At 67.6% G+C, this 49,394-nt stretch carries 43 protein-coding genes and 1 pseudogene; 15 read left to right on the top strand and 29 right to left on the bottom strand.

Annotation, left to right across the window (positions count from 1 at the left end):
* From BM162_RS23235 to BM162_RS09890, 8 genes and pseudogenes are all read right to left on the bottom strand, one after another.
* A pseudogene (locus BM162_RS23235) lies at positions 1–179 on the bottom strand (DUF305 domain-containing protein); the annotation flags it as partial.
* A gap of 294 nt (positions 180–473) precedes the next feature.
* Complete coding sequence (locus tag BM162_RS09920) at positions 474–1,514, bottom strand: 4-oxalomesaconate tautomerase (protein WP_093421113.1); 1,041 nt, start codon at positions 1,512–1,514, stop codon at positions 474–476.
* Between the two features lie 78 nt (positions 1,515–1,592).
* Positions 1,593–2,267 carry a 4-carboxy-4-hydroxy-2-oxoadipate aldolase/oxaloacetate decarboxylase gene (locus BM162_RS09915; RefSeq protein WP_093421111.1) on the bottom strand — a complete coding sequence of 225 codons (675 nt, stop codon included), beginning with the start codon at positions 2,265–2,267 and terminating at the stop codon, positions 1,593–1,595.
* Positions 2,267–2,998, bottom strand: a complete 732-nt coding sequence (locus BM162_RS09910) for a PIG-L deacetylase family protein (RefSeq protein ID WP_093421108.1) — start codon at positions 2,996–2,998, stop codon at positions 2,267–2,269. Before BM162_RS09910 ends, BM162_RS09915 begins: the two co-directional genes overlap by 1 nt.
* A 14-nt stretch (positions 2,999–3,012) precedes the next feature.
* Complete coding sequence (locus BM162_RS09905; protein WP_093421106.1) at positions 3,013–3,894, bottom strand: amidohydrolase family protein; 882 nt, start codon at positions 3,892–3,894, stop codon at positions 3,013–3,015.
* A complete protein-coding gene (locus BM162_RS09900) occupies positions 3,894–5,840 on the bottom strand; it encodes a TRAP transporter permease (protein ID WP_093421103.1) in 1,947 nt (648 codons plus the stop codon). The genes BM162_RS09905 and BM162_RS09900 overlap by 1 nt, the downstream gene beginning before the upstream one ends.
* A gap of 15 nt (positions 5,841–5,855) precedes the next feature.
* The gene (locus BM162_RS09895) at positions 5,856–6,785 is read right to left on the bottom strand and encodes a TAXI family TRAP transporter solute-binding subunit (protein ID WP_093421101.1); all 930 of its coding nucleotides are present in this window, start codon (positions 6,783–6,785) and stop codon (positions 5,856–5,858) included.
* A 20-nt stretch (positions 6,786–6,805) separates the two neighbouring features.
* Entirely contained in the window at positions 6,806–7,477 is a 672-nt protein-coding gene (locus BM162_RS09890; RefSeq protein WP_093421098.1) for a TetR/AcrR family transcriptional regulator, read from the bottom strand.
* Between the two features lie 207 nt (positions 7,478–7,684).
* On the opposite strand from BM162_RS09890, the gene BM162_RS09885 reads away from it, so the two are divergent.
* Genes BM162_RS09885 through BM162_RS22770 form a run of 5 tightly spaced genes read left to right on the top strand, consistent with a single transcriptional unit; the run spans position 7,685 to position 13,032 of the window.
* Positions 7,685–7,873 (top strand): hypothetical protein, encoded by a 189-nt coding sequence (locus BM162_RS09885; protein WP_143096136.1) that lies wholly within the window; start codon positions 7,685–7,687, stop codon positions 7,871–7,873.
* 16 nt (positions 7,874–7,889) lie between these two features.
* Entirely contained in the window at positions 7,890–11,036 is a 3,147-nt protein-coding gene (locus BM162_RS09880; RefSeq protein WP_245759226.1) for a formate dehydrogenase subunit alpha, read from the top strand.
* Between the two features lie 9 nt (positions 11,037–11,045).
* Positions 11,046–11,645 (top strand): formate dehydrogenase FDH3 subunit beta, encoded by a 600-nt coding sequence (gene fdh3B, locus BM162_RS09870; RefSeq protein ID WP_093421093.1) that lies wholly within the window; start codon positions 11,046–11,048, stop codon positions 11,643–11,645.
* The gene (locus BM162_RS09865; RefSeq protein WP_093421091.1) at positions 11,642–12,865 is read left to right on the top strand and encodes a formate dehydrogenase subunit gamma; all 1,224 of its coding nucleotides are present in this window, start codon (positions 11,642–11,644) and stop codon (positions 12,863–12,865) included. Before fdh3B ends, BM162_RS09865 begins: the two co-directional genes overlap by 4 nt.
* A complete protein-coding gene (locus BM162_RS22770; RefSeq protein ID WP_177215120.1) occupies positions 12,862–13,032 on the top strand; it encodes a hypothetical protein in 171 nt (56 codons plus the stop codon). Before BM162_RS09865 ends, BM162_RS22770 begins: the two co-directional genes overlap by 4 nt.
* 5 nt (positions 13,033–13,037) lie before the next feature.
* Here BM162_RS22770 and BM162_RS09860 read toward each other — a convergent pair whose 3' ends face one another.
* Both BM162_RS09860 and BM162_RS09855 read right to left on the bottom strand, forming a co-directional pair.
* Positions 13,038–14,048, bottom strand: coding sequence for an AI-2E family transporter (locus BM162_RS09860; protein ID WP_245759225.1), 1,011 nt, complete (start codon positions 14,046–14,048; stop codon positions 13,038–13,040).
* Positions 14,049–14,209: 161 nt separating this feature from the next.
* On the bottom strand, positions 14,210–15,382 hold the full coding sequence (locus tag BM162_RS09855; RefSeq protein WP_245759224.1) for an MFS transporter: 1,173 nt from the start codon (positions 15,380–15,382) through the stop codon (positions 14,210–14,212).
* 318 nt (positions 15,383–15,700) lie between these two features.
* On the opposite strand from BM162_RS09855, the gene BM162_RS09850 reads away from it, so the two are divergent.
* The 6 genes from BM162_RS09850 to BM162_RS09825 all read left to right on the top strand — a co-directional run bounded on the left by BM162_RS09850 (position 15,701) and on the right by BM162_RS09825 (position 21,469).
* A complete protein-coding gene (locus BM162_RS09850) occupies positions 15,701–16,870 on the top strand; it encodes an AI-2E family transporter (RefSeq protein ID WP_093421086.1) in 1,170 nt (389 codons plus the stop codon).
* 49 nt (positions 16,871–16,919) lie between these two features.
* Entirely contained in the window at positions 16,920–17,102 is a 183-nt protein-coding gene (locus BM162_RS09845) for a hypothetical protein (RefSeq protein ID WP_093421083.1), read from the top strand.
* Positions 17,103–17,132: 30 nt separating this feature from the next.
* Entirely contained in the window at positions 17,133–17,615 is a 483-nt protein-coding gene (locus BM162_RS09840) for a hypothetical protein (protein WP_093421081.1), read from the top strand.
* A gap of 215 nt (positions 17,616–17,830) precedes the next feature.
* On the top strand, positions 17,831–19,057 hold the full coding sequence (locus tag BM162_RS09835) for an ATP-grasp domain-containing protein (RefSeq protein ID WP_093421078.1): 1,227 nt from the start codon (positions 17,831–17,833) through the stop codon (positions 19,055–19,057).
* Positions 19,058–19,094: 37 nt separating this feature from the next.
* Positions 19,095–21,104, top strand: a complete 2,010-nt coding sequence (locus BM162_RS09830; RefSeq protein ID WP_093421076.1) for a hypothetical protein — start codon at positions 19,095–19,097, stop codon at positions 21,102–21,104.
* A gap of 149 nt (positions 21,105–21,253) precedes the next feature.
* Complete coding sequence (locus tag BM162_RS09825) at positions 21,254–21,469, top strand: DUF1127 domain-containing protein (RefSeq protein WP_093421073.1); 216 nt, start codon at positions 21,254–21,256, stop codon at positions 21,467–21,469.
* Positions 21,470–21,778: 309 nt separating this feature from the next.
* Here BM162_RS09825 and BM162_RS09820 read toward each other — a convergent pair whose 3' ends face one another.
* Positions 21,779–23,305 (bottom strand): aldehyde dehydrogenase (NADP(+)), encoded by a 1,527-nt coding sequence (locus tag BM162_RS09820; protein ID WP_093421071.1) that lies wholly within the window; start codon positions 23,303–23,305, stop codon positions 21,779–21,781.
* A 232-nt stretch (positions 23,306–23,537) separates the two neighbouring features.
* On the opposite strand from BM162_RS09820, the gene BM162_RS09815 reads away from it, so the two are divergent.
* On the top strand, positions 23,538–24,482 hold the full coding sequence (locus BM162_RS09815; RefSeq protein ID WP_093421068.1) for a 2-hydroxyacid dehydrogenase: 945 nt from the start codon (positions 23,538–23,540) through the stop codon (positions 24,480–24,482).
* Positions 24,483–24,580: 98 nt separating this feature from the next.
* Here the strand turns inward: BM162_RS09815 and BM162_RS09810 are convergent, their stop codons facing one another.
* From BM162_RS09810 to BM162_RS09780, 7 genes are all read right to left on the bottom strand, one after another.
* Complete coding sequence (locus BM162_RS09810) at positions 24,581–25,465, bottom strand: DMT family transporter (RefSeq protein WP_093421066.1); 885 nt, start codon at positions 25,463–25,465, stop codon at positions 24,581–24,583.
* Between the two features lie 16 nt (positions 25,466–25,481).
* Entirely contained in the window at positions 25,482–26,204 is a 723-nt protein-coding gene (locus tag BM162_RS09805; protein ID WP_093421063.1) for an SDR family oxidoreductase, read from the bottom strand.
* Positions 26,201–27,079, bottom strand: coding sequence for an NAD(P)-dependent oxidoreductase (locus BM162_RS09800; protein WP_093421061.1), 879 nt, complete (start codon positions 27,077–27,079; stop codon positions 26,201–26,203). Before BM162_RS09800 ends, BM162_RS09805 begins: the two co-directional genes overlap by 4 nt.
* An 88-nt stretch (positions 27,080–27,167) precedes the next feature.
* On the bottom strand, positions 27,168–28,661 hold the full coding sequence (locus BM162_RS09795; protein ID WP_093421057.1) for a UxaA family hydrolase: 1,494 nt from the start codon (positions 28,659–28,661) through the stop codon (positions 27,168–27,170).
* A gap of 72 nt (positions 28,662–28,733) precedes the next feature.
* Positions 28,734–30,326 carry a TRAP transporter large permease gene (locus BM162_RS09790; RefSeq protein WP_093421054.1) on the bottom strand — a complete coding sequence of 531 codons (1,593 nt, stop codon included), beginning with the start codon at positions 30,324–30,326 and terminating at the stop codon, positions 28,734–28,736.
* Positions 30,326–31,126 carry a TRAP transporter small permease subunit gene (locus BM162_RS09785; RefSeq protein WP_245759223.1) on the bottom strand — a complete coding sequence of 267 codons (801 nt, stop codon included), beginning with the start codon at positions 31,124–31,126 and terminating at the stop codon, positions 30,326–30,328. The genes BM162_RS09790 and BM162_RS09785 overlap by 1 nt, the downstream gene beginning before the upstream one ends.
* Positions 31,127–31,214: 88 nt before the next feature.
* Positions 31,215–32,234, bottom strand: a complete 1,020-nt coding sequence (locus tag BM162_RS09780) for a TRAP transporter substrate-binding protein (RefSeq protein ID WP_093421049.1) — start codon at positions 32,232–32,234, stop codon at positions 31,215–31,217.
* A 180-nt stretch (positions 32,235–32,414) separates the two neighbouring features.
* Here BM162_RS09780 and BM162_RS09775 point away from each other — a divergent pair, with 180 nt between their 5' ends.
* Both BM162_RS09775 and BM162_RS09770 read left to right on the top strand, forming a co-directional pair.
* Positions 32,415–33,116, top strand: coding sequence for a GntR family transcriptional regulator (locus BM162_RS09775; protein ID WP_093421047.1), 702 nt, complete (start codon positions 32,415–32,417; stop codon positions 33,114–33,116).
* Positions 33,113–33,958 carry a fumarylacetoacetate hydrolase family protein gene (locus BM162_RS09770; RefSeq protein ID WP_093421044.1) on the top strand — a complete coding sequence of 282 codons (846 nt, stop codon included), beginning with the start codon at positions 33,113–33,115 and terminating at the stop codon, positions 33,956–33,958. Before BM162_RS09775 ends, BM162_RS09770 begins: the two co-directional genes overlap by 4 nt.
* Positions 33,959–33,992: 34 nt before the next feature.
* Here BM162_RS09770 and purU read toward each other — a convergent pair whose 3' ends face one another.
* The 8 genes from purU to BM162_RS09730 form a co-directional block, all read right to left on the bottom strand.
* Positions 33,993–34,841, bottom strand: a complete 849-nt coding sequence (gene purU, locus BM162_RS09765; protein ID WP_093421042.1) for a formyltetrahydrofolate deformylase — start codon at positions 34,839–34,841, stop codon at positions 33,993–33,995.
* Between the two features lie 162 nt (positions 34,842–35,003).
* Positions 35,004–35,447 (bottom strand): universal stress protein, encoded by a 444-nt coding sequence (locus BM162_RS09760; protein ID WP_093421039.1) that lies wholly within the window; start codon positions 35,445–35,447, stop codon positions 35,004–35,006.
* Positions 35,448–35,459: 12 nt separating this feature from the next.
* Positions 35,460–38,099 carry a TRAP transporter permease gene (locus BM162_RS09755; protein ID WP_093421037.1) on the bottom strand — a complete coding sequence of 880 codons (2,640 nt, stop codon included), beginning with the start codon at positions 38,097–38,099 and terminating at the stop codon, positions 35,460–35,462.
* Between the two features lie 103 nt (positions 38,100–38,202).
* A complete protein-coding gene (locus tag BM162_RS09750) occupies positions 38,203–39,168 on the bottom strand; it encodes a TAXI family TRAP transporter solute-binding subunit (RefSeq protein ID WP_093421141.1) in 966 nt (321 codons plus the stop codon).
* A 65-nt stretch (positions 39,169–39,233) separates the two neighbouring features.
* Positions 39,234–39,800 (bottom strand): carboxymuconolactone decarboxylase family protein, encoded by a 567-nt coding sequence (locus BM162_RS09745; protein WP_093421034.1) that lies wholly within the window; start codon positions 39,798–39,800, stop codon positions 39,234–39,236.
* Positions 39,797–41,128: an aspartate aminotransferase family protein gene (locus tag BM162_RS09740; protein WP_093421032.1), complete on the bottom strand. Its 1,332-nt coding sequence runs from the start codon at positions 41,126–41,128 to the stop codon at positions 39,797–39,799. The genes BM162_RS09745 and BM162_RS09740 overlap by 4 nt, the downstream gene beginning before the upstream one ends.
* A gap of 113 nt (positions 41,129–41,241) precedes the next feature.
* Positions 41,242–42,387: a sensor histidine kinase gene (locus tag BM162_RS09735; protein ID WP_093421029.1), complete on the bottom strand. Its 1,146-nt coding sequence runs from the start codon at positions 42,385–42,387 to the stop codon at positions 41,242–41,244.
* Between the two features lie 182 nt (positions 42,388–42,569).
* The gene (locus BM162_RS09730; protein WP_093421027.1) at positions 42,570–43,112 is read right to left on the bottom strand and encodes a superoxide dismutase family protein; all 543 of its coding nucleotides are present in this window, start codon (positions 43,110–43,112) and stop codon (positions 42,570–42,572) included.
* A 168-nt stretch (positions 43,113–43,280) separates the two neighbouring features.
* Between BM162_RS09730 and BM162_RS09725 the strand changes: the two genes are divergently transcribed.
* The gene (locus BM162_RS09725; RefSeq protein ID WP_177215119.1) at positions 43,281–44,042 is read left to right on the top strand and encodes a PRC-barrel domain-containing protein; all 762 of its coding nucleotides are present in this window, start codon (positions 43,281–43,283) and stop codon (positions 44,040–44,042) included.
* Between the two features lie 3 nt (positions 44,043–44,045).
* On the opposite strand, the gene BM162_RS09720 is transcribed toward BM162_RS09725, so the two are convergent.
* The 3 genes from BM162_RS09720 to BM162_RS09710 form a co-directional block, all read right to left on the bottom strand.
* Entirely contained in the window at positions 44,046–45,149 is a 1,104-nt protein-coding gene (locus BM162_RS09720; RefSeq protein WP_093421022.1) for a S1C family serine protease, read from the bottom strand.
* A 1,514-nt stretch (positions 45,150–46,663) separates the two neighbouring features.
* Positions 46,664–47,719, bottom strand: a complete 1,056-nt coding sequence (locus BM162_RS09715) for a ParB/RepB/Spo0J family partition protein (RefSeq protein WP_093421020.1) — start codon at positions 47,717–47,719, stop codon at positions 46,664–46,666.
* Positions 47,720–47,722: 3 nt separating this feature from the next.
* Entirely contained in the window at positions 47,723–49,036 is a 1,314-nt protein-coding gene (locus tag BM162_RS09710; protein ID WP_093421018.1) for an AAA family ATPase, read from the bottom strand.
* Positions 49,037–49,394: the final 358 nt, after the last annotated feature.

The raw sequence follows: 49,394 nt of genomic DNA, 5'->3' as shown, positions 1-49,394 counted from the left end.
TACATGCCCAGCATGAAGGCGAGCATGATCACCGCCATGGTCGCGCCCATCATGATCGCCATGTAGGTGCGTGTCTCGGAGAAGAAGAGATGCTCCCACGCGTAGGTGTTGAGGTACATCAGGATGAACATCACCACCGTGGAAGTGAGGATCATCGCGCCGAAACGGATGTAGGAGATGTTGCTCCCTCGTGCGTTCGATCGTTGTCCGGAGCGTCGAAGAGCTCCGGACATCCGGCGCCCGGGAGCTTCCATAGGTTCCGGGGGACCGAACCCGGGATGCTCTGGAGGCGGACCGGGATCGTGGGAGCGGTACACGTCCGGATGCGGGAGGTGTGCCCCAGCCACCTGCGCAGCCGGCGCTCCGCGTCGTGTGCCAAACGTGGGCCGTCGGCGCATGCTTCCCACATGTTCACCAACTGGACAGTGGTGCGCGGATGCTGCTGCTCTCCGCGTCCCTGCCCCGCCGGAGGCTCAGAACACCAGGCCATCCATCAGCTTGCGCGCGGTGCGAAGGATGGCGGCGCGGGCGACCTGTCCGTCTCGTATCGTGGCGATGACCGTCATCTCGCCGGTTGGATGCTCCACCGACAGCGACTTCTCCTCGCCCTCGGGAAGGGTTGCCACGTCGACCGCCGGGCCCTCGGGCAGCAGCGCGGCGGTAGCGACGCTGACCGCACCCAGCACGCCGATGGCCTTGTGGCAGCGGTGGGGGATGAAGGTCCGGGTGGCCAGCGCCCCGCCCGCCCGCGGCGGCGAGACTAGCGACATCTTCGGTACCGACTTCTCGGACACGTCGCCGAGGTTCATCAGGCGCCCGGCCTGAAGCCGGATAGACTCGAGCCGCACGCAAAGATCGGCGTTCGCCTCAAGCGCCTCGGGGCTCTCGTCGCCGGACAACCCGAAGGCGTTGGCCCGCATCACCACGCAGGGCATGCCGTTGTCGATCAAGGTGCAGGGGACGCCGTCGATGTCGTCCACCGGATGCCCGGTGGGCAGAAGCGCGCCGCAGCTCGAACCGGCCGTGTCCTCGAAGGCGATGGGCACCGGCGCCGACGTGCCCGGAACGCCGTCGATCTGCGCCGAACCGTCGTAGGTCACGCGCCCGCCCGGGGTCGAGACGCTGGCAACCGCGCGCTGGTCGGTGTTCTCCATGTGGATGACGACCTCGGTCACACCGTCCCGCGCCTCGACCAGGCCCCGCTCGATCGCGAAGGGGCCGACGCCGGCAAGGATGTTGCCGCAGTTCTGCGCGTCGGTGACCACCGCCATGTCGACGAAGACCTGCAGGAACAGGTAATCCACGTCGACGCCCGGCCGCTCCGACCGCTTCACCACCGCGACCTTGGACGTCAGCGGATCCGCCCCGCCCATCCCGTCGATCTGCCGCGGATCGGGCGAGCCCATGATCCGCAGGAGGAACGCGTCCCGATCCGCGGGCAGGTCTTCGGCGAGGAAATACCCGCCCTTCGACGTGCCCCCGCGCATCCACATCGCGCGTACGCCGTCCGTCATGCGCTCGTCCCTTCTTCCTCTTGCCTCAAATACTCCGGGGTCCGGGGCAGAGCCCCGGGACCTCCGCCCGCGCCGTCCTCAGACGTATTTCAGGCCCTTCTCGGCCAGCCGCGCGCGCATGTCGTAGATGTCGAGCCCCAGCTCGCCCGCCGCCAGCCGCTTGCGCTTGGCCTCTTCGTTGGCGATGCGCGCCTCGGCCTTTTCCAGCACCTCGGCCGCCTCTTCGCGCGCGACGACGCAGACGCCGTCGTCGTCGGCCACAATCACGTCGCCCGGCCGCACGTAGGCGCCGGCGCAGACGATCGGCACGTTGACCGAGCCCACCGTCTCTTTCACCGTGCCCTGGGCGTGCACGGTCTTGGACCAGACCGGGAAGCCCATCTTCGTCAGGTCGGCCACGTCGCGCACGCCGGCATCAATGACCAGGCCACGGCAGCCCCGTGCCAGCGCCGAGGTCGCCAGCAGGTCGCCGAAGTACCCGTCCTCGCAGGGCGAGGTGGGGGCCAGCACCAGGATGTCGCCCTCCCTCAGCTGCTCGATGGCGACGTGCATCATCCAGTTGTCGCCCGGCGGTGCGCTGATGGTGACGGCCGAGGCGCCGGCCGAGGCGCCGGCGTAGATCGGCGTCATGTGCGCCGCCATCAGCCCCTTGCGGCCCTGCGCCTCGTGCACGGTGGCCACGCCGCATTCCCCGAGCCGGCGGACGATGCCCGGATCCGCACGCTCGACGTTCTGCACCACGACGCCGCCCATCACAATTCGTCCACGGTGCGGGGGAAGATCGACTGGAAGCCCTCGGCATGTGTGGCCGCGCGGCCGCCGGACTGACCGCCCGAGTTGCGGCGGAAGTGATTGCCCCGGTTCTGCGCCACGTTCGTGTAGTAGTCCCACAGGTGCTCCTGCCCCTGCATGCACTCGATGGCGGCGCGCTTCTGCTCCCACACCTCGGAGATGTCGAGGAAGGTGTCCGGCTTCCAGCCCATCTGCTCGGTCTGGTGCGGCTCGAACAGGTAGACCTGCGGCGCGCCCAGCACCTTCTCGCCCGGATTGTGGCCCCAGGCCTGCGCGATCATGCGCGCCTCGAGCGTCACCTGGCTGGCATACATGTGGTCGGTGTTGTAGGGGTCGTACTTCGAGTGCGTCAGCATGAATTGCGGCTGCACCTTGCGGATCACGTCCACCAGCCGGTCCTTGGCCTCGCGGTCAAGCTCGAGCGGGTAGTCCCCCAGGTCGAAGAACTGGATATCGTGCGCGTTCAGGGCGGCGGCGGCGTTCTCGGCCTCCTTCCGGCGCTCGGTCTTCACCTTGTCGAGCGTCATCCCCTCCTGCTTCCACAGCTTCGCGCTCTCGCCGCGCTCGCCGTAGGACAGGCAGACCACGGTGACGTCGTAGCCGCGCTTCTGGTGCAGGGCGATCGCCCCGCCGCAGCGCCACACGAAGTCCGCGGAATGTGCGCTAATGACCAAAGCCGTCTTGTTCGTCATTATGTCTTCTCCCTTCAGCCCAGCGTTTCCGGCCAGTAAAGCCGGGTCGGATTGTCCACCAGCAGCCGCCGCAGCGCCGTCTCGTCGGGCGCGATGTCGGCCAGCAGATCCACGAGGTGCCCGTCATCCGGCATGTTCTTCTTGATGTTCGGGTGCGGCCAGTCGGTGCCCCAGAGCACCCGGTCGGGGAACCGCTCGACCAGGGTGCGCGCGAAAGGCACCGCGTCGGCGAAGGGCGGGCCGGCGCGACTGATCCGCTCGGCGCCGCAGACCTTCACCCAGAAGCTGTCGTCCTGCATGAGGTCGAGAAGCATCCTGAAGGCCGGCTGCTCGGTGCCCCGGCTCGCGTCGACACGCCCCATGTGGTCGATGATCATCGGCACTGGCAGGCTCTTGAGCACCGGGGCCAGCGTCTCGAGCCGGTTGGCGTCGAAGTGCACCACCGCGTGCCAGTCCAGTTCGGCGATGCGCTCGACGATGGCGCGGACGGCGTCGAGATCGGCGTCCTTGCCCAGGTGCGAGACGAAGTTGAAGCGCACCCCGCGCACCCCGCCCTCGTGCAGCCGGCGCAGCTCGTCCATGGTGACGTCGTTGCGCACCATCGCCACGCCGCGATACCGCCCGTCCGACGCCGCGATGGCGTCGAGCATCGCGGCATTGTCGGTGCCGTGGCAGCTGGCTTGCACCAGCACCGACCGCCCGATCCCCAGCATCCGGTGCAGGTCGAACAGTGTCTCCTTCGGGGCGTCGACCGGGGTATAGGTCCGTTCGGGCGCGAAGGGGAACCGGGTGGCCGGTCCGAAGACGTGGCAATGCGCGTCGCAGGCGCCCGGCGGAAGCGCGATCTTCGGCTTCGACGGAGACGGGTGAAACGGCAGGTTCTGGGACTGGGTCATCACGCTTTTCTGTTTACTCGAGACGAAGTGTCGGAGAAGGGCCCGGCTAGGCGCAGGCCGACGATCACGAAGAGGACCAGGCCGGCGCACCGCGCGATGAGCGTCATCGCGTCGGTCGAGGCCACGGGCGTCGGCCAGACCACCAGCAGCGACGCCGCCGTCAGCAGGATACGCTCGGGCCAGGTGGTCCGCCGCCCGCACCAGCCGGCGAAGGCCACCGTCAGCCCGACCGTGCCGATCGTGGCCAGGATGGCGGCCAATGTGATCTCGACCGGCGTGCCGATCATCAGGAGCGCGGGCATGGTGGCGAAGAGGAACGGCACCAGCAGCTTCACGAAGCCCAGGCGCACCGCCTCGAACGCCGTCCGGTTCGCGTCCCCCCCCGAGATGCTGGCCGCGGCATAGGCCGCGAGCGCGACGGGCGGAGTGATCGCCGAGGCTAGGCCGTAGTAGAAGATGAACATGTGCGCCACGATGGGCTCCATGCCCAGCCGCGTCAGCGCCGGCGCGACCAGCACCGCAAGCAGCAGGTATGCCGCCGATGTCGGAAGCCCCATGCCAAGGATGAAGGACACCAGCGCCGTGAGCAGAAGGATGGCGAACAGGTTGCCGCTGCCCAGATCGACGATCAGCCCCGACAGCATGAGGCCGAGCCCGGTCAGGTTCAGCACGCCGATCACCGCGCCCGCTGCAGCCACGGCCGCAACGATGGGCATGACGGCCAGCAGCGTGTCGCGGCAGACCAGCGCCAGCCCCATCAGGCCGATGCGCGTCTCGCTCCGCCAGGGTGAGATCAGAAGCCCGATGATCAGGCACATCACCGCTGCGCGGGTCGGCGTGTAGCCCGCGGCCAAAAAGCCGATCAGTCCGATTAGCGGCAAAAGCAGGTAGCCGCGTCTGAGCAGCGTGTCGCGCAGCAGGGCCAGCCCCGCCTGCGCATCCCGCTCAAGCCCCAGTCGCCCGGCCTCGAGCCGCACAGCGACCATCAGCGCCAGCACGTAGAGAAGGCCGGGGATCAGCGCCGCGAGCGCGATCTGCGCGTAGGGCACACCGATGATCTCGGCCATCAGGAAAGCGGCCGCGCCCATGACCGGCGGCAGGATCTGCCCCGCCGACGACGCCGCGGCCTCGATTGCGCCGGCCAGCGTCGGGGTGTAGCCCACGCGCTTCATCAGCGGGATCGTAAAGGTGCCGGTGGTCACGACGTTCGCAACCGCGCTGCCGTTGATGGTGCCCAGAAGAGCGCTCGACAATGCCGCCGACAGGCCGGGGCCGCCGCGCATCCGGCCGGTCAGGCCGCGGGCGAGGTCGACGAACACCTCGCCCGTGCCGATCTTCATCAGAAGACCGCCGAGCAGGGCGAACAGGAAGATGTATTCCACGGCCACGCCCATGGGAACGCCATAGACCCCCTCGGTCGAGAGCATGAGGGTCGAGGCCAGCCGGCGCAGGTCATACCCGCCGTGACCGTACTCGCCCGGAATGAGGTAGCCGAACCAGGCATAGAGGATCGCCGCCGCCATCATCACCACCAGCGCCCACCCGAGCGCCAGCCGCACCAGCACGAACAGCACGGCAAGCAGCCCCGCGAAGATCCACAGATCCGGCGGCGTCGCCATGGCGCCGCGCATGATGATGTCGATGTAGCTGGCCCAAAGATGGTAGCCCGGCACCAGCGCGAAGGCGGCGAGCGCGTAGCACAGCCAGCGCAGCCAAGACCGCTCGCTGGCCAGGCCCAGCACCAGAAGCGCGCCGCAGGCCACCAGAGAGAAGAAGCTTGAACGGAGGATCAGCGCCGTGATCAGCCCGAAATAGGCGCCGTAGACGACGAGCGCCGTCACCGCCACGGCCACCAGCGTGAAGAGAAGCGAGACGAAGACGACTTCTCCGCCCGATCGCGTGGTGGCGGAGCGGTCGAGCCGCAGTTTGTCGAGTAGCTTGAACACCGCTCCGCCCTCCGATCAGTTCGCGCCGTCGAAGTAGGCTTGGGCGCCGGGGTGCAGGGCGATCGGCGTCTGCGTCGCCGTCTCGGGCGAGATCGCTTTGGCCTGCGGGTGCACCTCGCCCAGCTCTTCGAGGTTGTCGAAGATCACCGCTGTCAGCTCCTCGATCAGCGCCGGGTCCGCGTTTTCCTTGGTGAAAAGCGTGGCCGGGTCATTGACCACCGTCACCGGCTCGGTCTGATCGGGATAGGTGCCGGCGGGGATGTCGTAGGGCTGGTAGTAGGGGAATTCCTCAAACAGCTCCCCGACCTTCTCCTCGTCGAGCGACAGAAGCACCATGTCGCGCTGCGCGTCGAGGTCGATCAGCGCGGCGGTCGGCGCGCCGGCGAGCACGGCGGTCGCGTCGACGGTCCCGTTCATCAGCGCGTTGGTGCCTTCGGTGTAGGACAGGAACTCGACGTTGCCGGGATTGAACACGCCGTAGGCTTCGAGCAAACGCTGCGACAGCACCGCCGCGTTGCTTCCCGGAGGCCCGAGGTTGATGCGCTTGCCGGCAAGGTCCTCGAAGGCGGTGATGCCGGTATCCTCGGTCGTCGCGATCTGCAGAACGGCCGGATAGAGGTACGCCATCGCTGCGACGGGCTGCGGATCGCCGTCGAACGGCCCCTGCCCCTCTTTCGCCTCGTAGAGCGTCGAGGAGGACGAGAAGCCGATGTCCATCTGGTCGGCCGCCACGCGGCGGATGTTCTCGACCGACGCGCCGGTGACCTCGGCACGCGCGGTCGTGCCCTCGAGGCGGTTGTTGATGACGTCCGCGACGCCGGCCCCGATCACGTAGAACAGGCCGCCCGTCCCGCCCGTCCCGATCGAGACACGCTCCTGCGCCGCGGCGGGCGCGGCTGCGAGAACGGTGACGGCAACGGCCGCCGCTCTGCTTCTGAAGTTCATTGGGTCCTCCCTTACTGGCTTCAGGTGTCGATATCCGCCGGCGCGCGCGCGGGCTCCAAGGCGCGCAGGCTCGCGCTGGTCGCCTGCACGATGAGCCGGATCGCCGCCTCGCGGTCGTGACCGTCTGCCGCGCCGTGCGACAGGCGGTTGATCCTCTCGGGGTTGATCAGCGTGTAGTAGAGCGAGCCCAGCAGGAAATGGCTCTGCCAGACAATTTCGTCCCGTGGGGCGGCGGGAAGGCATTCCTGGATGGCGTCGATGAAGGTTTCGGTCGTGGTATCGAAAGCCTCGGCGATGATGCGCTTGGCATCCGGATCGCCCTCGGCCGACAGGAGCGCCCGCATTCGGGTGAACCGCGCCCCGCCGCCGGCAAGGTCGTTCGAGGACGAAAAAGCCGGGACGAGATAGGCGCGCAGCACCGCCGTCAGCCGCTGGCCCCGCTCGGTCACCCGCCGTGCTTCGCCCAGAAGCTCGAGCCGGCGCGCGTTAATCGGGCGCGTGTGCAGGTCATAGATGGCCTCGAGCAGCCCGAGCTTGTCGCGGAAATGGTAGGTGACGCTGCCGACATTCACCGACGCGGCCCGCGCGATCTCGCGCAGGGACACGGCGCCGAAGCCGCGCTCGGAAAACAGCCGCTCGGCCGCATCCAGGACCGCCGCCCTCGCATCCGCCTTTCCGCCCGGTTTCCCCATGAGCCCTCCTCCTCGGTTGCGGACAGTCGTACCACTCGGATGCCCACTCGTCCATATTTTTTAGACAGGCGTTCAAATGGAGCGCCCGGAGGGTGACGCTTGGCTCAATTGCCGGGCCGGCTGATCAACCTCGGGGCTACGTGCGGACGCACAAGGAACCATCGCGTGATGCCGCTGTTGAAGAAGACAGATGGCCACGGAGCAACCATGAAGAAGTCTCGGGAAATCACGCGGCGCGGGGTGCTGGCGGCGGCGCCGGCAGTCGGGGCGGCCGCGGCGAGCGCTGGAGCGGCCGAGGCCGCTGAGCAGGATGTCGAGCGCGACGACGATCCCCGGCGGGTCGAACTACGCGACACGACGCATATCCGGACCTACTACGACCTGTGCCGCAAGTGACGGGGGGCGATAACGGATGCTGAAACGCAGAACCTCCTCCCCCGCCCGGCGCAGGACAGGGGCCACCACCACGCCGCCGCCCGAATCCTTCGCACAGACGCGGCGCGCGTTTCTGCGCAACAGCGGCCTCGCAGGGCTCGCGCTCGGCACCGTGCCGCTGGCCCATCGCACCGTGCAGGCGCAGACGCCGCCGGAGATCGCGACGGACCGCACCGTCAAGAAGACCATCTGCCAGTTCTGCTCGGTCGGCTGCTCGATGTGGGCCGAGGTCGAGAACGGCGTCTGGGTCGGCCAGGAGCCGAGCTTCGAAAGCCCCATCAACCAGGGCACCCACTGCGCCAAGGGTGCGGCGATGCGAGAGATCTCGCTGGGCGAGCGGCGGCTGAAGTATCCCATGAAGAAGGTCAACGGCCAGTGGGAGCGGATCAGCTGGGACCAGGCGATGGAGGAGGTCACCGCCAAGCTTCTGGAGATCCGCGAAGAGTATGGCCCCGACAGCGCCTACTGGCTGGGGTCGGCAAAGTTCTCGAACGAACAGGCGTATCTCTTCCGCAAGTTCGCGGCCTACTGGGGCACCAACAACGTCGATCACCAGGCGCGCATCTGCCATTCGACCACCGTTGCCGGCGTGGCCAACACGTATGGCTACGGCGCGATGACCAACACCTTCAACGACATCCGCAACTCGCGCTCGATCATCATCATCGGCGGCAACCCGGCCGAGGCGCACCCGGTCTCTATGCTGCACGTGCTCAACGGGAAAGAGAACGGCGCGAAGATGATCGTGGTCGATCCCCGCTACACGCGCACGGCACGGCACGCGGACGAGTACGTGCGCATCCGCCCGGGCACTGACATCGGCTTTCTCTGGGGGCTCGTGCGGATCATCCTGGAAAACGGCTGGGAGGACCGCGAGTACATCGATCAACGGGTCTGGGGGCTGGAAGAGGTCGAGAAAGAGGTTGCCCGCTGGACACCGGAAGAGGTCGAGCGCGTCACCGGCATCCCGCCCGAGCAATTGCTGCGGGTCGCGACGACGCTGGCCGAGAACCGGCCCGGCACGCTGGTGTGGTGCATGGGCCTGACCCAGTCGACCGTGGGGTCGAGCAAGACGCGCGCGGCGTCGATCCTGCAACTGGTGCTGGGCAACATCGGCAAGAGCGGCGGCGGCGCCAACATCTTCCGCGGCCACGACAACGTGCAGGGCGCGACGGACCTGGGCGTGTCGTGCGACACCCTTCCGGCCTATTACGGGCTGGAGGAAGGGGCGTGGCGTCACTGGTGCCGTGTCTGGGGCGAAGACTACCCCTGGATGCGCGACCGCTTCACGTCGAAGGAGTTGATGGAGAAGGCGGGGATGCCGCTGAGCCGCTGGATGGATGGCGTGCTCGAGAACCCGGACTCCATCGACCAGCCGCACCCCGTCAAGGCGATGATCTTCTGGGGTCACGCCGCGAATTCGATCACGCGCGGGCCCGACCAGGTCGAGGCGATGTCGACCGTGGATCTGCTGTGCGTGATCGACCCGCACCCCACGCAGGTCGCGATTATGTCGCAGAAGGAGGACGGGGTTTACCTGCTGCCGGCCGCCACAACGGCCGAGATGCGCGGCACGGTCACGAATTCCTCGCGCTCCGTCCAGTGGCGCGAGAAGGTCTTCGACCCACTGTTCGAGTCGAAGACGGATTACGAGATCACGCTGATGCTGGCCGAGCGGCTGGGCTTCGCCGACCGAATGTTCCGCAACGTCGCCATCGAAGACGGCGTGCCGGTGGCCGAGGACATCCTGCGCGAGATCAACCGCGGCACATGGACTATAGGCTATACCGGCCAGAGCCCCGAGCGGCTGAAGCGCCACATGGAGCACCAGGACAAGTTCGACTCGGTCACCCTGCGCGGGCAGTCCGCGCCGGTCGAGGGGGAATACTATTGCCTTCCCTGGCCGGCATGGGGCGAGCCGAAGGACAGCCATCCCGGCACGCCGCTGCTCTACGACACGTCGAAACCGGTGGCCGAGGGCGGCCTGCCGTTCCGGGCGCGCTGGGGTGTCGAGCGCGAGGGCAGCAACCTCTTGGCCGAGGACAGCTTCCCCGTCGGGTCCGAGATCAAGGACGGCTATCCGGAAGGCTCCGTCGCCCTGCTGGAGGCGCTCGGCTGGCTCGATGAGCTGACGGCGCGCGAGAAGGTGGTGATCGGGGCGATCGCCTCCGACACCTTCGACCTGTCGATGCTCGACCTGAACGACGATCAGGCGCGTGCGCTGGTGGACGAGATGGACACTCTTCAGGCCAACGGCGGCCTGCGCCCAAAGGGTGAGGATCCACGGGTCGACGAGACGTGGCAATCGGGCCGGGATGTCCCCGACCCGGCTGCCGACCTGTCGGCACCGCTCCGCGTCATCTTCGACGGGTACTCTGACCGTGCGCTTTCGGCGATCCGGGCGTTCCTCGTCGTGAACGGCAGCGGCAGGGACCGCGACGCACTGCGCGCCAAGATGCGGGCGGTGAACTGGAAGACCGACCTTTCGGGCGGCGTGCAGCGGGTGCTGATTTCGCACGGGCTCGCGCCCTACGGCAATGGAAAGGCTCGCACCTATGTCTGGAACTTCCCGGACCCGGTGCCGCTGCACCGCGAGCCGTTGTTCACCCCGCGCCGCGACCTGCTGCCGGAATACCGAACCTATGACGACCGCGAACTCTGGCGGCTCCCCGCGCTCTACGCCTCGATCCAGGAAGACGACTGGAGCGAGGAGTTCCCGATGATCCTCACCTCGGGCCGGCTGGTCGAGTACGAAGGCGGCGGCGACGAAACCCGGTCGAACAAGTGGCTGGCTGAGTTCCAGCAGCAGATGTTCGTCGAGGTGAACCCCCAGGACGCCACAACGCTCGGCGTGGTGGATGACGGCTTCTGCTGGGTGTCCACCGTCAACGGCCGGATCCGCGTCAAGGCGCTCGTCACCCCTCGCGTCGGACCCGGCACCGTCTTCCTGCCGTTCCACTTCGCCGGGATGTGGATGGGCGAGGACCTGTCCGATCGCTACCCCGAGGGCACCCGCCCCTGGGTAGTGGGCGAGGCCACCAACACCATTCAGACCTATGGCTACGACGTCGTCACCCAGATGCAGGAGACGAAAGCCACCCTCTGCCGCATCGAACCCGCCTGAGGAGCCGCGATGACCCGCGTCAAATTCGTCTGCGACACCGAACGCTGCATCGAGTGCAACGCCTGCGCCACCGCCTGCAAGAACGAGCACGAGGTGCCCTGGGGGATGGTGCGCCGCCGCGTCGTCACGCTCAACGACGGCACGCCCGAGGAACGCTCGATCGCAACCTCGTGCATGCACTGCACCGATGCACCCTGCGTGGCCGTCTGCCCGGTCGAATGTCTCTATCAGACCGACCTCGGCATCGTGCTGCACGACAAGGACATCTGCATCGGCTGCGGCTACTGCTTCTATGCCTGCCCCTTCGGCGCGCCACAGTACCCGCGCGCCAGCCTGTTCGGGTCGCGCGGCAAGATGGACAAGTGCACCTATTGCGCCGGCGGCCCCGAACCGAACGGATCGGAAGAGGAATATCGCAAGTACGGCCGCAATCGCGTTGCCGAGGGCAAGCTGCCGCTTTGTGCCGAGGTCTGCTCGACCCGCGCGCTGCTTGCCGGCGACGGCGAGGTGGTCGGCGAGATCTTCCGCGAGCGCGTCATCCACCGCGGCTACGGCTCGGGCGCGTGGGGCTGGAACACCGCCTATTATCCCGAGGAGGACGGGGCATGAGCGCCGCACTTCGCAGCGGCCGGCGCTTCACCGGCTACCGTGTGGCCGGCGCGATCGCCGCGGTCCTTCTGGCGCTGGTGATGGCCTGGCAGGTCTACGAGCTGTTCGACGGCGACGACTTCACGCGCCCCGTGGTGCAATGGGGCGTGCCGCAGGACGGCGCGGAACTCAGCGGTGTGCTGGCGGGCGAGGCGCTGGCGGCGCGCACGCGGCTGCAACGCGACCGGTTCAACTCGGGCCCCGCCCCGGACGCCGATGCCCCGTCGCTGGCCTATGGCGACGAGCTTTTCATCGTGACGGCGCCGCTGGACGACGGTGCGGTTCTGACCGGGGCCTGGGCCCGGCCGGACGAGGCCGCCGCCGAAGTAGCGCGCCCGAGCGACCGGGTCATCGGCATCAGCTCGCTTCCCTACGTCAACGCCGACCTGTTCGAGCGGCCCTTCGCCCGCGACTGGCGCGTCGGCATCGCCGACGTCGCCACGCATCTCGGCGCCATCGCCATCGTCGGTTTCAGCTTCCTTCTGGCGCTGATGCTGGCCGTCCGGGGCCGCGTCCCCATCCTGCACGGGCACAGCGACCGGCCGCGCGTCAAGCGCTTCGGCCTGCTGGAACGCATGGTACACTGGATGACAGCCGTCAGCTTCATCGTCCTGGCGCTGACCGGCATCGTCATCGCCTATGGCGAAACGCTGATCGCCCCCTTCAGCCGTGTCGCGCTTGGCGACATCGGGTGGCTGTCGGCGTGGGCGCACATGATGTTCTTTCCGTCCTTCGCCCTGGGCGTGCTGGTGATGGCCGTCATGTGGACCCTGCGCAACCTGCCCGAGCGGCGCGACCTCACGTGGCTCGCCCGCGGCGGCGGGTTCTTCACAGATGCCGACGACTCGCCGCCGGCGCACAAGTTCAACCCGGGCCAGAAGCTGGTGTTCTGGTCGGCGGTGCTGGGCGGCCTGATCATGGTGGGCACCGGTGTCACGCTGATGTTCCCCTATTACTGGCTGGATCTCGGCGGCATGAGCTGGGCGATGCTGACGCACGCGGTGATCGGCGTTCTGCTCATCGCCATCTTCATCGGGCACATCTATATCGGCACCGTCGGCATGGAGGGCGCGTTCTGGGCCATGTGGGGCGGCGACGTCGACCGCAACTGGGCGGAGGAGCACCACAAGCTGTGGGTCCGGGACCTCGAACAAGGCGCGAACAGGAGCCCCGCGGAATGACGTCCTTTCTCAGCGGAACCGCCATCGCTCTCGTCCTCGCGGCAGGGACGTACTTCGCCATGCAGGCAGGCACGATCTATTCGGTCGAACGGATCGCCGACCGCTCGCACAACCTCGAAGGCATCGACGCGGAGTACTCGCCGGCCACCGACACCAACCCGGAATAGAGACGTCAGACCCGGCCGTTGGCGGACATGATGATTGCGGCGGGCCGCGTCTCGGGGATCTCGGCAAGCACGATCACGAGGCTCGCGGTCAGCGGGACGGCAAGGATCGCGCCGGGGATGCCCCAGAGCGCGCCCCAAAAGGCCAGCGCCAGCAGCACGAAGAGGGGGCTGAGGTTGAACGCCCGGCCCATGAGCTTCGGCTCGAGCACGCCGCCGACATAGATCTGCGCCGCCGCCAGAGCCACAAGCGACAGTGCCGCCATCCCAAGCGATCCAAACTGCGCGAGGCTCAGCAGGACCGGGAACAGGACGCCGAGCATCGATCCGAAATAGGGGATGTAGTTAAGGAACCCGATGAGCACCGCCCAGAACAGCGCGAACTCGATCCCGATGAGCCACATGATGACGAAGGACGCCGCCCCAAGCACCACGTTCACCAGCGTCTTCACCAGGAGGTAATTCCCGATCCGCTCGTTGATGCGGGTGAGCACCTCGAGCGCGCGGGCCCCCTTGTCCGGCGTGCCGGCGGCGAGTGCCAGCTTGCGCGCGAAATGCGCCCGCTCGTTCACGAAGAACGACACGTAGAGCACGATCAGGAACAACGTGCCGCCAAACCCGCCGATGGACTGGACCAGCGGCGTGATGAGCTGCCGGGTGTTTATGCGCCCGAAGGTCTCGGCCTGCAGGGCGGCCCAGGTCGGCTGGTCCTCGAACCCGAAGACGTCGGCGAAGCCCGCGACGATCCGGTCGAGGTTCGCCTCATAACCGGGAAGCGCGGCGGCGACGCGTGTGAAGTTGGTGATCACCAGCACGAACAGAAGCGCGACGCTCAGCGTGAAGGCCAGAAGCACCAGCAGGCGCCGCGCCCACAGCGGCGCGCCGCCCAGAAGCGGCACCTTCACCAGCGCCTCCGCCGCCGCGGTGAGGATGTATAGCGCGACGATGGCCGAGATGATGGGCAGCAGCACCGGCTTGCCCACCCACAAAAGCCAGCCGACCATGAGCGCGAGCGCCATGCCATATGTCATCGGGGCAAGCCGCCACTCCCTCACCCGCCGCCGCTCCGATTCCCGCATGACACCCGTTCGTTCGCGATCATCATCAGCCGGAAGGTGCCGTCGGTGGCGCAGGATGTCCATGGCGTGCCAGCTTCGCGGCCGTGCGAGGCTGAACGCGCCTATGCCGAAGGCGCACGCTCGACCACGAAGGTCGGGAAGGCCGCAACCGCCGTCGCGGCGGACACGCCGGCCGTCACCAGGAACGTGAACCCGGCGCCGGCCGTGTCTGACAGCTGACCGGCGACGACCGGTCCGGCGACACTGCCCGCCGCGACGGCGAGCAGTGCGGCGGTGAACCCCAGGGCGGGAACGTTGGGGAACAGCCGCTCGGACCAGAAGGCGAGCACTGCGCTCATCATCATGACGTAGGCGCCCTGAAGCGCCGCCGACAGGATCACGCCGCCGGTCGAGACCGGCGCCAGCGCGATCAGAAGGAGCGAAAGCGTCGAACCCGCCAAAAGAAGCCCCAGCAGCGCGGCCAGCCCCGTCGCCGCCTTGATCCGTCCCGTCGTCAGGCCGACCAGGCCGAAGAGCCCGAAGCTGACGAAGATTAGCGCCGGGGAGGCGCCCACCGGACCAATGGGAACGCCGCCGTTCTGCTGAACCCGGTCGGCCGCGAACGAGATGTAGATCGCCGTCGTCGTCCCGAAGGACAGCGCGATGACGTAGAGCGGAACCGCCCGACGTTGCGCGAGTCTCCGCCACGGCAGGGAAGGCAGAGCTCCGAACCGACCCTTCAGCCGGCGCAGGGCCATCCAGTTGCCCGCAGCCGCGAGGGCCGCGGCCCCGGCGAAGATTGCCCAGGCCGTCCGCCAGGACATGCCGCTCAACAACAGGACAAGCGCCGTCGCACCCGCCGCTGCGATCCCCAGGCTTGTGCCCGTGCTGACGATCGACAGGGCTGCGGGGCGGCGGGCATCGTCCACCTGCCGGTGCACCGCATCGTTGAACGGCGCCCAGGAGAACCCCGCGCTCGACATCGCGAAGAAGGTTCCGGTGGCGAGAAGCGGCAGCCCCTGCGCCGTCGCGACCAGGGCCATGCCAAGCGCGGCCGAGAGAAGCCCAAGCACGACGGGCAGGCCTGGCCCCTGCCGCGCTGTGACCGCGTAGGCGGCGAGAAGGCCGAAGAAGAAGCCCGAGAAGCCGAGGCTCGACACAAGCCCGGCCGTCCCGCTTGACATGTCGAAGGTCGACCGGAACTCGGGAAGGAAGAGGCCGAAGCCCATCCGGGCAGGACCGTATGTCATCGCGGTGGCCGCGAACCCCGCGGCAGACAGCTTCCAGAACGACATGCAGTTCACCCGTCACCTGACTTCCGTTCCCAACGGCGCCGGGGGCCGGAATGATCCAGAGCGGCGCCGAGATCCCTGTGCGCCGGGGCGCCTTCCCGATCCTCCCGATAATCGGGTCTCGACGTCCGGCCGCGTGAAGACGGACCACTGTCCGCCTTGAGCGGCGCAGGCCGCCGCTTTCCCCTGTTGCAGCTCGCGCCAAGACTCGATTCCTCCCACCATCGCCGCTCGGGGCCAGGACACGATCGCCCATCTGCGTCACTCATTCCGGAACCTGCCCGGCAGCGGCAGGTTCTTTGACTCGAGACGGGGAAGGCGATGAGCGAGCGCAACGAAAACGGCGTGGCGAACCGGGATGCCGGCACCGCACAGGCCAAGCACCTGAACGAGGTCAGGTGGCTTCTGCGTGCCTTGGTGTTCCTTGGCACGTTCACCGCCATTTACTTCGCGCAAAGCGTGCTGATGCCGGTGGTGCTGGGTCTGCTGGTCGCGCTCACGCTTTCGCCGCCGGTCCGCTGGCTGGCCCGGCGGGGCGTGCCGCGCACGGTATCGGCGGTGCTGCTGGTGTCGGGGCTTGTTCTGGGTGCGCTGGCGGTGGCCTACTCGATGAGCGGACCCGCCTCGACCATCATCAGCGAGGCCCCGTCGATCGGCCCGCGGCTCGAGCGGAAGATGCAGACGCTGATGAAGCCGGTCGAGCAGATGCGCGAGGCCAGCGAACAGGTGCAGGAGGCCACCGACGAGGACGACCCGACCGTGCAGGAGGTGCAGGTCGAGGGCGGATCCTTCGCGACCGCCGCCATGCGGCGCGTGGCGGGCGGAGGCATGTCGGTGATCATGGCGCTGATCCTGTCGATGTTCCTGCTGGCCGGATCCGACGCGATCCAGCTGCGCATCGTGAATTCGTTGGGTTCGCTCCACGAGAAGAAGAAAGCGCTCGGCATCGTACGTGGGATCGAGCGGCAGATTTCGCGCTACCTCGGGGCGATCACGCTGATCAACGCGGGGCTCGGCGTGTGCATCGGCACGGCGCTCTACTTTCTCGGGATGCCCTATGCGTGGCTGTGGGGCGTGGCCGCGTTCCTGCTGAACTTCCTGCCCATCCTGGGCGCGATGATCGGGGTGCTCTGCTCGGGCGTCGTGGCGGTGCTGCTGTTCGACACGCTGGGCCGCGCGCTGCTGGTGCCGGCGGTGTATTTCCTGCTGACGTTCCTGGAAGGGCAGTTCCTGACGCCGATGCTGGTCGGCCGGCGGCTGAAGATCAACGTCGTCGCCGTGTTCCTGACCGTGCTGTTCTGGGGCTGGCTGTGGGGCATACCCGGCGCGCTGATGGCGGTGCCATTCCTGGTGTTGCTCAAGGTCATTTGCGATCACGTTCCGCGACTGGCGGTCCTGCGCAGCTTCCTCAGCGACGAGACGCCTGGCCAGCCCGCCGACCTCGCCACCACACAGGCCACGGACGCCCGCACCGGCGAGAGCGGCGCCTGAGGCACCGGAGCCGCGGCAGGGCCTCCCCCCATGCCCTGATGGTGACATTATGACCGCGCTCTCCGCGTTGGCCACCGCGACCAGCCGCTCCCGCGGCTTCGTCGGCGCGGCGGCGGTCTTCGTGATGATGCTGCACACCTGCGCCAACGTGGTGGTGCGCAACCTCTTCAACGTGTCGATGAACGTGAACGAGGCCGAGGCCGACGCGAAATCGGGGCCACAAAACGCGTGACGTTACGGAATCCTACACTATCGTTAACCTATGACCGTGACGATTCACGAACTCATCGAGCGCAAGAAGCCCGCCGATCTGGAGAAGATCGAGAGAACGCTCGCCGCCCAACCGGCGCGCAGTCCGGAGGCCGAGGCCGCGCTCTCGGCGCTGATCTGGCGGCGCCGGACAGACGGCCGAAGCGGCCTGCTGGGCGCGTTCATGCACAAGGACTGCGCCGAGCGGATCGCGATGCTGGGTGACCACCTCGAGGAAATCGGGGCGCATGACGCCGCTGCGGCCCTGCGCGAGTTGCGCGCCGAGATCCCGCTGTCCGACGACCTGATCGGACGCGGGCTGATCGACTGGGTGGACTCCCGTCCCGACATCGTCCGCGAAGCGCGCGAACTCGACTCTCGGCTGGAGGACGTGGCGCCGCTGATCTGGGACTACCTGCGCGACTGCGGCGACGCCGTTCCCGACCTTCCGCTTCACCAACCTCGCCGCGGGCTACTGGCCCGCTGGCTGAGCTGACTCATTACGCGTCGGAAAGATCATTTTCTACAGCGTTTTACACGGATGTTTTGAAATCCGCGCCCATGGCGCTAGGGTGAAGGGCATGTCCATAGAACGTGGCGCCTGCCGTCCGGAACCCTCTACCACGCAGTTCTGACGCCGAGACCGCATCGGCCGACCCCGCCTGCGCGGCTGCGCAAGCGGGTCGGCAGGCATGGAAGGGAGACAGACAGATGAACGATTACGACCCGAATAAGGGCTACGTCGCGCTCCTCGGCTGGAGCCTGAACGCCATCGACGCGGTGGACCGGTTCGACCGGCGCTACATCGTGGTCGCCCCGCCCTGGGCCGAAGACTATTGCAGCCAGAACGGCATCCCGTTCATGCCCTGGGACTTCGACCGCCTGAACGAACGGTCGCACGAATTGGCGCACCGCCTGAAGGACGAAGGCGTTGACGTCGCCATTCCGCTCTTCGAGGAAACGGTCGAATGGGCCGGCGCGGTCAACTCCGTCCTGCTGAACAACCCGCGCCTGCTGGGCCAGTCGATGCTGTTCCGCGACAAGTCGCTGATGAAGCGCCGCGCGCAGCTTGGCGGTATCCGCGTCGGCGTCTTCGAGGAGGCGCATGACCGCGGCGACGTCATCCGATTTCTCAAGCGGGTGAACCAGACCCTGCTCAAGCTCGACGGCGACCCGAACGACCCGATCCACTTCAAGGCGTTCGACAAGTCCGGCACAGCCGGCCACCGCGTGATCCGCACGCCAGAGGACGTGGACAACATCCCCGACGACGAGTTCCCGGCGCTGCTGGAGTCCCACCTCGACGGCTGGGAATTCGCGGTCGAGGCCTGGATCAAGGACCGCAAGATCCAGTTCCTCAACATCTCGGAATACGTGACGCTGGGCTACTCGGTCTTCGTGCCGGCGACGCCCGAGCTCGAGGCGCACCGCGCCCGGATCACCGAGGAGATCGAGAAGCTGATCGAGGCCTTCGACATCGACTTCGGTTTCATCCACCCCGAGTACTTCCTGACCAGCGACAACCGGCTCTACTTCGGCGAGGTCGCGTACCGCCCGCCGGGCTTCAAGGCGCTGGAACTGATCGAGCGTGCCTACGGCTTCAACGGCTACCAGGGGCTCGTCCTGATGTTCGACCCGAACACGACGCAGGACGAGATCGACGCCTTCTTCCCCGAGGCAGTCACGGGCGCGAAAGGCCATGCCGGCTGCTTCGGCGTCTACCCGCGCCGCCGGGTCGTCAGCCGACTCGAAGTGCCCGAGGAGACGGCGAACCACCCCTATTTCGAGTTCCACGAACTCGCCGAGCCGATGGAGCAGAAGGTGACCAAGCGTACGGCGTTCGGAACGCATTGGGGGCTGGCCTACTTCTTCGGCGAGGACCCGCACAAGCTCAGGGACCTCTTGAAAGCCCAGGAAGAACTCGATTTCTATGTCTGAGAGCAGCAAGCGGCGCGCCGATTAGGCGCGAAAGCCCATGACGGAAATGAGCAGCGGCGCCGAGCGTCTGACAGGGACGCTCGACGTCGCCATTGAACGGCTCGAGCGCGCCCGCCCGTTCGCCAAGCAGCGGCACCAGCGGCCCGTGCTCGACGTCGTTTCGCGCCTGATGCCCCTGCCGGGGGGACCAGAGGCGATCCTGTCCCGCGCGGTCCGGATGGACCGGGCGGGGCTGTTCGGCGGCTCGGACTGGGACGTGCCCACGGCGCTTTTGCCCCAGCTCACCGTGCAGACGCTGGAAAGCGACGATCGCGTCCTCGCTGCGCTCGAAATGGCGAGCCTGATGCGGTTTCTCGCCGTTGCCACCGGCACGGCGCAGCATTCAACTCTTCAGCAGGAATACGCGCAGCACTTCCTGACCCAGGTGCTCGCGCTGAACCTGCCGCGGTTCTTCAACTTCTCGGACGAGGCCAGCCGGGCGGCGGGCGAGCGCGCGGCGCTGGTCGCGCGGCTGCTGCGCTTCATCGCCGAGCGGGTGGGCCTGCGCGACGTGCTGGGCGTCATGGTCGCCGAGATCTGGCGCATCCTTGAACAGCGTCCGGTGCAGGTCGGCCCGGTCAAGGACATGATCACCCAGATCGCCGTGGCGCTGAACCAGCAAGGCAGCGAACCGGGCGCCGAGCGGCTTGGGGCAGAGCGGCTGATCAGCGCGCTTTTCGGCCCCACCGTCGAGACCTTGGACGATCCGGGCCTCGACCTCTACCGCGAGCGGCTGGGCCACATGGACGATGCGGGCCTGTCGCGCGAGGCCATGGGCTTCGCGCGTTCGATGCACGACACGGGCCTGGTCTCGGATTACCACGTCGCGTTTCTGCTCTGGGCGCTGGACTATCCCGACCGGCCGCTGGTGCCCGAGGCGATGGGGCTTGGCTCGACCGGCCTCGACTGCTGGCGGCACTACCGCGGCCTGATCGAGGAGCTTATCCGCGCCGGCGTCACCCCGGCGACCCCGCAGGCGCTCTACGGGCTCGCGATGCTGATGGAGCGCGGCATCCTGCACCACACGCCGATCGCGCCTGCGCTGAAGCGGGCATTGCGGCTGGAACTGCGACCCGCGGTCCGCGAACGGATCGACCTGGGCTTCGGCACCCAGGCCAGCGCCGAGACGCACCTGCTGGCCGGCGCGCTCGAGGTGATCGGCCAGCCGCTCGGCGTGGGCCAGGGCGCGAATCCCACCTGCCAGTCGGCGCGCGCGATCTCGATGTGGGCGCTCAACGATCCGGACTTCCTTCTGCACCTGATGGTGCAGGCGGCCGAGGCCGAGACGGTGCTGATGCATTTCGAGGGGCAGCCGATCAACTCCGCCGAACTGCCCGCCGGTCTGGCCGGCTTCGGCCCGATCGACGCGGATCCGCTGTCGGTCCTGCTGGTCCCCCACCTCGACCGCATCTATGCCGAGATGGGACGCCTTTGCGCCCCGCGCGGCGGCGACCCACATCGCTGGATCAACCCGGAATTCCACGGCTGGTGGGTCGCACGCGACTGCGCCGTGGCCGTCGACGTATCGACCGGCTTTCTCGACGAGTACGACCGCTTCGTGCGGCGCTTCCACGAAAGCTATCACCCCGGCTACAACGGCGACCGGCCGCTCATCCACCCGCAGCCCGCCGGCATCGCCTTCACGGATTCGACAGGCACCTTCATCGGCTGGCACGCCATCACCATCCTGCGCGTCGCTTCGGGCCGCGCCGGCGAAACGCGGGTGTATTTCTACAACCCCAACAACGACAGTGGCCAGGATTGGGGACAAGGCGTGAGTGTCACCACCAGCGGGAACGGCGAACGGCACGGCGAAGGCTCGCTGGAGTTCGAGCAGTTCCTTTCGCGCCTCTACCTCTTCCACGACCAGCCGCTGCGTCCCACCGGCCATGCTCCCGTGCCGGCCGAGGCGGTCGAGCGAGTCCGGCAAATGGCGGCCGACAGCTGGGCTGGTAACCGCGTTCCATCAACGCGGGCCGCCGATCCGGCCGAGGCCCCTTCGGCATAGGCTTCGACGGCGCAGGCCCGCCCCGCGCGTCACATGCGATTTCTGCATAGCAGCAAGACGTGATCGTGCGTTGTGGCCAGCCGCCTGATGCATAGGTTCCGCCTCGAACGGCGCTGACGCCGAAACTTGGAACGGAAAGCGGAACCGAAATGGCCGACGTCTCTTACAGCCACAGTCTGCGGACTGGATTGCTCGACCGGCTCGCCGTGCGTCTGAAGCAGGCGGGCGAACGGCTCGACCGGTATCGGGTCTATCGCCAGACGCTCTCGGAACTCGAGGCGCTGAGCGATCGCGACCTCGCCGACCTGAGCCTGAGCCGGCACGACATCAACCGCGTCGCCCGCGAAGCTGCGGCGACGCACTGAATTTTCGGGATCGGAGAGCCCTCCTCCTCCCTGGGATCTCCATCTTTCGCGGCGGCATCCGCCTCCTCCCTGATGCCGTCGCGATCTTCTTCGGGCCTTCGGGCTCACCGTAACGCGGACCGCCTCCTCCTCCCTGGGCGTGTTCGTGACAGTGCGGCGGTGCCTACCTCCTCCCGGGCACCGCCGCACGTCTTTCCGACCCTCCGGCAATCGCCAAGCTCTTCGCCTTGACGCGCGTGGCGCCAGGCAAAAAAAGAGCGGCGGGATGTCCCGCCGCTCCGTTTCTCGTGCCGTGTCGCGTTCGACCCTTTACTTGAGGTCCTCGGGCAGCAGGGCGTCGGGCATGTTCTGGTAGCAGACCGGCCGCAGGAAGCGGCGGATCGAGAGGGTGCCGACCGAGGTGTGGCCGAAGTTGGTCGAGGCCGGGTAAGGCCCGCCATGCACCATCGCGTCGGCGACCTCGACCCCGGTCGGGAAGCCGTTGACGAGGATCCGGCCCGCCTTGCGCTCGAGGATCGGCATCAGGCGCTGGCCGTCCTGCCCGTCGCCCTCGTCCATGTGCAGCGTGCAGGTCAGCTGGCCCTTCAGCGAGCGGGCCACCTGCTCCATCTGCGCCTGGTCGGCCACGCGCACGATCAGGCCGAGCGGGCCGAAGACCTCCTCGCCCAATTCCTCGTTCTTCAGCCAGGTCTCGCCGTCGGTCTCGTAGAGATACGGCGTCGCGGTGCGCAGGTCGCAGACGCTGGTCAGAACCTCGCGGACGCCGGCGCTGCCCTGCACCCGGTCCCGGCCCTGCCGGTAGGCGCTGGCGATGCCATCGGTCAACATGGTCTGCGGCGCGGCCTCCTCCAGCGCCGCCTTCGCCGCGTCCACAAAGGCATCCGCGCCCTCGCCGTCGATGACGATCGCGATGCCCGGGTTGGTGCAGAACTGCCCCGCGCCCATCGTCAGCGAGCCCGCCCAACCCTTGCCGATCTCGGCGCCACGCGCCTTTACGGCTTCCGGCAGCAGGAACATCGGGTTCACCGAGCCCAGCTCACCGAAGAACGGGATCGGCTCGGGCCGCTGCGCGCACAGGTCGAAGAGCGCACGCCCGCCGCCCAGGGAGCCGGTGAAGCCCACGGCCTTGATCAGCGGGTGCTGGACCAGCGCCTGGCCCACGTCGCGCTTGCCGCCCTGAACCAGCGAAAAGACGCCGGGATGCACGCCGCATTTCACGATGGCCGCGTGGATGGCCTCGGCCACGATCTCGCCGGTGCCGGGATGCGCGCCGTGGCCCTTCACGACCACCGGGCAGCCCGCGGCCAGCGCCGAGGCTGTGTCGCCGCCCGCGGTCGAGAACGCCAGCGGGAAGTTCGAGGCGCCGAACACGGCCACCGGACCGATGGGGCGCTGCACCATCTTCAGGTCCGGGCGCGGCAGCGGCTGGCGGTCCGGCAGCGCCTCGTCATGCCGCCGATCAAGGTAGTCCCCCTTGCGGATGTGGTCGGCGAAAAGCCGCAGCTGGCCGGTGGTCCGACCCCGCTCGCCCTGCAGCCGCGCCTCGGGCAGCCCGGTTTCCGACGTGCCGATCTCGGTGATCTGCCCGCCCCGCGCCTCGATCTCGTCGGCGATGGTCTCGAGGAACTTCGCCCGCTCCTCGCGGCTGGAATAGCCGTAGGACCAGAAGGCGTCCTCGGCCCCCTTCACCGCCCGGTCCACCAGCTCGGGCGTGCCGACCGAGAAGTCGAAGGCCTGCCCGCTTGAGGGCTCGGACTTGAACGTGGCCTCGCCCGCGACCCAGTCGCCGGCGATCAGGTGCTTGCCATGGGGGGTGAATGTCGTCTCGTCGAGCATGCTGTTCCTTTCCGGGCCGCGCTCGGCCCTCGGCTTCGCTTTGACTGCGGCCGCCGGGGCGGCGGCCGTCCGAAAAGCTCGTATCGCTTCAGATAGGCCCGACCGGGCCACCGGTGAAGGGGCGGCAGAGACAGACCCTGCCGTCATCGCGCGTATTGGTATACCAGATCGACATGGTATACCAGAGGCGAAACCGGCGGATCGACCGCCGCGCAACAGGAGGACGGCACACATGGCGCGACCCACGCTCATCGCGATCGGCAACTACAACGACTGGGACGTCGAGCCGATGCAGGCCGAATACACCCTGCACCCGGTGGCGTCCGTCGAGGCGCTCGCGCACCTGCCCGAGGACGTATGCGCCGACGCCCGGGCGCTGGCTTTCAAGGGCCACGCCCCCTTCGGCGGCAAACAGATGGACCTCCTGCCGAACCTTGGGCTGATCGCCAATTACGGCGTGGGCTTCGACGCCATCGACGTCGCCGCCGCCGATGCGCGCGGGATCAAGGTGACCAACACGCCCGACGTGCTGAACGACGACGTCGCCGACCTCGCGGTCGCCATGTGGATCGCGCAGGCCCGCCGCATCCCCGAGGCGTCCGACTGGGTACGCTCGGGCACCTGGTCCGAGGGACGCGACTTCCCGCTCAACCGCAAGGCCAGCGGCCGCCGCGTCGGCATCCTGGGGCTCGGGCGCATCGGGCGCGAGATCGCCGACCGCCTCGCCGCTTTCAAGACCGAGGTCCATTACGCCTCGCGCTCCGAAAAAGACACGCCCGGCTGGACCTATCACCCTGACTACGTCTCGCTCGCCCGCGCCGTGGACGACCTGTTCATCGCGGTCGTCGGCGGCCCCGATACGGCCGGATGCGTAACGGCCGAGGTGCTCGACGCGCTCGGGCCCGATGGCGTGCTGGTCAACATCTCCCGCGGCAGCGTCGTCGACGAGGGCGCGCTCCTCGACGCGTTGGAACGGGGCCGCATCCGCGGCGCCGCGCTCGACGTGTTCCAGGACGAGCCAAAGATCGATCCGCGGTTCCTGAGACTCGACAACGCCCTGCTCCAGCCGCACCAGGGCTCGGGCACAGGCGAGACGCGGCGCGCCATGGGTCAGCTTCAGCGCGACAACGTCGCCGCTTTCTTCGCGGACCGCCCGCTTCTCACGCCGGTCAACTGAGCGGGGCCCTCTCTGGTCCAGAAATATCCCCGCCGGAGGCAACGCGCCGGGCGCAGGCCCGGCGCCACTGAAGGCATGCGCCGCAGGCGCTCGTCTTCCTAGCGGCCGGCCCGCGTCTCCCGGCTCCAGATGTAAATACCGGACCCCACGATCACCATCGCGCCCGCCAGCGTCCAGAGCGATGGGTAGGTGGCGAAGACGACGATCCCGGCGATCGTGGCAAAGAGAAGCTGGAGGTAGACCACCGGCGCAAGCACCGACGCGTCAGCCAGCCGGTGCGCGGCCGTGGCGAGGTAATGGCCCACGCCGCCGAAGCAGCCAATGGCCAGCGCGACGGTGATTTCCGGCCCGGTGTCCGGCCATTGCCAGCCCGGCAGCGCGAACGGCGCGATGCAGACGGTGGCGAGCCCGCTGGACCACAGCTGACTGGTGGCGTTGGTCTCCTCCCCCGCCAGCATTCGCGTCATCACGAAGTAGAGCGCGGCACAGGTCATCGCCGCGAGCGACAGGAACATCGCCGGGTGGAACTCCGCGCCCCAGGGTTGCACCACGATCAGCACGCCCGAGAAACCGACGATGACGGCCACCAGCCGCCGCACGCCCACCCGTTCGCCCAGCACCGGGATCGACAGGAGCGTCACGGCGATGGGCCCGGCGAAAAAGATCGCCGTCGTCACCGTGATCGGCAGCCAGTTGAGCGCCGTGAAGTTGCACACCGTGCTGCCTAGCAGCAGCGATGAGCGCAGGAACTGCCGCCCCGGCGACACCGAGCGGAAGGCCGCCGGCCCGTCCGAAGGCATGAAGAACAGCAGCGACAGCACGAAATGCCCGGCGTAGCGCATCAGCACCACCTGCAAGGGCGGCAGCCCCGCCAGGATCAGCCACTTCGCCGACGTGTCGATCGAAGTGAAGCAGGCCACCGCCGCGCACATGGTCAGCAGGCCGGCGAGCGTCCGGTCCTCCTTGCCGCGCGCCTCGCTCATGCGGATCGGAGTCCGCTCACGCCGCCGCCCATCCGCCGTCGATGATGTGCGCTTGGCCCGTCGTGAACGCCGACTCGTCCGAGCCAAGGTAGACGGCCAAGTGCGCGATCTCCTCGGGCGTGCCGATCCGCCCCATCGGCTGGCGCGCCTTGAACGCCTTCATCGCGCCCTCGTAGTCGCCGGTGGCGCGCAGCCGGTCGTGCAGCGACGGGCTGTCGACGGTGCCGGGGCAGATGCAGTTGGCGCGGATCCCCTTGGTCACGAAGTCCACCGCGACGCACTTGGTCATCGCGATGATCGACGCCTTGGACGAGGCATAGATGAATCGGTTCGGCACGCCCACGATGGACGAGGCCAGCGAGGCGATGTTCACGATCGACCCGCCGCCGCGTTCGAGCATGCCGGGGATGGCCGCCTGCATGGCGTGGAACTGCGAGCGGACGTTGAGGTTCATGGCGAGGTCGAAATCCTCGTCCGTGGCCTCGAGAATGGTGCCGCCGTGCACGACGCCCGCGCAGTTCACCAGGACGTCCGGCGCCGCGTCCTTCACCGCCGCCTGCAGCGCCGCCTTGTCCATGACATCCAGGGCGAAGGTCGTGCCGGCCAGGCCCTCCAGCAGCTCGGCCTTCAGGTCGGTCGCGGTGACCTCGGCGCCCTCGCGCGCATAGGCTTCGGCGATGGCGCGGCCGATGCCCTGACCGGCGGCGGTGACGAAGGCCTTCTTGCCCGCGAGCCTCATCTCTTGATCCTTTCTGCGAGGAAATCCACCATCTCGGGTACCATGCGCTGGTCCCAGCCGGCGCTGTTCGCCTCGCCCAGCGTGACGGCGGCACAGTCGGACATGCGGCTGCGCGCGCCCAGCGAGTCGGCCATGGCCCGGTAGTAGCCCACGTCCTTGGCGGCATTCGCGACCGAGAAGGCGAGGTCGATCTTGCCCTCGGCGGCGTAGTTGCGCACGAAGTCCATCATGCCCGAGTGCAGCGGCCCCGCCGACATAACGCCATAGAGCTTCTCGCGCGGGACTCCCGCGGCGTCGGCCATGGCGAAGGCTTCCGACATGGCGCAGGCCGTGGTCATGGCGAAGAAGTTGTTTATCAGCTTGATCTTGTGCCCGGTGCCCAACGGCCCGAGGTGAAAGACGTTCTCGCCCAGTTCGTCGAGCACAGGCTTGACCTCGTCGTATGCCGCCTCGTCGCCCGCGCACATGATGTTGAGCTTGCCGTCCACGGCGTGCGCCGGCGTCCGCCCCAGCGGCGCGTCGAGGTAGGTCGCGCCCTTTCCGGCCAGCGCCTCGCCGATCTTCAGCGTCGAGGCAGGCAAGGAGGTGCCGAAATCTATGACAATCGTGCCCTCGCGCACGCCCGCGAGCACGCCGTCGTCGCCGTAGATCCGCGATTCGACACTGTCCGACGTGTCCATGCAGAGCATGACGATGTCGGACGCGCCGGCAAGGTCTCTGGCCGTCGTCGCCTCGGTCGCACCACGGCCCACCGCCGCCTCGACCTTCGCGCGAGAGCGGTTGGCGATCACCGTCAGGTCGTGCCCCTTGGCCTGCAACCGCTCGACCATGGCCGAGCCCATCAGGCCCAGCCCGATAAATCCGATCTTCGCCATCTCGCCCTCCTCTCGATATCAACCCCGGCCTGCGCCGCGCCGGCCGGGTTCCGGAACCACGCCCGCCGCGCCGCGGGCCTTCGACAAGTCACATCACCGCGCCGATCTGCCAGGGTACGAACTCGTAGTCGCCGAGTCCCTGAGCCTCGGATTTCGTCTTCTCACCGGACGCCACGCGCAGCAGAGTCTCGTAGATCTCGCTCCCGACTTCCTCGACCGTCGCGCCTTCGGTCAGGATGCGGCCGGCGTTTATGTCCATGTCCTCGGTCATCCGGCGAAACATCTCGGTGTTCGTGGCGATCTTCAGCGACGGCGACGGTTTCGCACCGAAGGCCGAACCGCGCCCGGTCGTGAACGCCACGAGGTTGCAGCCCGAGGCGATCTGCCCCGTCACCGAGGCCGGGTCGTATCCGGGCGAGTCCATGAAGGCAAAACCGGGCTTCGTCACCGGCTCGGCGTACTTGTAGACGCCGGTCAGCGGCGTCGTCCCGCCCTTGGCCGCCGCGCCCAGCGACTTCTCGAGGATCGTGGTCAGCCCGCCCTTCTTGTTGCCGGGCGACGGGTTGTTGTCCATCGAGCCCTTGTTGCGGTGGGTGTAGTCCTGCCACCAGTCGATCAGGTCGACGAGGTTCTGGCCCACCTGCGCATCCACGGCGCGGCGGGTCAGCAGGTGCTCGGCGCCATAGATCTCGGGCGTCTCGGCCAGCACGCCGGTGCCACCCTGCGCCACCAGAAGGTCACAGGCGTAGCCGAGCGCCGGGTTCGCCGTGATGCCCGACCACGCGTCCGATCCGCCGCATTGAAGCGCGACCATCAGCTCCGATGCCGGGCACTCCTCGCGCTCCGACCGGTTCACGATGGGAAGCATTTCCTCGATCTTCTTGATGCCAAGCTCGACCGTCTTGCGGATACCGCCGACGTCCTGGATGTTCATGCGCTGGAACAGCGGGCCCGGTGTGAGGCCATAGGCCTCGACCAGCCAGTCGAGCTGGTTCATCTCGCAGCCCAGCCCCGCCATCAGCACGCCGCCGACGTTGGGGTTGCGGGCATAGCCCCACATGACGCGCTGGAGCGCCTCGAACCCCTCGCCCGACCCGGCCATTCCGCAGCCGGTGCCGTGGACGAAGGCGGCGACGCCGTCAACGTTCGGATACTCGGCCAGCTTTTCGGGCGTGAAGTGATCCGCGATCATCCGGGCCGCCGTCGCCGAGCAGTTCACCGAGGTGATGACGGCGATGTAGTTACGGGTGCCGACCCGGCCGTTGTCGCGGCGGTAGCCCATGAAGGTGTCGCGCTTTTCCGGCTCCGGCGCGGGGCGCAGGTTGGTCGCGAAGTCGTACGACTGCTCGAGGTTGCGGAACTCGAGGTTGTGGGTGTGCACGTGCGCGCCGGCAGGGATGTCCTCGGACGCCCAGCCGATGATCTGGGCGTACTTCAACACCGGCTCACCCTTCGCGATGTCGCGGACAGCCATCTTGTGGCCGCGCGGCACGAGGGTGGTCGCTCCGTCGTCGCCGACGGCGAGCGGGCGGGTGGCGGTGACGACGTTGTCCGAGGAATCGAGACGAATGGTGGCGGACATGGAACAAGTCCTTCGAATGTGGGGGACCGGGGCGACCACCGCCCCGGCCCGAGTTGTTTCACCCGCGCCCGATCAGAGGAAGACCGAAACGAGGGGCGGCCAGATCAGCAGGAGCGACAGCGCCAGGATCTGGATCGCGATAAACGGCAGGAAGCCCTTGAAGATGTCGGTCAGCGCGATGTGCGGCGGGGCCACGGACTTCAGGTAGAAGGCCGCGGGGCCGAACGGCGGCGACAGGAAGCTGACCTGCATGTTCATGCAGAACACCACGCCGAACCAGATCGCCACGTGGCTTGGGTCGAGCGTGCCGAACAGGCCGATCTCCTCGATGGGCAGGCGCAGCACGATCGGCAGGAACACCGGGATGACCAGCAGCACGATGCCGACCCAGTCCATGAACGCGCCAAGGATCAGGAAGATCAGCATCATGATGAGGATGATGCCCATGGTCGGCAGATCGCTGCCCACGATCGACGAGGCGATGAAGGTCGGGCCGCCCGCGATGGTGTAGGCCCCGGCCAGCGCCGTAGCGCCGATGGTCACCCAGATGATTGTGCCGGTGGACTTGATCGTGCGCTTGAGTGCCTCCCACAGCAGGTGGAACGACATCTCGCCCCGCAGCGCGGCGATCACGCCAACCGCGATGACGCCCATGCCGGCGGCCTCGGTGATGCCAGTGATGCCGCCATAGATCGAGCCCAGGACGACACCGATGACCACCATCGGGCCGACAAGACCCTTGCCCATGTTCCAGCCCTGCTTGAACCGGTCGGTGCCGAAGGCGAAGAAGATCAGCGCCAGCGCGACGAGCACGGCGATGCCGAAGCCGTACATGTAGCCCGTCGTGCCGAAGGTCGGCGGATCGAGCCCCTCGACGGCCACGTTCTGCCCCGTCAGCGTGAAGAACAGCGCGCGCAGGAACAGCGCCGCACAGAAGCCGGCCGCCACGGTCGTCAGGAACGATGCGAACAGCAGACCCTTCTCGCGTCCCACCGGTTCGCCCGGCTGCCGCTCGGGAAGCGGGGCGAGCGACGGGTTAAGCTGCGTGCGCACGATGATGTAGATGATGAAGAAGGACGCCAGGATGAAGCCCGGCAGGAAGCTCGCGGTGAACAGCGCCTTGATCGAGGTCTCGGTGATCAGGCCATAGATGATCAGCACGATCGACGGCGGGATCATCGTGCCCAGCGAGCCGCTGGCGCAGATGGTCCCGATGGCGAGGTTCTGGTTGTAGCCCAGCCGCAGCATCTGCGGCAGCGCGATCAAGCCCAGCAGCACGACCTCGCCCCCGATGATGCCCGACATTGCGGCCATGATGACGGCCATGATCGAGGTGACGATGGCAATGCCGCCGCGGGTCCGGCTGAGCCAGACGTTGAGCGAGTTGTACATCTCGGCCGCGATGCCCGATCGTTCGAGCAGATTGGCCATGAAGATGAACAACGGGATGGATATGAGGACGTAGTCCGTCAACAACCCGTAGATCCGCTGGCCCAGGATCGCCAGCGGCCCGGTCCCGAAGGTCCCGAACAGAAGGTCGGGCCCGAACTTCATCACCATCACGAGGACGGCCAGCACCGCCGAGGCGAAGCCAAGCGGCATCCCGATGGCGAGCAGGACGAGCATCGCCAGCAGGAGCACCCAAGAAATCGTTCCGATATCCATCAGTCGTGCCTTCCGGCTTCGTGCTGGTGGCGGGCGTGCTCGATCATTTCCTCGATTTCTCCTTCGTCCACGACGGCGTGGGTTTCAGCCTGCTTGTTCCAGTCCGTGATCAGGTTGACGATCGCCTGTATCGCGACCAGCGAGATGACGATCAGGACCATTGGCTTCATCGTCGCCGGGATTGGCGGGTCGAAGGCGGTGCCGAAGGTCTCCCAGCGCAGGAACTTGTCGTGCGCCTCCTTGTAGCCGCCCCAGATCATCGCGATGGCGAAGACCGAGATCAGCGCAGTCGAGACGACGTCGCACAGCCGCTGAAGCCAGCGCGGCATGACGTCGTAGAGCAGATAGATGCGGATGTGGCTGCGCTGCTGCATGGCGTACAGCCCGGCGAGCAGGAAGATGAAGCCCGCCATCCACAGGCTCAGCTCGTTGGCCCAAAGTGTCGGCGCCTCGAACACGTAGCGCACGATCACCTCGTAGAACATCACGCCGACGAGGATCACGATGAGCAGCATCGAGACCCGTGCAAGGAACAGGCTCAGCTTGTCGAAGCCGTTCTCGATCACGCCCTCTCCCGAAGTGGGCGCGGCCGCACGAACGCCCAGCACCAGCGCAACCACGGCGCCGGCAAGGACCGCGAGGTCGACGATACCCGCCGTCTCGTAACTCGAGTTGAGGTTATCGTTACCAAGCCCCGCCAGAAGGATGAAGCGGGGGAAATACCAAACCAGCCAGGCCGCGCAGGCGATGAAAACCGCCGGCCAGAGACTGCGCATGAGCGTACCGGATTGTTGCACCACGGCGGCCCCTCCCGTTGTGGGTGCGTCTTCTTGTAAATGGGCCCCGGAACTCCGGGGCCCGTCCGTCATGCCGAAGCGGCGTCCGGGATCATTCGCCGCCCGAGATCAGGCCCAGCTGGGTCATGAAGTCGGTGTGGCTTTCGACCAGCGCCGCGGCCTCGGGGGTCTTCTGTGCCCACTCCTGCCAGGACGCCTGAGCGGCCTCGCGGAAGGTGGCACGGTCCTCGGCCGACCAGTCGTGCAGGGTGATGCCCTGCTCGCGCAGCTCGGCGGCGGCCTCGTTGTTGGCAACCTCGAAAGTCAGAGCGGTCTGGAAGGCCAGCTTCTGCATCGCCGTGTCGATAATGCGCTTGTGCTGGTCCGACAGCCCTTCCCACACGTCCAGGCGGCAGGCCAGGTGGTCCGACGGCATCGAGTGGAAGCCCGGGAACGTCGCGTGCCCGGCGATGTCGTAAAGGCCCATGCCCTGGTTGTTGGCCAGGCCGGACGCGTCGGCGCCCTCGATGATGCCGGTCTCGAGCGCGGTGAAGACCTCGGTGAAATCCATCACGATCGGCGAAGCGCCGAGGTTCGCGAAGATCTCGGTCTCCATCCCCGGGGGCGAGCGGAACTTGAAATTCTTCAGATCTTCAGGTCCGGCGAGCGGCTTGGTCGAGGCCAGCGCCTCTTGGCCGTAGATCCACCAGCCCACGAGCTTCATGTCGAACGTGTTGTACAGCTCGTCCGCCGCGTCGAAGCCACCGTTGTACAGCCATGCGTATTGCTGCCACGGGGTGTCGTAGCCGCCCATGATGTCGCCGACGAACTGGAAGGCCGGGTTCTTGCCGGTCTGATAGGCGCCGCCCGTCATGTCGCAGTCGAGGATGCCGCTGGCGGCGGCGTCGAAGGTCTCGACGGTGTCGACGACCGAGGACGAGAAGAACATCTCGATGTCGATGTCGCCGCCCGACATGGTTTCGACGTCGTCCACGAACTGCTGCGCGAGCTGCCCGGACACGGTTTCGGGGGCATAGTGCGTCTGGATGCGCAGGGTCGTTTCCTGAGCGAGCGCGGGCGCGGCGAGCAGCGCGGCCGCGGCGGCGCCCGAAAGATAGGTCTTCAACGTCATTGGTTTCCTCCCTGTGACGTCCCGTTGGTCTTGCGGTGCCGGGTGGGCCCCGGCGAGGAATGGTATACCATTCGCCGGGCACGCTAACCAGACCGGTCTCGACATGCAATCGATTTTGGTATACCAGATTTCGAAATTCGTCCGCGGCCGCCTGGCTCGTGGGCAGAAAGGCGAAGGACAATGGCGGACAAGACGCTGCCGGAACAGATCGCTGACCGGCTGCGCAGGGATATCCTCAGGGGAAAGCTGCCGCCCGGCTCGACGGTGAAGGAACGCGACAACGCGGCCGAGCTCGGCGTCAGCCGCACGCCGATGCGCGAGGCGATCCGCATCCTCGCGCGCGAAGGGCTGGTGATCCTGCGGCCCGCGCGCAGTCCGATCGTTGCCGACCCGTCGCTGAAGGAAGTGACCGACGATCTCGAGGTGATGAGCGCGCTCGAGGTACTGTCGGGCGAACTCGCCTGCCGCGCGGCGACCTCGGACGAAATCGCGGCCATCCGCGCGATCCACGAACGAATGGCGCGCGAATTCGACAGCATGGAGCCTGTCGACCTGTTCGAGATCGACATGAGCTTTCACCGCGCCATCGCCCGCGCCTCCCATAACCCGTCGCTGGAAGAGACGCATGCGGGTTATCTCGCCCGGCTCTGGCGCGCGCGCTATCTTTCAGCCAGCCGCCGCCGCAGCCGCGACCGCGTGCTGCGCCAGCACGGCGCCATCGTCGAGGGGCTCGAGGCGCGTGACGTCGAGCAGGTCGCCGGCACCATCCAGTCGCACCTCTACCACCTGGTCGCGAACATCTCCGACGTTTTTCAGAAGCGCGAGGCCGAGGACGCCGCCGCGCAGGACACAATGCAGCAAGAAGCGAGGGACACCGGATGAAACTGCTACGCTACGGGCCGAAGGGACAGGAAAAGCCCGGCCTTCTGGACGCCGAGGGACGCGTGCGCGACCTGAGCGGCAAGACCGACGACTTCGCGGGCGCCGCGATTTCGGTCGATGCGCTCGCCCGCCTGCGCGACGTCGACCCCGACAGCCTGCCGCTGGTCGACGAGCCGGGGCGCATCGGGTCGTGCCTGGCCTCGGTCGGCAACTTCTTCTGCATCGGCCTGAACTACGCCAAGCACGCCGCCGAAACCGGCGCGACGCCGCCGGCCGAGCCGATCCTGTTCTCGAAGGCCACGTCGTCGCTCTCCGGCCCCTTCGACCCCGTCGAGATCCCGCGCGCGTCCGAGAAGACCGACTGGGAGGTCGAGCTCGGCGTCGTCATCGGGCGCGAGACGCTGTATGTCTCGGAGGCCGACGCGCTCGATCACGTGGCCGGCTACTGCACGATCAACGACGTCTCCGAGCGCGCCTTCCAGGCCGAGCGCGGCGGCCAGTGGATCAAGGGCAAGTCCGCCCCCACCTTCGGCCCCGTCGGCCCATACCTCGTCACCGCCGACGAGGTGCCGGATCCGCAGAAGCTGCGCCTGTGGCTGAAGCTCAATGGCGAGACGGTACAGGACAGCGACACGTCGGACATGATCTTCGGCGTCGCGCAGATCGTCTCGTACATGTCGCAGTTCATGAAGCTGATGCCCGGCGACGTCATCGCCACCGGTACGCCCTCGGGCGTGGGCCTCGGCATGAAGCCGCAGCGCTTCCTCAAGCCCGGCGACACGATGGAGCTCGAGGTCGAGGGCCTGGGCGTCCAGAAACAGGAAGCCGTCGCCGCGACGTGACGGATGCGGGCGGGGCGCAGGACGCGCCCCGCCTCTAACGCTCGAAAACGACGGTTTTCGCGCCGTTCAGCAGTACCCGGTCCTCGAGGTAATTCCGCACCGCGCGGGCCAGCACCCGACGTTCGATATCGCGACCCTTCTGCACCAGGTCCTCGGGCGCGTCGCGGTGGCTAACGTGTTCGACGTCCTGCGCGATGATCGGGCCCTCGTCCAGATCGCCCGTCACGAAGTGCGCCGTCGCCCCGATCATCTTCACGCCGCGCTCGTGCGCCTGGTGATAGGGCTTCGCGCCCTTGAACCCCGGCAGGAACGAATGGTGGATGTTGATGCAGCGCCCCGACAGGTAGCGCGAGAAATCGTCCGACAGGATCTGCATGTAGCGCGCAAGCACGACCAGCTCGGCGCCCGTCTCCTCGATAACCTGCTTGATCCGCGCCTCCTGCTCGGCCTTCGTGTCCTTGGTGATCGGGAAGTGGTGGTACGGCAAGTTCTCGTGCAGCGTGAGGTTCAACGCGTCGCTGGGGTGGTTCGACACGATGCCGACGCACTCCATGTTCAACTCGCCGATGCGCATGCGGTAAAGCAGGTCGCCCATGCAGTGATCGAACTTCGACACCAGGATCAGCACCTTGCGCGGACGCCCATTCTCGCGCAGTGACCAGTCGAAGCCGAAGCGCCCGGCGACATCCTCGAACGGGGCCCGGAACGCGCCGATGTCGCCGTCCAGCCGGAAGGCCACGCGCATGAAAAAGCGCCCGGTCTCGGGGTCGTCGAACTGCGCGGCCTCGGTGATGTCGCCGCCCGCATCGGCCAGGCGGCTCGCCACGGCGGCCACGATGCCGGGCCGGTTGTCGCAGCTCAGGGTAAGCGTCCAGTCGGTCATTGGGAGTCCACTCCGTCAGTGCCCCGCCCGGCGTCGCGGGCAGAATTGTATACAGCGGAAAACTAGCGGAGCGGCGTGGAAACGCAATAGAGCGACGCGATCAGGCGGAACAGCGCGATCAGGAAGAACCCCACCCGCCGTCGGTATACATCCGGTCTGACGCTAAGCCGGCCCGTGCCCGTCCCGCACCACGAAGACCGATTGCCGCGCATGGCGCACCACCCGCGCGGCGTTCGGGCCAATCAGGTAATCGCTCAACGCCGGATCGTGCGAGGCCATGACGATGGCGTCCACTCCCAGTCGGTTCGCGGCCGAGATGATCTCGTCATAGACCCGGCCGTGCAGGACGTGAGGGTGTGCCTCGACCTTCTCGCCCACATGTGTCTCCAGCCATTCACCCAGCGTCTGCCCGACCTCGTGAAGCAGCCGCTCTTCGTGCTTGCTGTCGAAGTACCCGCCGACGATGGACATGCCGTAATCGGGCACCACCGTCGCCACGTGCAGCACGCCCTTGCCGGGCTCCATCATCCGCAGCGCCGCTGGCAGCGCCTTGGACCAGCTCGCTTCTTTCGACAGGTCGATGGGCAGGAGGATGGTATCGAACATAGCGCGTTCCCCTCAGAAGGCCGGCACCGTCTGACGCCGCCGTTGAAGCAGGATCACCAGCCCCAAAAGCAGTAGCGCCGGAATATAGAAGACCTGTTTCGGCAGCCGGTCGCGCGGCGAGAGCACCTGCGCCAACTCGACCGGATCTTCGGCATAGAAGTCGAAGTTCGCCAGCTTCTCGGCCGTGGTGGTGCCGAACATCGGCTCGTCCATGCGCACCGTGTCCTCGTCCGTCCAGAGCAACAGGCCCGAAGCGTCGATCCGCTCCTGCGCGGTGCCCTCTTCGATCTCCATGACCAGCGTCGTCTCGGTCATGTCGCCGGTGTTGAAGTCGGGGCCCCGGATTAGCAGGCGCAGCCGCTCGCCCGGCTCGGCCTCGGCCACCGCCTCTTCGAACTGGGCGGGGGGCACGCTGATGAACGGGCTCTGGATCTGGTTCAGCCAGAAGCCCGGCACGAACAGCGTGAACGCCACCAGCAGCAGCGCCGCCGACTCCCAGATGCGCGAGCGCGCCAGGAAGTAGCCCTGCGTTGCCGCCGCGAAAAGCAGCATGGCGAAGGTTGCGACCACGAAGATGAACACCGCCTGCAACACGCCCCAGACCGTCGTCAGGTCCACGCCGTAAAGGATCAGCGCGGGGTTGTAGACGAATAGGAACGGCAGCGCGACGGTGCGTAGGCTGTAAAAGAACGCCGTGAAGCCCGTGCGGATCGGATCCCCTCCCGACACGGCCGCGGCGGCGAAGCTCGCCAGGCCCACGGGCGGCGTCACGTCCGCCATGATCCCGAAATAGAACACGAACAGGTGCGCCGCGATCAGCGGCACGATCAGCCCTTCCTGTGCGCCCAGGCTGACCACAACCGAGGCCATGAGCGACGACACCACGATGTAGTTCGCCGTGGTCGGCAGCCCCATCCCAAGGATGAGCGAGAACAGCCCGACGAAGATCAGCATCAGGATCAGGATGCCGCCCGAAAGCTGCTCGACGAGGCCCGCGAGTTCCGTGCCGATGGGCGTCTTGGTGACGGTCGCCACGATGATGCCGGCGGCGGCCGTGGCGACGCCGATGCCGATCATGTTGCGCGCCCCCGCGATCAGACCGTCACGCAGGTCGTAAAGGCCACCGACGAACTCGGACCCGGTCTCGCTCGCCTGCCCGCGGAAAAGCGCCTTCAGCGGGCGTTGCGTGATGATGATGAACAGCATGAACGACACGGCATAGAACGCCGATTTTGCCGGGCTCTGCTGTTCGACCATCAGGAACCAGATCAGCACGAAGATCGGCAGGATGTAATGCAGGCCGGTGGCATAGACCTCGCCCACGGTCGGCAGTTTGATCTCGGGGTCGTTGGGATCGTCCATGTGCAGGTCCGGCCGCCGCGCCGCGACCGCCACCAGGAGCAGGTACAGCGCCCCGAGCGCGACCATCAGGATCGGCGCGGCCAGCGCGGGCAGCGCACCCTCCAGCAGGCCCACGAAAAAGATCAGCCCGGTGAACAGCGCGCCGAACACCGCGAAGCCGATGAAGAACTTCAGGATCATGCCCAGGAAGCTCTTCGACTCGCCAAGCGCCGGCATGTTCTTCTTCAGCGCCTCGAGGTGCACGATATACACCAGCGCGATGTACGAGATCACAGCCGGGATGAAGGCGTGCTTGATCACCTGCACGTACGAGATCCCGATGAACTCGACCATCAGGAACGCCGCCGCGCCCATGACCGGCGGCATGATCTGCCCGTTCACCGAGGACGCGACCTCGACCGAGCCCGCCTGCTCATTGGTGAAGCCCACGCGCTTCATAAGCGGAATGGTGAAGGTGCCGGTGGTCACCACGTTGGCGATGGACGAGCCCGAGATGAGGCCGGTCATGGCCGAGCCCACGACCGCCGCCTTGGCCGGCCCGCCCCGCAGGTGGCCAAGCCCCGCGAACGCAAGCTGGATGAAGTAGTTGCCCGCCCCTGCCTTGTCGAGCAGCGAGCCGAAAAGCACGAACAGGAACACGAAGGCGGTCGACACCCCCAGCGGGATGCCGAAGACCCCGGCCGTGTCCAGCCACTGCGCGTTGATCAGCGAGGTGAACGACAGCCCCTCGTGCTCGATCAGGTTGGGGATCAGCCAGCCCTGCCCGAACCACGCGTAAAGCAGGAAGAGCGAACCCACTATGGTCAGCGCGGGCCCCAGCGCCCGGCGCGACGCCTCGAGCAGGACGATCAGGCCGACCGATCCGATCACCACCTGCGTGTCGGTGGGCAGACCCGAGCGCGCCGTCATCGCCAGCGTGTCCGAGAACCAGAAGACATAGAAGCAGCAGAACGCCGCCACGATCGCCAGCGCCCAGTCCGCGATGGGCACGTGATGGCGCGGGCTGCGCTTGAACGCGGGATAGGCCAGGTACGCCAGGAAGATGGCGAACATCAGGTGGATGGGCCGCGTCTGCGACGAGTTCAGCACCGGCAGAAGGGCGCCGAACCACAGCTGCGGCTGCGCGATCCACAACTGGAACAGCGACCAGGCCAGAGCCGTGCCCGCGATCAGCCAGGCGACCGCGCGGTTCGTCGGCTCGCGCGCACCGGAATCAGTGCTGCTGACGAGATCCTGAAGCTCCTCGTCGGAATAGTGCCGACCTTCCCGACCCTCGGCTTCTTCGACCATCGGACGCGTTCCCTGTTGTATTGTTCTGAACGATCCGCCGTCGCGGCGGGGGTGGCCGGGGCAAGCCATTCGCGCCCCGGCCGGTGTCACGTGCGCGGGCCGATCACTCGATCAGGCCGGCCTCGCGATAATACTGCTCGGCACCGGCGTGCAGCGGAGCCGACAGGCCGTCGCTGACCATCTCTTCCTTGGTCAGGTTGGCGAAGGCCGGGTGCAGTCCCTTGAACTGGTCGAAGTTCTCGAACACGGCCTTGACCGTTTCATAGACCACTTCGTCCGGCACCTCGGCCGAGGTCACGAAGGTCGCGCCCACGCCGAAGGTCGTCGTGTCGTCGTCGTTGCCGCGATACATGCCGCCCGGAATGGTGGCCTTGCGGTAATACGGGTTCTCCTCGACGAGTTGCTCGATCTCGTCGTTCCAGACGTCCACGAGCACGGCGTCACAGGCGGTCGTGGCTTCCTGAATCGAGCCCGAGGGGTGGCCGACGGTATAGACCATCGCGTCGATGTTGTTGTCGCACAGCGCCTGGCTCTGTTCGGCGGCCTGAAGTTCCGAGGCGAGCTGGAAGTCGTCCATGGTCCAGCCCATCGCGTCCATCACGACTTCCATCGTGCCGCGCTGGCCCGAGCCCGGGTTGCCGACGTTGACGCGCTTGCCCTGAAGGTCCTCGAAGCTCTCGATGCCGGCATCGGCGCGGGCCACCACGGTGAAGGGTTCCGGGTGAACCGAGAAGACGGCGCGCAGATCCTCGAACGCCCCCTGCTCCTCGAACTGCGAAGTGCCCTGGTAGGCGTGGTACTGCCAGTCGGACTGGGCGACACCGAAATCCAGCTCGCCCGAGCGGATGGCGTTGATGTTGTAGACCGAGCCGCCGGTCGACTCGACGCCGCAGCGGATGCCGTGGTCGGCGCGGCCGCGGTTCACAAGACGGCAGATCGCGCCGCCGGTCGGGTAGTAGACGCCCGTGACGCCCCCGGTGCCGATGGCGATGAACTGCTGGTCGTCCTGCGCCTGTGCGGCGCCGGCGAGCGTCAGCGCAGCCGCGGCTCCGACGATGTACTTTTTCATGAGCATTCTCCCTTCATTTTGCCTTTTCCTTGATCACGCCAGCGTGATGCCTCCCCCTGGGAAGGTCAAGCTGATCGCGAAGTTGTGCGTCCGGAGGACGGCGTCTCCTCGAGTTCGGCGCGTATTCGAGCGTCCAACGCAAGATCCGTGCTGTTGGCGATAAACGCGAGGGTCGAGTAGAACCCCACCGTCGCCATCAGGTCGAACATCCCCTCCGTTCCCACCAGCCCGAGAATCGCCCGTCGCGTCTTGTCGGACAGCCGTGCCTCGTCCAGCAACTCGTCCACGGCGCGCGCCAGCGTCGCGTCGGGCTCCGACATACGTTCTATCGAACCGGCGATGGAGGTGATGCGCCCCTCGCTCATCCCCAGCTTCCGCGACCGGCTGACATGCTGTCCCCACTCATAAGGCGACCCCAGCCGATGCCCGGTTCTCAGGATGACGATCTCGCTGAACTCCGCGCCCAGCGAACTGTCGATCACCACGTGCTGCCGCAAATCCTGCCACGCCCGCAAAAGCCGCGGGTCCCGCGCCATAACCCGGTAGACGTCCAGCCGGCCGGCGAAGCCCGGCAGCAGGTCGCCGATCTCGTCCGGCCATTCGGCGTCGGTCAGGGGCCGGAAGTCGCTCACGCCGCCACCTCGGCCAGCGCCGCATCCACCGCGTCAGACAGCCGAGCCACGATGGTGTCCACGTCCTCGCGCCCCACGACGAACGGCGGGGCCAGCAGAACGTGGTCGCCGTGCACCCCGTCGATGGTTCCCCCCATCGGGTACACCATCAGCCCCCGCTCCATCGCCTGTGCCTTGATGTGCTTGTTCAGCTTCGCCGCCGGGTCGAATGGCGCCTTGGTCTCGCGGTCGGCCACCAGCTCGATCGCCTGGAACAGCCCCCTGCCCCGCACGTCGCCGACATTCGCATGCTGGCCGAAGGCGTCCTCCAGCCGCTCGCGCAGGTAAGCGCCCATCGCGCGCACGTTCGCCAGCAGGTCGTCGCGGGCGATCACCTCCTGCACCGCCAGCGCCGCCGCCGCCGCCATGGGATGGCCCATATAGGTGTGCCCGTGCTGGAAGAAGCCCGAGCCCTGCGCGAAGGCGTCGTGGATCTTCTCGTTCAGCAGCACCGCCCCGATGGGCTGGTAGCCCCCGCCCAGCCCCTTCGCGATGGTCATCAGGTCGGGCGCGATGCCCTCCTGTTCGCACGCGTGCAGCGTGCCGGTCCGGCCCATCCCGCACATCACCTCGTCGAGGATCAGCAGGATGCCGTTGCGGTCGCAGATCTCGCGGATGCGCTTGAAATAATCCGCCACCGGCGGCACCGCCCCCGCCGTGGCGCCCACCACCGGCTCGGCCACGAAGGCGATGACGTTCTCGGCGCCCAGCTCCTCGATCTTCGCCTCAAGCTCGCCGGCCGCGCGCACGGCGTACTCCGCATCGCTCTCGGTCTGGCGCTGCTCGCGATAGGCGTAGCAGGGCGCGATGTGGTGCGCCTCCATCAACAGCGGCCGGAACTGAGCGCGACGCCACTCGTTGCCGCCGACGGCAAGCGCGCCCAGCGTATTGCCGTGATAGCTCTGCCGCCGGGCGATGACGTGCCGGCGCTGCGTCTCGCCCTTTTCCGCGAAGTACTGCCGCGCCATCTTCAGCGCCGCCTCCACCGCCTCGGAGCCGCCCGAGACGAGGTAGGCATGGCTGATCCCCTCGGGTGCATCGGCCACCAGCCGCTCGCCCAACCCCTCGGCCGCCTCGGTCGTGAAGAACCCCGTATGGGCATAGGCGACCTGGTCCGCCTGCCGGTGGATCGCCGCAAGCACGTCCGGGTGCCCGTGGCCCAGGCACGACACCGCGGCCCCGCCACAGGCGTCGATGTACGTCTTCCCCCCCGCGTCGGTGAAGGTGATCCCCTCGGCACTGACCGCCATCGGCGGCGTCTTGAGGGCGCGGTGAAGAAGGCGGGTCATGGGTCCGTCCGTGTGTGTCGCTAGGTAAGGTCACACGAACGATGAAGCATCGGCGGAACGGAGTCGAGCGGGACCGCCCGCACGACCCCTCCCTGCCCTGCAAACCCGGTTGTTTACTCGGCCGCGACCGGCACGGGCGCCACGACCGGCTCGTCCAGCGCGACCGACATGCGCCAGCCGTCGCCCGTCTGCGCGATGGCGTAGCGCGCGCCGACCGCCCGGCACAGCGTCTCGATCAGCGAGATGCGCAGTGTCATCGGGGTCGAGGTCTCTGCCGTCGCCGCCTGTGATCCCGTCCCGCTTTCCAGCGGTCCGGCCAGGTGCGCAAGCTCGGGCGGCACGTCCTCGAGGAACAGCTTGCCGCCGTGGCTTTCCACCGCCACGGCCGCGCCGCCCCGCTGCGACACCTCGAGCGTCACACGACCGCCGTCCGGGGTCCCGGCGATGCCCGCCTGAAGCAATGCCCCGACGAGGTTCTTGGCCACGTCGCGCACCGCCCGCGTCTCCAGCGTCTCGGGCGCGTCGAGCGTCACCGCCACGCCCCGCCGCTCGGCGAACAGGTGCTCCAGCGACACGGCGTTGGTCGCAAGGTCCACCAGGTCCAGCGTCTCGCGGTCCTCCTCGGCCTGCATCTTCGCGGCGGCGTCCGACAGGTCCAGCACTGATTGCAGCGTCTGCAGCAACTCGCGGCCCGACTTGCCGATGGTGGCGGCGAACTTGCGGTGCGCCTCGCCGCCCGTCGGGCCGATGGCGTCGGCCTTCATCAGCTCGGCGAAGCCCAGGATGTGCGTCAGCGGCGTGCGGAAGTCGTGGCGCATGCCCGACAGCATCCGGAACTTTGCCGCGTGGTCCTGCGCGATCTGCTCGCGCTGAAGCTCGGCGGTGGTCAGCGCGCCGTCCAGCCGCGTGATGCATTCCTGGATGCTGGCCATCAGCACCCCTGCCCCGTCGTCATAGCGCGTAGGCAGGCGCGGCGTCTTGCGGTCCGACAGGTATCCCTTGGCCGCGTCCGTGGCCGCGCGCACCGGGGCCAGCAGCGCGTGCATCACCGCCATGGTCCCGGCAGTGCCCACCAGCGTCGCCAGCAGCATCGCACCCAGCACGCCCAGTTGCTCGCTGAAAGGCCGCGAGTCGGCCAGCAGCACATAGGTCACGGCGCCGATCATCGGCACGTGCACCCCGATGAAGCTGACCAGAAGGATCTTGCCCGTATAACTGCGCGGCCAGCCACGGCGCGCCAAGGTCTCGTAAAGTTTCATTTGCTCATCCCGTCTTGCCTGTGCGGCCCGATAGCCGCTTGGCCCCAAAAGACCGGGACGATGTGGCGCGAAAGCGTCGGCGCGTTGTCGCGTACGAGGTCATCCCGTGGCCCGGCCCGCGACGCAGCGCCTTTCGGCCGTAAAGCAGCCGGGACCACACGCCCCGGCTGCCGAGCGCCGCCTCAGTCCCCCTGAGCGGGCGCGATGACGCCGCAGGCGATGCGGCTGCCGGTCGATCCGGACGGGTCCGCCTGATAATCGTCGCCGTTCTCGTGCACCATGATGGCCGAGCCATCCTCGTCCGCCAGCGTGAACGGCGCGCCGTCGCCCTCCGGCTCGCCCAGCATCAGGTGCGGTGCGAAGAACTCGGCCTGCGCCGTTCCGTCCGCCGCGACGTGGATGTTGGGCAGGTCACCCGCGTGGTAGCCATCGGGCGAGTTGAAGCCGTGAACGTTGTCGGTCGGGCTGTAATGGCCGCCCGCCGCCTGGAAGTCCGGCTCGCAGGCCCCGGTTTCGTGGATATGGAACCCGTGCGGCCCCTCGGGCAGGTTCTCGAGCTCTGCGATGATCACGACCCCGTGCTCGACCTGCTCGAAGGTGACAGTACCCGCAGCCGTCCCGTCGGCGGTCATCACCTCGGCCGTCATCGCATCCTGCGCCAGTGCCGGGGCGCCCGCGCCAATCAGGATCGCCGCCACGGCGGCCGTCGTCTTGCTGATACGCATCTTTCAATGTCCTTTCTGCAACACTCCCGCCACCGCCGCGCCATGCGGCCGCGTCCGGGTCGGGCGGAAAACCCGGCCCGCGCGCGGGCGGTTCCGGAACGCGCCCCCCGGCTCACACGTTCTTCCCGCAAGCGGCGGAGCCCGCTCCGCCCAGCAGGAGGAGACACCATGACACGCACCACGACATCCGCCCTCGCCCTCGCCCTCGCCGCCGCCACGCTCGCCGCACCCGCACCCGCGCAGGAAACGGCCGACGCGTTGTCCGACGCCGACGTGATCGCGCTGGCCGACTGGAACACCGAGGACCTCTATGCCAACGGCGTCAGCGCCGACGACTTCATCGACGACATGGAAGTCTACGGCGCCGGAGGTGAGGAGATCGGCGATGTCGAGGACGTCATCGTCGGCCCCGACGGCACCGTCATCGCCATCATCGCCGAGGTCGGCGGGCTGTGGGACATCGGCGACACCCATGTCTCCATCCCCTTCGACCTGGTCGAGCTCGCCCCCGACGGCAGCGGCATCATCGTGCCGCTGAGCGAAGAAAACGTGGACGACTACGACATCGCCACCCCCGCCCTGGGGCTCGGCACCATGCAGGAAGGCCCGGTGGGCGATCTCGACGACGCCGACCTGGGTCCCCGCGCCTGGCGCATCAGCGAACTGATCGGCGACTACGCCCGGCTGCGCGACGACGACGCCATCCGCGACTACGGCTATGTCAGCGACGTGATTCTCGAAAACGGCGCCGTCACGGCCGTCATCGTGCAGCCCGCCTTCGAGTACGGCGAAAACTACCGCGCCTGGCCCTACTACGGCTACGAGGGCGGCGCCGACTGGGACGCCGGCTCGCCCTATTACGACATCGAGGCCGGCGAGGACGAGATCAGCGACCTTGCCGATTTCGAGTACGACCGCCTGGGCGAGTGACGCTCAGCCCGTCGCGGCAAGCGTCACCGTCAGCGTGACCTCTTCGCCGCGGCGCAGCACGACCAGCTCGACCGCATCGCCCGGCCGGTGCAGGTCGAGCGCGTCGCGCAGATCGTCCGAGCTGACCACCCGCCGCCCCCCGATCTCCACGATCACGTCGCCCAGCACAATCCCGCCCCGCGCGCTCCGCCGCGCCGGGCGCAGCCCGGCCGACGCGGCGGGCGTGCCCGGCCGCACGCCCAGCACCAGAACACCCTCGACCCCCTGCCCCCGCGCCAACTGGTTCGCGCGCTCGTCATGCAGCACGCCCAGCACAGGCGGCCGGTACTCTCCCCGCCGGATAAGCTGCGGCACAACGCGGTTCACGGTATCCACCGGCACCGCGAAGCCGATCCCCGCGCTCGAGCCCGAAGGACTGAAGATGGCCGTGTTCACCCCGATCATCCGGCCCGCCGAGTCGATCAGCGGCCCGCCCGAGTTGCCGGGGTTGATGGCGGCGTCCGTCTGGATCAGCCCCTCGATCGTGTCGCCGCCCTCGGCCGGGATCTCGCGGTCGAGCGCCGAGACCACGCCCGTGGTCAGCGTCCAGTCCAGCCCGAACGGGTTGCCGATGGCCAGCACGCTTTGCCCCACCTGGATGTTCTCGCTGCGCCCGATTGGCAGCGGCTCGGGCCCCTGCCCCGCCGCTCGAACCCGCAGAACGGCGAGGTCGTGGCGCGGATCGGTCCCCACCAGCTCCGCGTCCAGCACCCGCCCGTCGGCCAGCCGCACCTGCGCACCCGACGCCCCGGCCACGACGTGGTTGTTGGTGACGATGTGCCCCGCCTCGTCCCACACGAAGCCCGACCCGGTGCCGCGCGGCACCTCCCGGGTGCGCCGGGTCCAGGGATCGCGCACGATGCCGGCGGTGGTGATCGACACCACCGAGTCCCGCGTCGCCTCGAACAGCTCGATCGTCGTCCGCTCGCTCTGCGCCAGGTCCCCCCGCGGCGTCACCGCCCGCGGCGCCCCGTTCCAGACCAGATGGACGGGCGCGAAGGCGTAAAGCGCGATCCCGACGAGGGCCCCGATCAGAAGCAGCAAAAGCGTGTTCAGCCCGCGCAGCATTCTCGTCCTCCAGTCTTTTCGCCTGCACGAGGTGTCCCGTCCTGCCGCGGGGATCAAGTCGGCGCGACACACGAGCCCGCAACCATTCTCGCCCGGGGCTGCAATGTGCATTTTTTGACCATATTGCTCACAACTTCCCTCACCTCGACCGCGCCCCGCCCTCTGGGCATCTTCCCGTCCATGACATCCGCCGTCGCCCTGCCCGCCTCCGCCGCACGGTCGCCCGAGGACGAGGCCGCCCCTGGCCGAAGTCTACGTCTGCGGCACGCCCGCCGCCACGCTGCGTGCCCCTCAACGCGGCCTCGTCTACATCTCGACAGGGCGGTGCCTCCCCTTTGGCGACGGACCCAATTGGCACGAGGAGGTGTGCGACGCGCTTAGTGCTCGACCATTTCCGCGACCTTGGCGCCGAGACCAACCTGCCTTGCGCCCTCGACCGCTCGACCGCCGCATCGCATCGTGGCGCGCCTTCCATAAGAGGCGCACACTCGACAGCCCGTTCGGCCCGCCGCTGATCCGGCAGGCCCGCGCCACGGGCCACCGTGCCAACGCCTGCCCTGCGCGCCAACCTCCACGCGCTCACGCGTGACGTGCTGCAGGACATGCTCTCCGCTTGCAGCCGCGGCCTATGGGGTCCGCGCAACCGCACACCGTCCTGATGCTCGGCTGGGCCTCAGGCCACCGCCGGCGGCCCGGAATTGCAGCACTCCGGCGGTAGGATGTCTCGCCCGAGGAGCCTAGGGCCATTGGCGTGAACTGAATCGCGTTTGTCGATAGCAAGACAACCGGCTCGGGACCGCGTCCCGCGCCTGGGCTCAAGGGCCGCGCCTCACGCGCGGTGGTCGCATGGGTCGCTGCCGCCGGGACCGAGGACGGCTCCTCTCCTTCCCACCGAGCGAAATCCGGCCGCGCCCTTCCGCGCGGCCCGTCGCCCGAGGGCGCACACGGTGCCATCGCCCACAGGCTGATGGCGGCCGCCCTGCCGCCCGGCTTCGCCTCGACCCACGGCCTGCGCTCCGGCTTTCTGGCGAAGGCGGCGCACCGATCCAGGCCGATGCGCCTATCGCGGCGCGGGTCGACCACCCAGGCGCACCGGCATTACGACGACGTGTAGATTGTCGAGCCCCCCCGCTACAGGCTTCTTGATAGGTAACCCACGGGTTACCTACTCCGGGCTCCGCCCTACGATGCGCCGCCGGTAACCCGCGGGTTACCGCCCGACCCGTGTACAAGGAACTCGACCCATCTCGGAGGCACCCCGCAAATTACCACACCCCGCTCTCTCATCTTTGGTCTCGAAATATCCTCGGGGGTGAATGCGCCGCAGGCGCAGAGGGGGCAGACAGCCCCCTCGACCCGATCCGCCCAAAGGGTAACCCACGGGTTACCACGCAAGCCGAAGCTAACTCGCGGGTCACCCCACCGCCCGCCACGGTAACCCGCGGGTTACCCCCGCAAAGAAAAAGGCCGGCCCCTCAGGGCCGGCCTTCAAAGGTAACCCGTGGGTTACCGCCTCATCCGTTGCGTTCGAGCTCCGCCTCGAACGCCTTGATCGCCCGCTCCAGCTTCTCGCGCGGGACGTTGGTGAAGTCGCGACCGCTGACGATCCGACACTCCCCCATCCGCGCCGTCACCTTCGTCGGGCCCAGGTGGAACTCGTATTTCTGCCGAGGCACCTGCACTCCGCGACCCACCGGCTCGGGCGCATTCAGCCGCTTGAGGAACGAGCCCAGCACTTCGGACTGCGCGCCCGCATCCGAACACCCAGCCAGCCGTCCGCGCAGATCCTCGACGTCGCCCTGCCCGGCCTTCAGCGCCCGGGCCACGTCGACGCCCAGGTTGCGCGACACCTCGCGCGGCCACCGCAGGTCCTCCCCGAGCGCCAGCAGAAGGTGCACGAAGCTGCGGATGTACGAGCGCTTCATCTTGTGCAGCGATCCGTAAAGCCGGTTCACCATCGCCTCGGCGTCATCGCCGTCGACCGAGTCGTCCTCGGCCGCGGTGATCGCCAGCTGCGCCATCTCGGCGAAGGTCAGATCCTGGCGGACCACGTTCTCCTCGACCATGTCGATGTAGCGGTCGACGCGGTCGCTGACCGTTCCCTCGACACGGGCGATAACCCGTTCGAAACGGTCCTCACCAGTCTCGGCGCGAAGCTGCGACAGCGCCGTCAGACGCCGCCAGCCCTTCTTCAGCTGGTACTTGCCGTCCGGCGCCTCGTAGACCTCGATCGGCTCTTTCTGCCCGCGCGCGCGGATCGAGGCCTTCAACTCCTCCATCTCGTCGGACACCGCGATCGCGTCGAGTTCCAACCGGTCGCGCGGCAGGTCGTCCGTCGCCACGTCGTCGACGCGCAAAGCGGCCAGGACCAGCCCGCTCTCGCGGGCCTCGCGCCAAGCACGGGCATCCTCGGCATTGCGGCGGCGCTGCTCGATCTTGGTCTCGGTCGCCTCGCTCAGGCTCTCGGCCGTTTCGCGCACGGCGGCGCCCATGGGACCGGGCGTGCGCCGGCGCCGGGCGGCGGTGCTGGAATCGATCGGTCCAATCCGGAACTTGTTGTCGCCCGACATCTCTTAAGCCTCCATCCGCGCGGGTTCTGCCTTCTCGGCCCGCCAAGCCTGAAGCAGGGTGGTTAGGAATTCCTCATAGGCCCGGTCGAAGCTCTGCCGCGCACGCTTCCAGGTCTCGCGCGTCATCTGCCGATAGTCCTGTTCATAGACCGAGGTCTGGAAGCGGCCCGATTGTTCGACCGCGCGGGTCAGCTCGATCGGGTGCTGGCAGACGTCGGCGCCGAACACGTTGCGAAACGCGTCGAGCATGGCGATGTGCAGGGGGTTGTTGTTCTCGAACCGGGTCATCAGCACCCGCACATCGCGGAACGTCTTGGGCAGGCTGATGCCGGCGTCGGCGGCGAGCTTCGAGAAGCCGACCGAGATATCCTCGAGCGCATCGCCCAGCTGGCCCAGGTAACTCGTCGTGCTGTCGTATTCCCAGTAGCCGGGGCCAGAGGGGATATAGAGGATGTCTGCCGCGAAGGCCGCGTTCAGCGACTGGTAACCGATGGCCGGCGGGCAGTCGAAGAGGATCAGGTCGTACTGGTCGTCCGGCAGCTCGTTCAGGTAGCGGTCTATGCAGCCGAAGAAGCTCCACGCCTTGTGGATCGACCGGTACTGCGCGCTAGCGAATTCGACGAAGGCCGCGTTGGCGCAGGAGGGGATAATGTCGATGGTCGGCCAGCAGGTGCGCTGGATGAAATCCTGCACCCGCTGCGCGCCGATCGACTGAACGTCCTCGGGCAGCTCGTCGGCGGAGGGGTAGGGGCAGTCGTCGGGGTCGTCGAAGCTTTCGGCGATGCGGTCGGCCTCGCGGCAGAGGTCGCGGCACATGATGCCCCAGACGGTGTTCCACTCCTTCACCTCGACCAAGCCCATCGAGTGGGTCAGCGTCGCCTGCGGGTCGAAGTCGATGACCAGCACCCGGTAGCCGTCCAGCGCGGCGGCGTGGGCCAGGTGCTGGGCCACGACGGTCTTGCCGACGCCGCCCTTGAAGTTCGACACCGCCACGCGCATGGCGCGACCGTTCGGACGCTCGGGCAGCAGCGTCTTGCCGCGAAAGCGGACGCGGCGGCGCAGCTCGTTGATCTCTTCCAGCGTGAACCAGCGCTGGCGGCCGTCGTCCTGGGTCTGGCCCTGGGGCAGGGAGGGGTCGTCGGCCAGCCGCTTGCGCAGGGTGTCGGCGGGCACGCGGAACATGAACTGGCTGATCTCCCAGATCGAGAAGGGCCGCAGCGTCTTCGTTTCCGAGGGGGAGAATGTGGCGCGGCGAACGGCGGTCTGCTGGGAGAGACTGCGTTCGTTCATCGCCTGAAGGTCGGTGTGATCTCGCATCGCTCTGCTCTTGTTGTTTTGCCTGGCATCGTGAATAACGGGAAACACGGTTTCTGGCAAAACGCATTTTCCCGATTTTCCTCGATTCGGGCCGAAGATGCGGAAAGTCGCGACAACCGCGGCAGATACGCACCAGATTTGGTGACAGAACCGCCCCTTCCTCATAGCTTTTGGTGACACGGAGCGCCCGATTGGGTGACAACCATGGTGTCCCCCTTCTCCATTAAACCTTGGATTTCCCATTTTTTGGGAAGAGGAGCAGAATTCCTGTATTTCGCTTTTCGTTGACAAAGTTCGGGAAAAACGGCTTCCCTGACCCTGCAGCGAGAATCGAGACCGGCGTCAGATCGGTCCGCAA

Source organism: Tranquillimonas alkanivorans (genome assembly GCF_900115595.1).
GTDB lineage: Bacteria > Pseudomonadota > Alphaproteobacteria > Rhodobacterales > Rhodobacteraceae > Tranquillimonas > Tranquillimonas alkanivorans.
Note: the sequence above shows the minus strand (reverse complement) of the source record. Positions and strands in the feature narration are given on the sequence as shown.

What these genes read in the sequence shown, in the direction of transcription:
- BM162_RS09920 (WP_093421113.1), bottom strand. Translation starts at nt 1,514, where the DNA reads ATGACGGACGGCGTACGCGCGATGTGGATGCGCGGGGGCACGTCGAAG.
- BM162_RS09915 (WP_093421111.1), bottom strand. Translation starts at nt 2,267, where the DNA reads ATGGGCGGCGTCGTGGTGCAGAACGTCGAGCGTGCGGATCCGGGCATC.
- BM162_RS09910 (WP_093421108.1), bottom strand. Translation starts at nt 2,998, where the DNA reads ATGACGAACAAGACGGCTTTGGTCATTAGCGCACATTCCGCGGACTTC.
- BM162_RS09905 (WP_093421106.1), bottom strand. Translation starts at nt 3,894, where the DNA reads ATGACCCAGTCCCAGAACCTGCCGTTTCACCCGTCTCCGTCGAAGCCG.
- BM162_RS09895 (WP_093421101.1), bottom strand. Translation starts at nt 6,785, where the DNA reads ATGAACTTCAGAAGCAGAGCGGCGGCCGTTGCCGTCACCGTTCTCGCA.
- BM162_RS09890 (WP_093421098.1), bottom strand. Translation starts at nt 7,477, where the DNA reads ATGGGGAAACCGGGCGGAAAGGCGGATGCGAGGGCGGCGGTCCTGGAT.
- BM162_RS09885 (WP_143096136.1), top strand. Translation starts at nt 7,685, where the DNA reads ATGAAGAAGTCTCGGGAAATCACGCGGCGCGGGGTGCTGGCGGCGGCG.
- BM162_RS09880 (WP_245759226.1), top strand. Translation starts at nt 7,890, where the DNA reads ATGCTGAAACGCAGAACCTCCTCCCCCGCCCGGCGCAGGACAGGGGCC.
- fdh3B (WP_093421093.1), top strand. Translation starts at nt 11,046, where the DNA reads ATGACCCGCGTCAAATTCGTCTGCGACACCGAACGCTGCATCGAGTGC.
- BM162_RS09865 (WP_093421091.1), top strand. Translation starts at nt 11,642, where the DNA reads ATGAGCGCCGCACTTCGCAGCGGCCGGCGCTTCACCGGCTACCGTGTG.
- BM162_RS22770 (WP_177215120.1), top strand. Translation starts at nt 12,862, where the DNA reads ATGACGTCCTTTCTCAGCGGAACCGCCATCGCTCTCGTCCTCGCGGCA.
- BM162_RS09860 (WP_245759225.1), bottom strand. Translation starts at nt 14,048, where the DNA reads ATGGCGCTCGCGCTCATGGTCGGCTGGCTTTTGTGGGTGGGCAAGCCG.
- BM162_RS09855 (WP_245759224.1), bottom strand. Translation starts at nt 15,382, where the DNA reads ATGTCGTTCTGGAAGCTGTCTGCCGCGGGGTTCGCGGCCACCGCGATG.
- BM162_RS09850 (WP_093421086.1), top strand. Translation starts at nt 15,701, where the DNA reads ATGAGCGAGCGCAACGAAAACGGCGTGGCGAACCGGGATGCCGGCACC.
- BM162_RS09845 (WP_093421083.1), top strand. Translation starts at nt 16,920, where the DNA reads ATGACCGCGCTCTCCGCGTTGGCCACCGCGACCAGCCGCTCCCGCGGC.
- BM162_RS09840 (WP_093421081.1), top strand. Translation starts at nt 17,133, where the DNA reads ATGACCGTGACGATTCACGAACTCATCGAGCGCAAGAAGCCCGCCGAT.
- BM162_RS09835 (WP_093421078.1), top strand. Translation starts at nt 17,831, where the DNA reads ATGAACGATTACGACCCGAATAAGGGCTACGTCGCGCTCCTCGGCTGG.
- BM162_RS09830 (WP_093421076.1), top strand. Translation starts at nt 19,095, where the DNA reads ATGACGGAAATGAGCAGCGGCGCCGAGCGTCTGACAGGGACGCTCGAC.
- BM162_RS09825 (WP_093421073.1), top strand. Translation starts at nt 21,254, where the DNA reads ATGGCCGACGTCTCTTACAGCCACAGTCTGCGGACTGGATTGCTCGAC.
- BM162_RS09820 (WP_093421071.1), bottom strand. Translation starts at nt 23,305, where the DNA reads ATGCTCGACGAGACGACATTCACCCCCCATGGCAAGCACCTGATCGCC.
- BM162_RS09815 (WP_093421068.1), top strand. Translation starts at nt 23,538, where the DNA reads ATGGCGCGACCCACGCTCATCGCGATCGGCAACTACAACGACTGGGAC.
- BM162_RS09810 (WP_093421066.1), bottom strand. Translation starts at nt 25,465, where the DNA reads ATGAGCGAGGCGCGCGGCAAGGAGGACCGGACGCTCGCCGGCCTGCTG.
- BM162_RS09805 (WP_093421063.1), bottom strand. Translation starts at nt 26,204, where the DNA reads ATGAGGCTCGCGGGCAAGAAGGCCTTCGTCACCGCCGCCGGTCAGGGC.
- BM162_RS09800 (WP_093421061.1), bottom strand. Translation starts at nt 27,079, where the DNA reads ATGGCGAAGATCGGATTTATCGGGCTGGGCCTGATGGGCTCGGCCATG.
- BM162_RS09795 (WP_093421057.1), bottom strand. Translation starts at nt 28,661, where the DNA reads ATGTCCGCCACCATTCGTCTCGATTCCTCGGACAACGTCGTCACCGCC.
- BM162_RS09790 (WP_093421054.1), bottom strand. Translation starts at nt 30,326, where the DNA reads ATGGATATCGGAACGATTTCTTGGGTGCTCCTGCTGGCGATGCTCGTC.
- BM162_RS09780 (WP_093421049.1), bottom strand. Translation starts at nt 32,234, where the DNA reads ATGACGTTGAAGACCTATCTTTCGGGCGCCGCCGCGGCCGCGCTGCTC.
- BM162_RS09775 (WP_093421047.1), top strand. Translation starts at nt 32,415, where the DNA reads ATGGCGGACAAGACGCTGCCGGAACAGATCGCTGACCGGCTGCGCAGG.
- BM162_RS09770 (WP_093421044.1), top strand. Translation starts at nt 33,113, where the DNA reads ATGAAACTGCTACGCTACGGGCCGAAGGGACAGGAAAAGCCCGGCCTT.
- purU (WP_093421042.1), bottom strand. Translation starts at nt 34,841, where the DNA reads ATGACCGACTGGACGCTTACCCTGAGCTGCGACAACCGGCCCGGCATC.
- BM162_RS09760 (WP_093421039.1), bottom strand. Translation starts at nt 35,447, where the DNA reads ATGTTCGATACCATCCTCCTGCCCATCGACCTGTCGAAAGAAGCGAGC.
- BM162_RS09755 (WP_093421037.1), bottom strand. Translation starts at nt 38,099, where the DNA reads ATGGTCGAAGAAGCCGAGGGTCGGGAAGGTCGGCACTATTCCGACGAG.
- BM162_RS09750 (WP_093421141.1), bottom strand. Translation starts at nt 39,168, where the DNA reads ATGAAAAAGTACATCGTCGGAGCCGCGGCTGCGCTGACGCTCGCCGGC.
- BM162_RS09740 (WP_093421032.1), bottom strand. Translation starts at nt 41,128, where the DNA reads ATGACCCGCCTTCTTCACCGCGCCCTCAAGACGCCGCCGATGGCGGTC.
- BM162_RS09735 (WP_093421029.1), bottom strand. Translation starts at nt 42,387, where the DNA reads ATGAAACTTTACGAGACCTTGGCGCGCCGTGGCTGGCCGCGCAGTTAT.
- BM162_RS09730 (WP_093421027.1), bottom strand. Translation starts at nt 43,112, where the DNA reads ATGCGTATCAGCAAGACGACGGCCGCCGTGGCGGCGATCCTGATTGGC.
- BM162_RS09725 (WP_177215119.1), top strand. Translation starts at nt 43,281, where the DNA reads ATGACACGCACCACGACATCCGCCCTCGCCCTCGCCCTCGCCGCCGCC.
- BM162_RS09720 (WP_093421022.1), bottom strand. Translation starts at nt 45,149, where the DNA reads ATGCTGCGCGGGCTGAACACGCTTTTGCTGCTTCTGATCGGGGCCCTC.
- BM162_RS09715 (WP_093421020.1), bottom strand. Translation starts at nt 47,719, where the DNA reads ATGTCGGGCGACAACAAGTTCCGGATTGGACCGATCGATTCCAGCACC.
- BM162_RS09710 (WP_093421018.1), bottom strand. Translation starts at nt 49,036, where the DNA reads ATGCGAGATCACACCGACCTTCAGGCGATGAACGAACGCAGTCTCTCC.